This is a genomic window from Nocardia gamkensis NBRC 108242 (genome assembly GCF_001612985.1).
Lineage (GTDB): Bacteria > Actinomycetota > Actinomycetes > Mycobacteriales > Mycobacteriaceae > Nocardia > Nocardia gamkensis.
Genome location: NZ_BDBM01000005.1, coordinates 173,015 through 228,117, shown reverse-complemented (window position 1 = coordinate 228,117; position 55,103 = coordinate 173,015). Strand labels below are relative to the sequence as shown.

Annotated in this window: 59 protein-coding genes and 1 tRNA gene (1 of these 60 cut by a window edge); 41 read left to right on the top strand and 19 right to left on the bottom strand. The window is 68.2% G+C overall.

All coding sequences use genetic code 11. From position 1 onward, the window contains the following. Positions 1–138 precede the first annotated feature (138 nt). From NG1_RS05830 to NG1_RS05820, 3 genes are read left to right on the top strand one after another with little or no spacing between them, the layout of a single operon-like run. A complete protein-coding gene (locus NG1_RS05830) occupies positions 139–357 on the top strand; it encodes a hypothetical protein (RefSeq protein WP_245659798.1) in 219 nt (72 codons plus the stop codon). After that, positions 335–853 carry a DUF6879 family protein gene (locus NG1_RS05825; RefSeq protein WP_062968708.1) on the top strand — a complete coding sequence of 173 codons (519 nt, stop codon included), beginning with the start codon at positions 335–337 and terminating at the stop codon, positions 851–853. The genes NG1_RS05830 and NG1_RS05825 overlap by 23 nt, the downstream gene beginning before the upstream one ends. Further along, positions 850–1,692 (top strand): helix-turn-helix domain-containing protein, encoded by an 843-nt coding sequence (locus NG1_RS05820; protein ID WP_062968706.1) that lies wholly within the window; start codon positions 850–852, stop codon positions 1,690–1,692. The genes NG1_RS05825 and NG1_RS05820 overlap by 4 nt, the downstream gene beginning before the upstream one ends. 9 nt (positions 1,693–1,701) lie before the next feature. On the opposite strand, the gene NG1_RS05815 is transcribed toward NG1_RS05820, so the two are convergent. Next, the gene (locus tag NG1_RS05815; RefSeq protein ID WP_062968704.1) at positions 1,702–2,700 is read right to left on the bottom strand and encodes a sigma-70 family RNA polymerase sigma factor; all 999 of its coding nucleotides are present in this window, start codon (positions 2,698–2,700) and stop codon (positions 1,702–1,704) included. 183 nt (positions 2,701–2,883) lie between these two features. Here NG1_RS05815 and NG1_RS05810 point away from each other — a divergent pair, with 183 nt between their 5' ends. Further along, the gene (locus NG1_RS05810; RefSeq protein WP_062968702.1) at positions 2,884–3,303 is read left to right on the top strand and encodes a VOC family protein; all 420 of its coding nucleotides are present in this window, start codon (positions 2,884–2,886) and stop codon (positions 3,301–3,303) included. 64 nt (positions 3,304–3,367) lie between these two features. Here NG1_RS05810 and NG1_RS05805 read toward each other — a convergent pair whose 3' ends face one another. Beyond that, the gene (locus tag NG1_RS05805; protein ID WP_062968700.1) at positions 3,368–4,150 is read right to left on the bottom strand and encodes a crotonase/enoyl-CoA hydratase family protein; all 783 of its coding nucleotides are present in this window, start codon (positions 4,148–4,150) and stop codon (positions 3,368–3,370) included. Positions 4,151–4,210: 60 nt separating this feature from the next. On the opposite strand from NG1_RS05805, the gene NG1_RS05800 reads away from it, so the two are divergent. Further along, a complete protein-coding gene (locus NG1_RS05800; protein ID WP_062968698.1) occupies positions 4,211–5,860 on the top strand; it encodes an acyl-CoA synthetase in 1,650 nt (549 codons plus the stop codon). A gap of 200 nt (positions 5,861–6,060) precedes the next feature. Here NG1_RS05800 and NG1_RS05795 read toward each other — a convergent pair whose 3' ends face one another. After that, on the bottom strand, positions 6,061–7,248 hold the full coding sequence (locus tag NG1_RS05795) for an FAD-dependent monooxygenase (RefSeq protein ID WP_062968696.1): 1,188 nt from the start codon (positions 7,246–7,248) through the stop codon (positions 6,061–6,063). A 101-nt stretch (positions 7,249–7,349) separates the two neighbouring features. On the opposite strand from NG1_RS05795, the gene NG1_RS05790 reads away from it, so the two are divergent. Genes NG1_RS05790 through NG1_RS05780 form a run of 3 tightly spaced genes read left to right on the top strand, consistent with a single transcriptional unit; the run spans position 7,350 to position 8,546 of the window. Further along, the gene (locus NG1_RS05790) at positions 7,350–7,937 is read left to right on the top strand and encodes a TetR/AcrR family transcriptional regulator (RefSeq protein ID WP_062968695.1); all 588 of its coding nucleotides are present in this window, start codon (positions 7,350–7,352) and stop codon (positions 7,935–7,937) included. A gap of 43 nt (positions 7,938–7,980) precedes the next feature. After that, on the top strand, positions 7,981–8,178 hold the full coding sequence (locus NG1_RS05785; RefSeq protein WP_062968693.1) for a hypothetical protein: 198 nt from the start codon (positions 7,981–7,983) through the stop codon (positions 8,176–8,178). After that, entirely contained in the window at positions 8,178–8,546 is a 369-nt protein-coding gene (locus NG1_RS05780) for a type II toxin-antitoxin system death-on-curing family toxin (RefSeq protein ID WP_062968691.1), read from the top strand. The genes NG1_RS05785 and NG1_RS05780 overlap by 1 nt, the downstream gene beginning before the upstream one ends. Before the next feature lie 17 nt (positions 8,547–8,563). Here NG1_RS05780 and NG1_RS36405 read toward each other — a convergent pair whose 3' ends face one another. The 3 genes from NG1_RS36405 to NG1_RS05770 form a co-directional block, all read right to left on the bottom strand. Then, on the bottom strand, positions 8,564–8,725 hold the full coding sequence (locus NG1_RS36405; protein WP_157113874.1) for a hypothetical protein: 162 nt from the start codon (positions 8,723–8,725) through the stop codon (positions 8,564–8,566). A gap of 189 nt (positions 8,726–8,914) precedes the next feature. Beyond that, entirely contained in the window at positions 8,915–10,009 is a 1,095-nt protein-coding gene (locus NG1_RS05775; protein ID WP_062968689.1) for an acyl-CoA dehydrogenase family protein, read from the bottom strand. A gap of 19 nt (positions 10,010–10,028) precedes the next feature. Next, positions 10,029–11,222 (bottom strand): acyl-CoA dehydrogenase family protein, encoded by a 1,194-nt coding sequence (locus NG1_RS05770; RefSeq protein ID WP_062968687.1) that lies wholly within the window; start codon positions 11,220–11,222, stop codon positions 10,029–10,031. Positions 11,223–11,428: 206 nt separating this feature from the next. On the opposite strand from NG1_RS05770, the gene NG1_RS05765 reads away from it, so the two are divergent. The 12 genes from NG1_RS05765 to NG1_RS05710 all read left to right on the top strand — a co-directional run bounded on the left by NG1_RS05765 (position 11,429) and on the right by NG1_RS05710 (position 23,142). After that, positions 11,429–11,617: a ferredoxin gene (locus NG1_RS05765; RefSeq protein ID WP_040864641.1), complete on the top strand. Its 189-nt coding sequence runs from the start codon at positions 11,429–11,431 to the stop codon at positions 11,615–11,617. 43 nt (positions 11,618–11,660) lie between these two features. Then, on the top strand, positions 11,661–12,563 hold the full coding sequence (locus NG1_RS05760; RefSeq protein ID WP_062968685.1) for a 3-oxoacyl-ACP reductase: 903 nt from the start codon (positions 11,661–11,663) through the stop codon (positions 12,561–12,563). A 292-nt stretch (positions 12,564–12,855) separates the two neighbouring features. Next, the gene (locus NG1_RS05755) at positions 12,856–13,620 is read left to right on the top strand and encodes an MlaE family ABC transporter permease (protein ID WP_040864643.1); all 765 of its coding nucleotides are present in this window, start codon (positions 12,856–12,858) and stop codon (positions 13,618–13,620) included. Positions 13,621–13,624: 4 nt separating this feature from the next. Continuing rightward, positions 13,625–14,476 (top strand): MlaE family ABC transporter permease, encoded by an 852-nt coding sequence (locus tag NG1_RS05750; RefSeq protein WP_062968683.1) that lies wholly within the window; start codon positions 13,625–13,627, stop codon positions 14,474–14,476. Positions 14,477–14,480: 4 nt separating this feature from the next. Beyond that, positions 14,481–15,695: an MCE family protein gene (locus NG1_RS05745; RefSeq protein ID WP_084498719.1), complete on the top strand. Its 1,215-nt coding sequence runs from the start codon at positions 14,481–14,483 to the stop codon at positions 15,693–15,695. Then, positions 15,692–16,720: an MCE family protein gene (locus NG1_RS05740; protein ID WP_084498718.1), complete on the top strand. Its 1,029-nt coding sequence runs from the start codon at positions 15,692–15,694 to the stop codon at positions 16,718–16,720. Before NG1_RS05745 ends, NG1_RS05740 begins: the two co-directional genes overlap by 4 nt. Further along, positions 16,717–17,778, top strand: a complete 1,062-nt coding sequence (locus NG1_RS05735; protein WP_062968681.1) for an MCE family protein — start codon at positions 16,717–16,719, stop codon at positions 17,776–17,778. Before NG1_RS05740 ends, NG1_RS05735 begins: the two co-directional genes overlap by 4 nt. Before the next feature lie 85 nt (positions 17,779–17,863). Then, entirely contained in the window at positions 17,864–19,129 is a 1,266-nt protein-coding gene (locus tag NG1_RS05730) for an MCE family protein (RefSeq protein ID WP_062968679.1), read from the top strand. Beyond that, the gene (locus tag NG1_RS05725) at positions 19,126–20,379 is read left to right on the top strand and encodes an MCE family protein (RefSeq protein WP_062968677.1); all 1,254 of its coding nucleotides are present in this window, start codon (positions 19,126–19,128) and stop codon (positions 20,377–20,379) included. The genes NG1_RS05730 and NG1_RS05725 overlap by 4 nt, the downstream gene beginning before the upstream one ends. Further along, positions 20,376–21,800 carry an MCE family protein gene (locus NG1_RS05720; RefSeq protein ID WP_062968674.1) on the top strand — a complete coding sequence of 475 codons (1,425 nt, stop codon included), beginning with the start codon at positions 20,376–20,378 and terminating at the stop codon, positions 21,798–21,800. The genes NG1_RS05725 and NG1_RS05720 overlap by 4 nt, the downstream gene beginning before the upstream one ends. Further along, the gene (locus NG1_RS35215) at positions 21,797–22,639 is read left to right on the top strand and encodes an Rv1363c family protein (RefSeq protein WP_062968672.1); all 843 of its coding nucleotides are present in this window, start codon (positions 21,797–21,799) and stop codon (positions 22,637–22,639) included. Before NG1_RS05720 ends, NG1_RS35215 begins: the two co-directional genes overlap by 4 nt. Beyond that, complete coding sequence (locus NG1_RS05710; RefSeq protein WP_245659797.1) at positions 22,636–23,142, top strand: h domain protein; 507 nt, start codon at positions 22,636–22,638, stop codon at positions 23,140–23,142. Before NG1_RS35215 ends, NG1_RS05710 begins: the two co-directional genes overlap by 4 nt. Positions 23,143–23,162: 20 nt before the next feature. Here the strand turns inward: NG1_RS05710 and NG1_RS05705 are convergent, their stop codons facing one another. From NG1_RS05705 to NG1_RS37350, 4 genes are all read right to left on the bottom strand, one after another. Further along, positions 23,163–24,620, bottom strand: coding sequence for a sensor histidine kinase (locus NG1_RS05705; RefSeq protein ID WP_084498717.1), 1,458 nt, complete (start codon positions 24,618–24,620; stop codon positions 23,163–23,165). Beyond that, entirely contained in the window at positions 24,617–25,348 is a 732-nt protein-coding gene (locus tag NG1_RS05700) for a response regulator transcription factor (RefSeq protein ID WP_062968668.1), read from the bottom strand. The genes NG1_RS05705 and NG1_RS05700 overlap by 4 nt, the downstream gene beginning before the upstream one ends. A gap of 67 nt (positions 25,349–25,415) precedes the next feature. Continuing rightward, positions 25,416–26,966, bottom strand: coding sequence for an alpha,alpha-trehalose-phosphate synthase (UDP-forming) (locus NG1_RS05695; RefSeq protein WP_062968907.1), 1,551 nt, complete (start codon positions 26,964–26,966; stop codon positions 25,416–25,418). A gap of 84 nt (positions 26,967–27,050) precedes the next feature. Further along, positions 27,051–27,221: a hypothetical protein gene (locus tag NG1_RS37350; protein ID WP_168434172.1), complete on the bottom strand. Its 171-nt coding sequence runs from the start codon at positions 27,219–27,221 to the stop codon at positions 27,051–27,053. A 189-nt stretch (positions 27,222–27,410) separates the two neighbouring features. Between NG1_RS37350 and NG1_RS05690 the strand changes: the two genes are divergently transcribed. From NG1_RS05690 to NG1_RS05680, 3 genes are all read left to right on the top strand, one after another. Continuing rightward, positions 27,411–28,229: an alpha/beta fold hydrolase gene (locus tag NG1_RS05690; RefSeq protein WP_062968666.1), complete on the top strand. Its 819-nt coding sequence runs from the start codon at positions 27,411–27,413 to the stop codon at positions 28,227–28,229. 169 nt (positions 28,230–28,398) lie between these two features. Further along, positions 28,399–28,641 carry an MbtH family protein gene (locus tag NG1_RS05685; protein ID WP_011207082.1) on the top strand — a complete coding sequence of 81 codons (243 nt, stop codon included), beginning with the start codon at positions 28,399–28,401 and terminating at the stop codon, positions 28,639–28,641. Between the two features lie 215 nt (positions 28,642–28,856). Further along, positions 28,857–28,931, top strand: a tRNA-Thr gene (locus NG1_RS05680). 213 nt (positions 28,932–29,144) lie between these two features. Here the strand turns inward: NG1_RS05680 and NG1_RS36400 are convergent. Together NG1_RS36400 and NG1_RS36395 are read right to left on the bottom strand one after the other, a co-directional pair. Beyond that, positions 29,145–29,312, bottom strand: coding sequence for a hypothetical protein (locus tag NG1_RS36400; protein ID WP_157113873.1), 168 nt, complete (start codon positions 29,310–29,312; stop codon positions 29,145–29,147). Beyond that, positions 29,309–29,473 (bottom strand): hypothetical protein, encoded by a 165-nt coding sequence (locus NG1_RS36395; protein ID WP_157106552.1) that lies wholly within the window; start codon positions 29,471–29,473, stop codon positions 29,309–29,311. Before NG1_RS36395 ends, NG1_RS36400 begins: the two co-directional genes overlap by 4 nt. Positions 29,474–29,660: 187 nt before the next feature. Here NG1_RS36395 and NG1_RS05675 point away from each other — a divergent pair, with 187 nt between their 5' ends. From NG1_RS05675 to NG1_RS35210, 3 genes are all read left to right on the top strand, one after another. Then, positions 29,661–30,407, top strand: a complete 747-nt coding sequence (locus tag NG1_RS05675) for a helix-turn-helix transcriptional regulator (protein ID WP_062968664.1) — start codon at positions 29,661–29,663, stop codon at positions 30,405–30,407. Between the two features lie 148 nt (positions 30,408–30,555). Then, positions 30,556–31,743 carry a helix-turn-helix domain-containing protein gene (locus NG1_RS05670; protein ID WP_062968662.1) on the top strand — a complete coding sequence of 396 codons (1,188 nt, stop codon included), beginning with the start codon at positions 30,556–30,558 and terminating at the stop codon, positions 31,741–31,743. Positions 31,744–32,252: 509 nt separating this feature from the next. Next, positions 32,253–33,962, top strand: a complete 1,710-nt coding sequence (locus NG1_RS35210) for a glycoside hydrolase domain-containing protein (protein WP_084498716.1) — start codon at positions 32,253–32,255, stop codon at positions 33,960–33,962. A gap of 53 nt (positions 33,963–34,015) precedes the next feature. Here the strand turns inward: NG1_RS35210 and NG1_RS05660 are convergent, their stop codons facing one another. Further along, on the bottom strand, positions 34,016–34,441 hold the full coding sequence (locus tag NG1_RS05660) for an HIT family protein (protein WP_062968660.1): 426 nt from the start codon (positions 34,439–34,441) through the stop codon (positions 34,016–34,018). A 50-nt stretch (positions 34,442–34,491) separates the two neighbouring features. Further along, a complete protein-coding gene (locus tag NG1_RS05655; protein ID WP_040864711.1) occupies positions 34,492–34,869 on the bottom strand; it encodes a PH domain-containing protein in 378 nt (125 codons plus the stop codon). 131 nt (positions 34,870–35,000) lie between these two features. Here NG1_RS05655 and purD point away from each other — a divergent pair, with 131 nt between their 5' ends. After that, entirely contained in the window at positions 35,001–36,272 is a 1,272-nt protein-coding gene (gene purD, locus NG1_RS05650; RefSeq protein WP_062968658.1) for a phosphoribosylamine--glycine ligase, read from the top strand. A gap of 196 nt (positions 36,273–36,468) precedes the next feature. On the opposite strand, the gene NG1_RS05645 is transcribed toward purD, so the two are convergent. Beyond that, entirely contained in the window at positions 36,469–37,455 is a 987-nt protein-coding gene (locus tag NG1_RS05645) for a M23 family metallopeptidase (RefSeq protein ID WP_062968656.1), read from the bottom strand. Positions 37,456–37,509: 54 nt separating this feature from the next. Between NG1_RS05645 and NG1_RS05640 the strand changes: the two genes are divergently transcribed. The 4 genes from NG1_RS05640 (at position 37,510) to NG1_RS05625 (ending at position 41,561) form a co-directional block, all read left to right on the top strand. Then, a complete protein-coding gene (locus NG1_RS05640; RefSeq protein WP_157113872.1) occupies positions 37,510–38,679 on the top strand; it encodes a pyridoxal phosphate-dependent aminotransferase in 1,170 nt (389 codons plus the stop codon). A gap of 127 nt (positions 38,680–38,806) precedes the next feature. Next, complete coding sequence (locus NG1_RS05635) at positions 38,807–39,505, top strand: TetR/AcrR family transcriptional regulator (RefSeq protein ID WP_245548814.1); 699 nt, start codon at positions 38,807–38,809, stop codon at positions 39,503–39,505. 6 nt (positions 39,506–39,511) lie between these two features. Continuing rightward, positions 39,512–40,933: an adenylosuccinate lyase gene (gene purB / locus NG1_RS05630; RefSeq protein ID WP_062968652.1), complete on the top strand. Its 1,422-nt coding sequence runs from the start codon at positions 39,512–39,514 to the stop codon at positions 40,931–40,933. Between the two features lie 205 nt (positions 40,934–41,138). Further along, complete coding sequence (locus NG1_RS05625) at positions 41,139–41,561, top strand: HIT family protein (protein WP_062968650.1); 423 nt, start codon at positions 41,139–41,141, stop codon at positions 41,559–41,561. Positions 41,562–41,587: 26 nt separating this feature from the next. Here NG1_RS05625 and NG1_RS05620 read toward each other — a convergent pair whose 3' ends face one another. Continuing rightward, the gene (locus tag NG1_RS05620; RefSeq protein ID WP_062968648.1) at positions 41,588–42,676 is read right to left on the bottom strand and encodes an alkene reductase; all 1,089 of its coding nucleotides are present in this window, start codon (positions 42,674–42,676) and stop codon (positions 41,588–41,590) included. 46 nt (positions 42,677–42,722) lie between these two features. On the opposite strand from NG1_RS05620, the gene NG1_RS05615 reads away from it, so the two are divergent. From NG1_RS05615 to NG1_RS05605, 3 genes are all read left to right on the top strand, one after another. Further along, positions 42,723–43,094, top strand: coding sequence for a MerR family transcriptional regulator (locus tag NG1_RS05615; RefSeq protein WP_062968646.1), 372 nt, complete (start codon positions 42,723–42,725; stop codon positions 43,092–43,094). A gap of 10 nt (positions 43,095–43,104) precedes the next feature. Beyond that, the gene (locus NG1_RS05610; protein WP_062968903.1) at positions 43,105–45,276 is read left to right on the top strand and encodes a S9 family peptidase; all 2,172 of its coding nucleotides are present in this window, start codon (positions 43,105–43,107) and stop codon (positions 45,274–45,276) included. A 142-nt stretch (positions 45,277–45,418) separates the two neighbouring features. Further along, positions 45,419–46,120 carry a DUF2334 domain-containing protein gene (locus NG1_RS05605; RefSeq protein WP_062968901.1) on the top strand — a complete coding sequence of 234 codons (702 nt, stop codon included), beginning with the start codon at positions 45,419–45,421 and terminating at the stop codon, positions 46,118–46,120. Positions 46,121–46,240: 120 nt separating this feature from the next. On the opposite strand, the gene gad is transcribed toward NG1_RS05605, so the two are convergent. Further along, complete coding sequence (gene gad, locus NG1_RS05600) at positions 46,241–47,632, bottom strand: glutamate decarboxylase (RefSeq protein WP_062968644.1); 1,392 nt, start codon at positions 47,630–47,632, stop codon at positions 46,241–46,243. Positions 47,633–47,836: 204 nt separating this feature from the next. Between gad and NG1_RS05595 the strand changes: the two genes are divergently transcribed. Continuing rightward, complete coding sequence (locus NG1_RS05595) at positions 47,837–49,192, top strand: dipeptidase (protein WP_062968642.1); 1,356 nt, start codon at positions 47,837–47,839, stop codon at positions 49,190–49,192. Between the two features lie 2 nt (positions 49,193–49,194). Here NG1_RS05595 and NG1_RS05590 read toward each other — a convergent pair whose 3' ends face one another. After that, entirely contained in the window at positions 49,195–49,839 is a 645-nt protein-coding gene (locus NG1_RS05590; protein ID WP_062968640.1) for an MBL fold metallo-hydrolase, read from the bottom strand. Between the two features lie 131 nt (positions 49,840–49,970). Between NG1_RS05590 and purS the strand changes: the two genes are divergently transcribed. From purS to NG1_RS05570, 5 genes are all read left to right on the top strand, one after another. Further along, positions 49,971–50,207 carry a phosphoribosylformylglycinamidine synthase subunit PurS gene (gene purS, locus NG1_RS05585; RefSeq protein ID WP_062968638.1) on the top strand — a complete coding sequence of 79 codons (237 nt, stop codon included), beginning with the start codon at positions 49,971–49,973 and terminating at the stop codon, positions 50,205–50,207. Continuing rightward, complete coding sequence (purQ, locus tag NG1_RS05580) at positions 50,204–50,881, top strand: phosphoribosylformylglycinamidine synthase subunit PurQ (RefSeq protein ID WP_040864722.1); 678 nt, start codon at positions 50,204–50,206, stop codon at positions 50,879–50,881. Before purS ends, purQ begins: the two co-directional genes overlap by 4 nt. A gap of 190 nt (positions 50,882–51,071) precedes the next feature. After that, a complete protein-coding gene (locus NG1_RS36390; protein ID WP_157113871.1) occupies positions 51,072–51,347 on the top strand; it encodes a hypothetical protein in 276 nt (91 codons plus the stop codon). 283 nt (positions 51,348–51,630) lie between these two features. Beyond that, complete coding sequence (locus NG1_RS05575) at positions 51,631–52,062, top strand: MarR family winged helix-turn-helix transcriptional regulator (RefSeq protein ID WP_062968636.1); 432 nt, start codon at positions 51,631–51,633, stop codon at positions 52,060–52,062. Positions 52,063–52,299: 237 nt separating this feature from the next. Continuing rightward, complete coding sequence (locus NG1_RS05570; protein ID WP_062968634.1) at positions 52,300–53,598, top strand: M18 family aminopeptidase; 1,299 nt, start codon at positions 52,300–52,302, stop codon at positions 53,596–53,598. On the opposite strand, the gene NG1_RS05565 is transcribed toward NG1_RS05570, so the two are convergent. Beyond that, entirely contained in the window at positions 53,547–54,860 is a 1,314-nt protein-coding gene (locus NG1_RS05565; RefSeq protein ID WP_084498715.1) for a glycosyltransferase 87 family protein, read from the bottom strand. The genes NG1_RS05570 and NG1_RS05565 overlap by 52 nt on opposite strands. 128 nt (positions 54,861–54,988) lie before the next feature. Here NG1_RS05565 and purL point away from each other — a divergent pair, with 128 nt between their 5' ends. Beyond that, on the top strand, positions 54,989–55,103 hold the beginning of the coding sequence (gene purL, locus NG1_RS05560) for a phosphoribosylformylglycinamidine synthase subunit PurL (RefSeq protein ID WP_062968632.1). The gene runs 2,180 nt beyond the window's last position; 115 of the gene's 2,295 nt are visible here — the first part of the coding sequence; it begins with the start codon at positions 54,989–54,991; its stop codon lies beyond the right edge, outside the window.

Below are 55,103 nucleotides of genomic sequence, written 5' to 3'. Positions count from 1 at the left end.
CGCTAGACAGGAGTTAGAGCGATGAACCTAAGGTTCCTCGGTAAAGGCGGATCGGACTCTGGAGGTTGCCCAAGCCTGTATGCCACCGACCAGGGCAGTTACATAGTCCAAGGGTGGGAAACAACCCAACTGGGGACGGTGGAGATTCCGCACCTTCTGACCGGGTTCGCTGAGCCGGATACGTTCATCGGCTCGACTATGACCGACACCGGCCGGGGTACCTTCACCGTATCGGGTCGGCCGATCACCGAGCCGGATGTGTTGGGCGTGTTGACCTTGGCAGAGGACGAAACTGCTATCGAGGTCCCGAAGCTAGGAAGGACGTTCTACGGCAATGCTGCTGCGGCCCATCGATGAACCGCACCTGTGGCCGAATCTGTTCCGTGAGCTGAAACGGGATGCGTTCCATCTCGAAGTGCGGGACGAGTACCACGTAGCCGACGAGGACACCCGGCTACGTGCATTCCTCGCTGGCGAACCAGCCCCGTACACCCGGACGCCGTGGCAAGACCTCATGCTGGAAACCACTAGCCGGGGCGTATCGGTGACCCGTGTTCGGGTGGTCACCGAACCACTGTCGGACTATCAGCGATGGTTGTTGTCGGTCACCGGGTACAACGTGGAAGCTGGGGACGACATCCGTTATGTGCCGAGAAATATCGCGGGAACGGTGCCACCAGACGACTGGTGGTTGATGGATGGCGAGAGAGTTGTCTACAACCTCACCGATTCGGCTGGGGCGCCGACCGGCCTGGCAGTGACCACAGACCCCGGAATCGTGGCGTACTGCCAAGAGGTACGGGGGCGGCTCTGGAAGCTGGCTATCCCTTATGCGGAGTATGTCAAGCGGTGACCAACTCCGTTCATGAAGCGCGACAAGCCCTCGGGGCAACTCTCCGGGGGCTTCGTCGTGATGCCGGGCTGTCCGGCCGTCAGCTTGCCTCTCTCGCGGGTTGGCATGAGTCGGTGGTGTCGAAGATCGAAACTGGGGACCGCAGCCCCACGGAGGCGCATCTAAGGGCTTACTGTCGTCATACCGGCAATGACGATCAGTTACCCGACCTGATCGCTACTCTGCGGAACGTGCAAGCTGCCTACCTGGAGTGGCGGAAAGTGCTCGGCACCGGCACGAAGCGGCGACAGAACCAGGTGGTGAAGCTTTCCGAAGAATCCGAACTCATGCGGATTTTTCAGCCGAACATCATCCCTGGAATCCTCCAAACTGCCGAGTACGCCGCCGCTGTTCTGCGCCGGTACATCGACTTCTACCGTGTGCCAGATGATCTAGACGAAGGCGTAGCAAAACGGCTCGAACGGCAACAACTTCTGTACAAGGGCGATCACCGGTTTCACATCCTGGTAGCGGAGCAAGCTCTACACACCACGGTTGGCACAGATGCTGTGATGATCGGTCAGCTTGACCGACTGCTAGCCGTGATCGGCTTACCTAGGGTCTTACTAGGCATCGTCCCGGCTGAGGCCGAGTTGCCCATGCAGATAACCAACTTCGTGATGTTCGATGAGCGGCTAGTGCTTGTGGAAGCGGTGGCAGCAGAGCTGACCGTGACCCAACCCCGCGAGATTGCTTTGTACGGTAGGTTGTTCGCTGAGCTTGCCGGTCAGTCCGTGACCGGCGACGCTGCACGGGAGCTGATCCGCAAGGCGCTGGACGCCCGTACGCCCCGACCGTGACCGTTCGAATCAGATGCTTTCCCGCAGTTCGGGCGCGAGGCAGAAGAGCGGGAACAGCTTCTCGGTGTCGAGGAAGAAGTTCAACCCGGCGATGGTGTCGCCGTCGAGTTCCAGCACGGTGATCGACCACGGCACCCACACGCCCGGCTCGTCGCCCGGCTTGTAGTGGCCGAAGGCGGGCAATCCGTTGGCGCCCTCCAGGCGGACCAGTCGCGAATCGCGGCAAGCGCTTCCGTGGCCGAGCATGAACGCGGCGACGTTCTCCGGGCCCGAGATCCACAGCTCGATCGGCGGCATGGACAGCGCCACATCCGCTTTCAACAGGGTGGTGAGGGTGTCCATGTCGTAGGACTCGAACGCCTTGACGAAGTTGTCCACCAGTCTGCGCTGATCTTCGTCGGACTCGTCGAAGGTGTCGGTGGCCGCGGGCTGGACCTTGGACATGGTCGCGCGCGCCCGTTGCAGCGCGCTGTTGACCGACGCGGGCGACATGGTGAGCGCCTCGGCGGTCTCGTTGGCGGAGAAACGCAACACCTCGCGCATGATCAGGATCGCGCGCTGGGTGGCGGGCAGATGCTGGCAAGCCGCGACGAAGGCCAGGCGCAGGGTGTCTTTCGCGCTGGCGTGATCGGCCGGATCGGCGCCGAAGGCAAGCGCGTTCGGGATGGGCTCGATCCACACGTAGTCCGGCTGCGGTGCGGGCAGCGGCGAATCCGGCCGCGACGGACCGGACAGGTCCATCGGCCTGGCCCGGCGCTGCGGCCCGTCGAGCATGTCCAGGCAGACGTTCGTGGTGATCTTGTACAGCCAGGAGCGGAGGCTGGCGCGGCCCTCGAACGAGTCGTAGGACTTCCAGGCCCTGGTCAGCGTCTCCTGCACCGCGTCCTCCGCTTCGAAGGAGGAACCGAGCATGCGGTAGGCGTACGCGCACAGCTCTCTGCGATGGGTCTCGAACGCGGCGAGCACCTCGGGAGCGAGGCCGGCGGAAGAGCCGGGCGAGTCGTTCATGGGTGTCACCATGCCACAGGCCACCGACACAGAACAGGACCGCGAACTCTAGGGCGATGCTGATCAAGATCGTTAAACCCGCGCGGCGTGTGGGATGCGACACCGACGCTTCCGCGATGAGTTCGCCGTCCGGGGCACGTCCTATCCAGTGACACGAACGGACTTGCTCGAGAGGAAGAGGCCATGAGCAGCAAGATGATCTTCATCAATCTCCCGGTCGCGGATCTACACCGGTCGATGGCGTTCTACGAGGCGCTGGGGTGGAAGGTCAACCAGGAGTTCACCGACGACAACGCCGCCTGCATCGTGGTGGACGACAACATCTGCCTGATGCTGCTCATCAAGGATTTCTTCACCACCTTCAGCAAGCGGCCGGTGGCCGATACCAAGACGGCGATCAACGCCGCGTACGCGCTCGCGCTCGGTAGCGCCGAAGAGGTCGACAGCCTGACCGAAGCCGCTGTCGCGGCGGGCGCGACCGAAGAGGTGAACGAGGACAAGCGGGCGCAGGAGGCGCAGGTCGGCATGCACGGCCGCACCTTCATCGACCCGGACGGCCACCAGTGGGAGCCGTTCTGGATGGACTACCCGGGCGCCGGCTGAGCCCGGCGAGGGGTCGCCCCCGGATGCGGGAGCGCATCGGGGGCGTCGGGCTGCGCCGGGATTCTCAGTTTCCGGTGAAAGAGGGCTTGCGCTTCTCCGCGAACGCCCGCGGCCCTTCTTTGGCGTCCGCCGAGCGGAACACCGACATGCCGAGCTCGGCGTCGATCTCGAAGGCGTCCTCCTCCGGCATGGCCTCCGTCTCCCGGATGGTGCGCAGGATGGCCTGCACGGCGAGGGGTCCGTTGGCGGCGATCTGCCCCGCGATCTCCAGCGCCTTGTCCAGTGCGGTGCCGTCCGGGACGACGTGTCCGATCAGGCCGATCTCCTTGGCCTCGGCGGCGGTGAGGTGCCGGCCGGTGAGCAGGATCTCCGCGGCCACGGTGTAGGGGATCTGACGGACCAGCCGCACCGCCGAGCCGCCCAGCGGGAACAGGCCCCACCGTGCCTCGGACACACCGAATTTCGCGCTCTCCCCGGCCACCCGGATGTCGGTGCCCTGCAAAATCTCGGTACCGCCCGCGATGGCCGGGCCCTCGACCGCCGCGATCAGCGGCTTGGTCAGCCTGCGGCCCTTGAGCAGCGCTTCCAGCTTGGCCGGATTCCAGCCGCCGCCCTCGATGGTGTCGCCGGGGTGCTCGGAGGTCATGCCCTTGAGATCGGCGCCCGCGCAGAACGCCCCGCCCGCGCCGGTCAGGATCGCGACCCGGATCTCCGGATCCTCGTCCACCTGATTCCAGGCGTCTTTCATGATCGCCATCATCTCCCCCGACAGCGCGTTGCGCGCCTCGGGCCGGTTCATGGTGACGATGAGGACATGGTCGCGCTTCTCGACGAGACAGTGCGGCATCGCTGATTCTCCTGACTTCGAGCCTTGTCAGAAACAGTAACACGTTCTATTTTTAAGCCTGTGAGCTACAACATAGCGGACCTTGTCGAACATGCCGTCGACCTGATGCCCGACCGCGTCGCGCTGGCCGACGACGGCCGCGAGGTCACCTACGCCCAGTTGGAGGAGCGGGCCAATAAACTCGCTCACTACCTGCAAGAACAGGGAGTCCGGCCGGGCGACAAGGTGGGTATCTACTCACGCAACACGATCGAGGCCGTCGAGGCCATGGTCGCGATCTTCAAGGCGCGGGCCGTGATGATCAACGTGAACTTCCGATATGTCGAGAACGAGTTGCAGTACATCTTCGACAACTCGGACATGGTCGCGCTGATCCATGAGCGGCGCTACAGCGACAGGGTCGCCGCGGTCCGGCCGAAGACCCCGCAACTGCGCACGGTCGTCGTCGTGGACGACGATACGACCGGCACGATCGCCACCGCAGCCGATTCGGTGGATTACGAGACGGTGCTCGCGCAGTCCTCGGGCGAGCGCGACTTCGGCGAGCGTTCCCCGGACGACCTGTACATGGTCTACACCGGCGGAACCACCGGCATGCCCAAAGGCGTGATGTGGCGTCAGGAGGACGTCTGGCGCGTGCTCGGCGCGGGCATCAACTTCATCACCGGCGAATACGTCCAGGACGAGTGGGAGTTGGCGAAGGTCGGCGCGGGCAGCCCGCCGATGGTGCGGTTCCCGATCCCGCCGATGATCCACGGCGGCGCGCAGTGGGCCACGTTCCACAGCCTGTTCGGCGGCGGTAAAGCCGTGATGATCCCGGAGTTCTCCGGGCACGGTGTGTGGCGGGCGATCGACAAGCACAAGATCAACCTGATCTTCATCACCGGTGACGCGATGGCGCGCCCGATGCTCGACGCGCTCATCGAAGGCAACCCGGAGACCGGTCAGCCCTACGACCTTTCCAGCCTGTACGTGATGGCCAGCAGCGCGGCGCTGTTCTCGCCCTCGCTCAAGGACCAGTTCCTCGAGCTGCTGCCCAACCGGATGATCTCCGATTCGATCGGCTCCTCGGAGACCGGTTTCGGCGGTATCGCGATCGTGGCCAAGGGCGCGACGCACACCGGGGGGCCGCGGGTGAAGATCGACGCTTCCACCGATGTGCTCGACGAGAACGGCAATCCGGTGCAGCCCGGCTCCGGTGAGGTCGGCATTCTCGCCCGCCGCGGCCACATTCCGCTCGGCTACTACAAGGACGAGGCGAAGACCGCCGCGACCTTCAAGGAGTTCAACGGGATCCGCTACGCCATCCCCGGCGACTACGCGCGCGTCGAGGAGGACGGCACGGTCACCATGCTCGGCCGCGGTTCGGTCAGCATCAACAGCGGCGGCGAGAAGATCTACCCCGAGGAGGTCGAGGGCGCGCTCAAGACGCATCCCGAGATCTTCGACGCGCTGGTGGTGGGCATCGAGGACGAGCGCTGGGGGCAGCGGGTGGTCGCGGTCGTGCAATGCCGCGGCGCGTCCCGCCCCACCCTGGAGGAGCTGCGCCCCATGCTCACCCAGGAGATCGCGCCCTACAAACTGCCCCGCAGCCTGTGGTTCGTCGACGAGATCAAGCGCTCCCCGGCGGGCAAGCCCGACTACCGCTGGGCCAAGGAGCAAACCCAGTCCCGCCCCGCCGACAACCACGCGGAGGCGAGCGCGAAGTAAGAACCCCGGCCTCGTGGTCGGCCAACCTTCCTCGGACGGTGGCCGACCATGAAGGCATCCGCCCGGATATCAGCGCCGCCGATCGGTCTGCCGGGGATGCCGGTACCGGCGCCAGTTGTCCCGGAGCCGATGGCAAATACGAATTCCTGTGCCACCTGTCGGAACGCTGTCCGATTCGGCTCGCTGGGGCTCGCGGAACCTCAACGGTTGGCGAGTTCGGCCAGCTGGTAGGCGAGGCGGTGGCGGAAGGCGGGGATGCGGGACACGGTGGTGAGGATCAGGTTGCGCGCGGTGCGGGCGGGGCGGCGGCGCAGAGTCGCCATCTTGGTCATGCGGTCGGTGAACGAGACGACGCCGAGGGCCACGGGGCGGCGGGTGGTCTCGTACTCGTCCAGCAGGGTGTCGGGCTCGCCCGTGAGGACTCGCGCCAGCAACGGGCCGAGGGTGGCGGCGTCCTGGATGCCGGTGTTCATGCCCTGCCCGCCTGCCGGGCTGTGCACGTGCGCGGCGTCGCCCGCGAGCAGGATGCGGCCGTTGCGGTAGTGGTCGGCGACCCGGTGGTGTACGCGGAAGCGTGAGCTCCACAGCACCTCGCGAACCCGCACCGCGCCGCCGGGTCCGCGGGCGTCCAGGAGGGCCTGGATCTGTTCCGCGGTCGAGTGCTCGGGCGCGGTTTCCAGAGTGGCGACCACGCGGTAGCGGTTCGGCTCGGCCTCGTCGGGCAGCGGCGCGACCACGGTGACACCCTCCGGTGAAAGGTGCAGGGCCACCTCGTCGCGCGCGATCGGCCAGTCCATCCGCACATCGGCGAGGACGAAGGACTCCGGGTACGACGCGCCGGTGAATTCGATGCCCGCTTGCTCACGGACGACGCTGTGCATGCCGTCGGTGCCGACGACGTAGTCGGCGCGGATGCTGCCGGCGGCGCCCGTGGCGTCGGTGTATTCGACCGTGACGCCGTCGCCATCCTGGGCGACCCGGCTGACCTGGTATGGCCGCCGCACGTCACCGCCCGCCTTCCGCAGCCGCTTCAGCAGCACCGCCTCGGTGGTGTCCTGCGGCGTCATCAGGGTGTACGGGTAGCGCGTCGGGAGACCGTCGAAGTCGATGGTGGCCAAGGTCTTGCCGCCGTCGTGGACGGTGAAGCGCGCGACGATGTCGCCCGTCGCGACCAACTCGTCGGCGATGCCGAGTTCCTCGAGTACCTCGAGCGTCCTGGCGTGCACGACCGCCGCGCGGGAGGTGTTCGCGCCTTCGCTCTGCCGGTCGAGCAGGACGAAATCCACACCCGCGTCGGCCAGCGTGATCGCGGCGGTCAGCCCGGCGGGTCCTGCGCCGACGATCACGACGGAAGCGGTGGCGGGCAGCGGGTTCGGTGTGGCGTTCATCGGAACTCCTCATGTCAACGTTTGTAGGCCAACGTTTGTTGGCACAACCGTAGCCTCACTCGGGCTAGGAAGTCAACAGTTGTTGGCCTACACTTGTTGGCATGACCGTAGAGCCTGACCAAGCCCCCACTCGCCGCTCGGACGCGACGCGTGCGGCGATCCTGGACGCGGCCCGCGCACGGTTCGCCGCCGAAGGATTCCGCAAGGCGACCATTCGCGCCATCGCCGCCGACGCGGATATCGACCCATCGATGGTCATGCGGTACTTCGGCAGCAAAGACGGCCTCTTCGCGGCCGCGGTCGACGTCCGGCTCGACTTGCCCGACCTCGCCTCCTCAGACCCCGATCACCTCGGTGAACTGCTGGTGCGCCGCTTCTTCGAGATCTGGGAGGAGCAGCCGAACAGGGAAGTACTGCTGACGCTGCTGCGCTCATCGATCACCGACGAAGCGGTCGCCGAACGCGTCCGCGCCATCTTCGCCCAGCAGATCCTCCCCGCCGTCCTGCGCTTCGGCGATCCCGCGGACGCCCCACGCAGGGGAGGCCTGATCGTCACCCAGATGCTGGGCCTCGCCCTGTGCCGCTACGTCCTGTGCCTACCCCCGGTCGTCGCCCTGACCCGCGCCCAGATCATCGCGGAGGTGGCACCGACCCTCCAGCGCTACCTGACGTCCACTCCGGTGGACTGAGAATACGGCGGTATCAAGTGGTACCACGCGGTACTATTGTTCTATGGCTGGCTTGAACGTTCGATTTACCGACGAGGAACTCGGCGCCTTGCGCGAACGCGCTGAGGCGGAGGGCCGCAGTATGCAGCAATTCGTCCACGATGCAGTGATCCAGGCGATCAACGAGCATTCCAGACTGTTCAACGAGGCCGCCGATCACGTTTTGCGTGTCAGTGAGGAGCTGAATCGGAGGCTGGCCTGATGGAGTACCTGACGCTCCCGGCGCTGCTGCGTCTCGCGGAACGCTTGGGCACTCCAGCGGTGCGTGACTACGGGTTGCTCGATTCTGCTCTGGCCCGACCGCAGTCCAGTGTGTTCGGACAGGATGCGTACCCCGATGTGTGGCAGAAGGCCGCCGCATTGATGGAGTCGATTGCCCGCAACCACGGTTTGGTCGATGGCAACAAGCGATTGGCCTGGTATGCGAGCTGGGTCTTCCTCTACATCAACGGTCATCGCTTGGATCCGCACTTCGACGTCGATGAAGCTGAGCGGTTCGTATTGGACGTATGCCAGGGTGCACTCGATCTGCCGGAGATTGCCAAGCATCTTGCGAGATTCGAGGGCTGACGAACCTGAGCCTCGGGCTACTCGCCGCGCAGCAAGTCCATGATCTGGTCAGTGCTCATGCCTGCGACATCCCCGCTGCCAGCGGTGCCGTGCAGGCGCTGGACGAGGCGTTGGCCTCGAATCGAAGCGTCGTCGGCGGACAGGACTCGTGATGTCCCGTCGACTTCTATGCTCTCCATGCGGTCGTCCTCGCGAACCCATGTTGTGCGCGGCGAGTGGGAGTTGGCTTCTGTCGCTTGTTGTTCGGTGCCATCTCAAAATCCTCCTGGACGTGTTCGTAATCGTATTACCGACACGCAGCCGGTAATACGTCGAACGCGCGGAGGCGTCGGCCCGCGCGGGGCAGCGGGCCGACTCGAGCTCCCCGCTCAGTCGGCCAGCAGCGTGCCGAGGGCGCGCAGGTGGTCGGTGCTCGCGCCGAGGGCGAATTCGTTGTGTTTGGCGGCGGTGAAGTAGTTGTGCGCGATGTGGTCGCGGTCGATGCCGACGCCGCCGTGCACGTGGACCACGGTGTGGGCGACGCGGTGGCCCGCGTCGGCGGCCCAGAACTTGGCGGTGTGCACCGCCTCGGCGGCGGGCAGGTCCTCCGACAGCAACCACGCCGCCTGGGTGACCGCCAGGCGCAGGCCCTGCACGTCGATGTAGGCGTCGGCGAGCCGCTGGGCGACGGCCTGGAAGCTGCCGACCGCCTTGCCGAACTGCTCCCGCTCCCTGGCGTACTCGGCGACCAGCTCGAGCGCCCGTTCCAGGGTGCCGAGCTGTAGGGCGCTCAGGCCGAGCCAGGCACGGGTGAGGATCCAGTCCAGGATCTCCGCCCCGTCGGCCACGGCGCCGATCAGTTCGGCGGGCGCGTCGGTGAGCTCGACCGCGAACTCCGGGCTGCGGTCGACCACCTGTTGCGCGGTCACCGTCGCCGCCGCGGGATCGACCAGGAACACCGCGGTGGTTCCGGAGACCGTGGCGGGCACCAGGATCCGCTCGGCCCGGTTCGCGAAGGGCACGGTGGTCTTGGCGCCGGTCAGCCGCCAGCCGTCGCCGGTCTCGACCGCGCTCGTGGTCGGCGCGGCGGGTTCCCAGTTCCGCTCTTCGGCGAGCGCCACCGTAAGGATGACGCTGCCCGCGCCCGCCCGCGTGGCCAGGTCCTGTTGCGCCGCATCGCCGAACCGTGCCAGCGCACCCGCGCCGAGCGCGATCGACCACAGGTACGGCACGGCCGCGAGGTGCTTGCCCAGCTCGCGCAGGACGGCGGTCTGCTCGAGCGAGCCGAGGTCGCTGCCGCCGACCGATTCGGGCAGCGCCGCCGCGAGCACGCCGGTCTCGGCCAGCGAACTCCACAGCGGCCGGTCGAATCGCTCTTCGGCGGTATCGAGTTCGCGCAACCGGTCCGCGGTGACCAATTTCCCGCACACCTCGCCGGTCAGCCGGCCGAGATCGAGTTGGGCTTCGGTGGGGGTGAAATCCATGGTGGTCTCTCAGCTTTCGTCAGCGCGCGGCGGCAGGCTGCTTCAGGGCGGTCATGGCGATGATGTCGCGCTGCACCTCGTTGGTGCCGCCGCCGAAGGTGAGGATGAGCGCGGCGCGGTGCATCCGCTCCAGGCGGCCGCGCAATTGCGCGCCGGGGGAGTCCTGGCGCAGGTAGGCCTGCGGGCCGAGCACCTCCATGAGCGACCGGTAGGCCTCGGTGGCCAGCTCGGTGCCGTACACCTTGCAGGCGGAGGCGTCCCACGGGCGCGGAGCCGCGTCGCCGCCCGCGTCGGCCCGGCTGGCGATCTCCCAGTTCAGCAGCTTGAGGTATTCCACCTTGGCGTGCACCTTGGCCAGGATGAGCTGCACCCATTCGCGGTCGATCACGCGGGAGCCGTCGCTCGCCTTGGTCTCGCGCGCCCATTCGACGGTCTGGCGTAGCGCCAGCGCCAGCGGCGCGGCCGAGGTGAGCGCGACGCGCTCGTGGTTGAGCTGGTTGGTGATCAGCGCCCAGCCGCCGTTCTCCTGGCCCACCAGCGCGCTCGCGGGCACGCGAACGTCCTGGTAGTAGGTGGCGCTGGTGTCCGGCCCCGCCATGGTGTGCACCGGCGTCCAGGAGAAGCCCTCGGCGGTGGTCGGCACGATGAGCATGCTGATGCCCTTGTGCTTCTTGGCGGTCGGATCGGTGCGCACGGCCAGCCAGACGTAGTCGGCGTAGGCGATCAGGCTGGTCCACATCTTCTGGCCGTTGATCACGTAGTCGTCGCCGTCGCGCACCGCGGTGGTGCGCAGGCCGGCCAGGTCGGTGCCCGCGCCCGGTTCGGAGTAGCCGATGGAGAAGTGCAGTTCACCGGCCGCGATCTTGGGCAGGAAGAACTTCTTCTGTTCCGCACTGCCGTAGTGCATGATCGTGGGCGCGACGGAGTTGATGGTCAGGAACGGCACCGGCGCGCCCGCGATCGCCGCCTCGTCGGTGAAGATCAGCTGGTCCATGGTGGGGCGGTCTTGGCCGCCGTATTCCTCGGGCCAGCCCAGCGCCAGCCAGCCGTCGTGGCCCATCTGCTGCACCACCTCGCGGTACACATTGCCCTGCCCGTACTCGCCGGTCTGCGCGCTCAGGGCCTCCCTGCGCTCAGGGGTGATGAGTCGCGCGAAGTAGTCGCGCAACTCCGCGCGCAGCTGCTCCTGTTGCGGCGTGTACGCAATGCGCATGGCAAAACCTCTTGGGGGATGGTCGGCCGACGGAGCTAACGGAGTCGGCGGGTGGGTAGGACGAGTCTTCGTCGGATCGGGTTTCCCCGATCATTGCATATGGACTGAAACATGTTCCAGTATTGATACCGAATCCCCCCGATGACGCCCCGGTGGAGCCGATCGGCTTGTTAGGCTTCGGCCAGAGTGGCGGTAAAGGAGTTGTCATGAAGATCAGTGTCGATCCAGACCAGTGCGAAGCGAATGGAATCTGTGTCGGAATCGCCCCCGACGTGTTCGAACTCGATGACGAGGACGTCCTGCACATCGCGAACGCGGACGTGCCCCCCGATCGGCTCGCCGATGTCGAGGACGCCGTCGCGCAATGTCCGAAGGCGGCGTTGCGGTTGCAGTGAGCGATGCTTGCCGTAAGTTGGAACACGTTCTAGAGTCGGCCGCGTGAGCAATGATCTGAGCCTTGCGGGCCGTGTAGCGATCGTGACCGGCGGCGGCGCCGGACTTGGGCGGGCCGAAGCGCTCGCGCTTGCCGGAGCCGGTGCGTCGGTGGTGGTCAACGACCTCGCGGAGTCGGAGGCGGTGGCGAGCACGCTTGGTGAGATCCGGGCGCTGGGCGCCAAGGCGGAGTTCGTCGCGGGCAGCATCGCCGAGCGCGCGACCGCCGACGCGCTGATCCGCACCGCCGAGGAGTCGTTCGGGTCGGTCGACATCGTGGTCAACAACGCGGGCATCACCCGCGACCGGATGCTGTTCAACATGTCCGACGAGGACTTCGACGCGGTGCTCGCGGTGCATCTGCGCGGCCATTTCCTGCTCTCGCGCAACGCCGCCGCCTATTGGCGCGGCAAGTCGAAGCAGGCGGGCGCGCCGGTCTACGGCAGGCTGATCAACACCTCCTCGGAGGCCGGATTGCTCGGCCCGGAGGGGCAGGCCAACTACGGAGCCGCGAAGGCGGGCATCACCGCGCTGACCCTCTCGGCCGCGCGGGCCCTGTCTCGCTTCGGCGTGCGCGCCAACGCGATCGCGCCGCGGGCGCGCACCGCGATGACCGAGGCGGTGTTCAGCCCCGCCCCGGAGGGTGAGGCCGACCCGTTGTCGCCCGATCACGTGGCCCGGCTCGTCGCCTACCTGGCCTCGCCTGCGGCCGAGGCGGTCAACGGACAGCTGTTCGTCGTCTACGGGGGAATGGTGGCGCTCATGGCGGCGCCGGTTGTCGAACGCCGGTTCGACGCGGCCGCTGGGGAGTGGTCGGCCCAGGATCTGGCCGACACGCTGGGCGGCTACTTCGCCGATCGCCCGGATGGGCGCACCTTCTCGGCGTCTTCGCTGGCAGAGCTGGGGTGAGCCGCGGCGGCTCGCCGCGCACCCGCTACTGATCAGTTGTCCAACTGTTGATCATGGGATCGGCGCTTGGTAGACATAGGGACGGGTTATGTCCTACCTCACAAAGGTGGGATCATCACCCGATGACACCGGTTCCAAATTTATATGCCGACTTTTCGGGAAATTGCACTTCAAAAGTGTGAAAAGTGCTACCGGCAACACGGTGAACGTGTTCTAATCGTTCCGGCGGTGCGGCCACGGTGGAGATTCGCGCCGTGAGCTGTGTACGCCGGTTGAGCAAGGAGGATCGTGGATGAACGAGGTCCTTGCCGTGCCGTTGCGGGCCGTCGGTGGATTCTTCGAACTCACCGCCGATGTCGCACGCGCCAGCGTGCGCAGGCCCTTTCAATGGCGGGAGTTCATCGACCAGTCCTGGTTCATCGCGCGAGTATCGATCGTGCCGACATTGCTGGTGGCCATTCCGTTCACCGTTCTGGTCAGCTTCACGTTGAACATTCTGTTGCGGGAGATCGGCGCGGCCGACCTCAGCGGGGCGGGCGCGGCATTCGGCGCGGTCACCCAGGTGGGGCCGATCGTCACCGTGCTCATCGTCGCGGGGGCGGGCGCCACCGCGATCTGCGCCGATCTGGGCGCGCGCACCATTCGCGAGGAAATCGACGCCATGCGGGTGCTGGGCATCAATCCGGTACAGCGCTTGGTGGTGCCCCGGGTGCTCGCGTCGATGTTCGTCGCGCTGATGCTCAACAGCCTGGTGTGCACCATCGGCATCGTCGGCGGATTTCTGTTCTCGGTGTATCTGCAAGATGTGAACCCCGGCGCGTTCGTCAATGGCATCACGCTGCTCACCCATCTGCCCGAGCTGATCATTTCGGAGGTGAAAGCCGGATTGTTCGGGCTGATCGCCGGCCTGGTCGCCTGCTATCTGGGCTTGAATGTCAAAGGCGGACCCAAGAGTGTCGGTGATGCGGTGAATCAGACCGTAGTCTTCGCTTTTATGGCCCTGTTCGTGGTGAACGTGGTGGTCACCGCCGTCGGCATCAAGTTCACGGCGCGGTGACGCGATGGCCTTCGTAATCCAATCCCGCTTTCCCCGTACGGTCCGGCGAATGCGCAGGGTGTCGGACTCGCTCGATTCGGTCGGCAAGCACGCGGTGTTCTATGCCCAGGCGCTCGGGTCCCTGCCGCGCGCGCTGGTGCACTATCGCACCGAGACCATCCGGCTGATCGCCGAGATCAGCATGGGTACCGGCGCGCTGGCGGTGATCGGCGGCACGGTGGTGATCGTCGGGTTCCTCACCCTGTTCGCGGGCGGCACCATCGCCGTGCAGGGCTACAGCTCACTGGGCAATATCGGCGTCGAGGCGCTGACCGGATTCTTCGCGGCGTTCATCAACGTCCGCATCGCGGCGCCGGTGATCTCCGGCATCGGCCTGGCGGCCACCATCGGGGCGGGCTCGACCGCGCAATTGGGCGCGATGCGGGTCGCCGAGGAGATCGACGCGCTGGAGTCGATGGCGATCCGGCCGGTGCCCTACCTGGTCGGCACCCGCGTGCTGGCCGGGATGATCGCGATCGTCCCGCTCTACGCCCTCGCGGTGATCGCGTCGTTCCTGGCCAGCCGGTTCGCCACCGTCGTCATCTACGGCCAGTCGGCGGGCGTCTACGACCACTACTTCTCCACGTTCCTCATCCCGACCGACATCCTGTGGTCGTTCGCCCAGGCGATTCTCATGTCCTTGGCGATCATGATGATCCACACCTACTACGGCTACAACGCCGCGGGCGGCCCGGTCGGCGTGGGTGTCGCGGTGGGCAACGCGGTGCGGACCTCACTGGTCGCGGTCGTCACGGTGACCCTGCTGGTCTCGCTGGCCATCTACGGCACCTCCGGCAACTTCCACCTCTCCGGATAGCGACATGGCGGAATCGAAGCAAACGGAAAGCCGCCTGGGGCGGGCGCTGCGCGGCGGGCTCGGCCTGAAACTGGCCGGTATCACGATGGTGCTCGCGCTGGTCGCGATCGTCGCGGTCGCGATGATCATGTTCGTCGGCGGGTTCACGTCCACGGCCACCGTGACGGTGGACGCGCCGCGCAGCGGCCTGGTCCTGGACCCGGACGCCAAGGTGAAGGTGCGCGGGGTGGAGATCGGCCGCGTCGCGTCCGTCGACCACACCACCGAGGGCGCGAGGCTGAAACTGGCCCTCGACCCGGACCTGTTGAAACTGGTCCCCTCCAACGCGGACGTCGACATCCGGTCGACCACGGTGTTCGGCGCGAAATACATCAACTTCATCGTTCCGCAGCAGCCGTCGTCCACCCCGCTGCGGCCGGGCGCGACCGTGACCGCGCAGCGGGTGACCGTCGAGTTCAACACCCTGTTCCAGCACCTGTCGGACGTGCTGGCCAAGATCGAGCCGGAGAAGCTGAACGCGACGCTGTCCGCGCTCGGCACGGCGCTGCAGGGCCGGGGGCAGAAACTCGGTGACCTGCTCACGCAGAGCGACGCCTACCTGCGCGACATCAACCCGTATCTGCCGACGCTGCAACAGGATCTGGCGAAGACCGGCGAGGTCACCGACCTCTACGCGGACACGGTGAACGACCTGCTGCGCACGGTGGACAACTTCACCGTCACCAGCAAGACCCTGGCCCAGGAGCAGGACAGCTTGGACAACGTTCTGGTGAACCTCACCGGCTTGGCCGACACCACCGGGTCGGTGCTGCGCGAGAACGAGAATCAACTCGGTACCGCGCTGGATCTGCTGCGCCCGACCACCGGGCTGCTCGAGGACTACGCGCCCGCGCTGTACTGCCTGATCGGCGGCCTCGGCAAGGCGCTGCCCCTGGGTGAGGCGGTCTTCGGCGGCTTGCAGGAAGGTGTCGCGCTGAACACCGGCTTCATGTACGGCGCGAAGCCGTACACCTACCCGGAGGATCTGCCCAAGGTCAACGCGACCGGCGGCCCGCAATGCGGGGGCATCCTGGACCGGGTACCGGGCAGCCACTCGGACTATGTCGTCACCGATACCTCGGAAGGCCACGTGTACACACCGTCGACGACGCTGAGTGTGAACCCGCCGAAGATCTTCCAGCTCCTGTTCGCCGGACTACCGGGGGTGCCGCGCCCGTGAGGAATACCGCGACCACCGTCAAACTGGCGATCTTCACGCTGGTGATGGCGCTGATCTTCGCCGGTCTGGCGGTTGTGTTCAGCCAGATGCGGTTCGCCAGGGAGAACGGCTACCACGCCGTGTTCACCAGTTCCTCGGGCGTGCTGCCCGGGGCGAAGGTGCGCATCGCGGGCGTGCCGGTCGGCTCGGTCACCTCGGTGAAGGTGGGCAAGGACTACCTGGCGCACGTCGAGTTCGACGTCGACCGCAAGTACCGGCTGCTCACCAGCACCCGGGCGGCGATCAAGTACGAGAACCTGGTGGGCGACCGCTATCTCGAGCTGACCGAGGGGCCCGGCTCGAACCGCGTCCTGCAGCCCGGCGGCACCATCGTCAAGGAACAGACCGCGCCCGCACTCGATCTGGACATGCTGCTCGGCGGTTTCCGGCCGCTGCTGCGCGGCCTCGACCCCGGCCAGGTGAACGATCTGACCAACGCGCTGCTGCAAATCTTCCAGGGCCAGGGCGGCACACTGGTGTCGCTGCTCAACAGCGGCGGTTCGTTCGCCAAGACGCTCGCCGACCGGGACGCGCTGATCGGCAGCGTGATCAACAACCTGAACGCGGTGCTGCAAACCATCGATCAGCGCGGCGACCAGTTCGCCACCACGATCGCCGAACTACAGCGCCTGATCAGCGGACTCGCGGCCGACAAGGACCAGATCGGTGACGCGATCCCGCGAATCGCCGGGGCCACCGGCGACCTGACCGACCTGCTCGCCCAGGCCCGCCCCGATCTGCGGGGCACCATCGAGCAGACCGGACGGCTGGCCACGAACCTCGACGCCGGCTCGGACACGGTGCAGTGGGTCCTGGAACGGCTGCCGTCGACCTATCGCCAGCTGATCCGCATCGGCTCCTACGGCTCCTTCCTCCAGCTCTACGTCTGCTCGACGAACTTCCTGGTGGACGGCCCGAACGGACAGACGATGAAGATCAACATGCCCGGGGCGCAGACGACCGGAAGGTGTGCGGACAACCGATGAAAGAGCAGCGATCATCCGCCATCACCATCGGCATCGTCGGCCTCGTGGTCGCGGTGGCGGTAGCGCTGTCGGCACTGCAATTCGACCGCCTGCCGTTCATTCGTTCCGGCGCGACGTTCACCGCCTACTTCGCCGACGCGGGCGGCCTGCTCCCCGGTGACGCGGTGCAGGTCGCGGGCGTGCGGTCCGGACGGGTGGAGGAGGTCGGCCTGGACGGCGCGAAAGTGCTCGTCCGGTTCACCCTCTCCGAGTCGATCGTGCTGGGTGAGAAGACCTCGGCGGCGATCAAGACCAACACGGTGCTCGGACGCAAATCGCTGGAGGTGACGCCGTCCGGGCCCGGCGCGCTGCGCACCGACGACACCATCCCGCTGGAGCGCACCACATCGCCGTACTCGCTCAACGAGGCGCTGAGCGACCTGGCGGGAACGGTGCACGATCTCGACCTCGACCGGGTCGACCAGACCCTCGACGCGCTCTCGGCGACCTTCGCCGACACCCCCGCGCCGTTGCGCTCGGCGCTCGACGGCGTCACCGCGCTCTCCCGCAGCATCAACGCGCGCGACCAGGCGTTGACCGATCTGCTGAAGCGGGCGCAGAACGTCACGAAGATCCTCGCCGACCGCGGCAACCAGATCAACGCGCTGATCCTGGACGGCAACGAGCTGCTCGGCGAGCTGGATCGGCGGCGCACCGCGCTCGGGCAGCTGATCGTCTACGTCAACGGACTCGCCAAGCAGCTGTCCGGCCTGGTCGCCGACAACGAGGCACAGCTCAAACCCGCCCTCGACAAACTCAATTCGGTACTGGCGCTGTTGCAGCGCAACAAACAGAACCTCGCCGACGCGCTGGACGGTCTCGGCCCGTTCGCCGCCGCACTCGGTGAGCAGGTCGGCAGCGGCCCCTACTTCCAGGCGTATGTGATCAACGCCGCGAGCAAGACGCTGCAACCGCTGGTGGACGCGCTGGTGTGGCCGCAGCACCTGCCGAACGATCTGCAGAGCTACCTCACGCCGTTCCCATCGATCGAACCCGCGATTCAGGAGCCGCCGCGATGAGTGGGCATCACCCGTCCATCCTGTACCCGTCTCGAGCCGTCGATGGCTCGGCACCGGCGGGGGAGTCACGTCTGGGGGGACGCGCATGCTGAACGTCGTACGGAAACTGCCCCGCTGGGCGCTGGTGCTGGCCGGAGTGGTCGTCGCGGCGCTCGTGGTCGCGGTCGCGTGGAATGGCATAACCAGGATCGGAACCACCAAGGTCACCGCGTATTTCCCGTCCACATCGGGCCTGTACGCGGGTGACGACGTGCGCGTGCTCGGCGTCAAGGTCGGCCGGATCGACTCGATCGAGCCCGGCGCCGACCGGGTGAAGGTGACCATGACCCTCGATCGCGGAATCGACGTCCCCGCCGACCCGAAGGCGGTGATCATCTCGCCGTCGCTGGTCTCGGCGCGTTTCATCCAGATCGCGCCCGCCTACACCGGAGGCCCGAAGCTGACCGACGGCAGTGTGATCCCGATCGAGCACACCGCGGTGCCGGTCGAGTGGGACGACATCAAGGCCGAGCTGTCCAAGCTGGCCACCGCCCTCGGTCCGGTCGGCGACGACAAGCAGGGGTCCTTCGGCCGCTTCGTCGACACCGCCGCCGACAACCTCGACGGCAACGGGCAGCGGTTCCGCGACACCCTGCGGGAACTGTCGGCCACCTTGAGCACGCTCTCCGACGGACGCACCGACCTGTTCGGCACGGTGCGCAACCTGCAGAAGTTCGTCGACGTGCTGTCGGCGAGCAACGAGCAGATCGTGCAGTTCGGCGGACGGCTGGCGTCGGTGTCCTCGGTGCTGGCCGGGGTCTCGGCCGATCTCGGCGCGGGGCTGGACAATCTGGACGCCGCGATCGTCGACGTGCGCCGGTTCATCGACGGCAGCGGCGCCGAACTCACCGAAGGCGTGCAGCGGCTGGCCGACGCCACCCAGGTGCTGGTCGACAAACGGCCCGAACTGGAACGCGTACTGCACTCCGGGCCGACCGCGCTGGTGAACTTCTACCAGATCTACAAGCCGGCCCAAGGCACCCTGACCGGCGCGATCGCGCTGAACAACCCGGCCGACCCGCTCGGGTTCCTGTGCGGCTCGGTCCGCGCGCTGGAGACCAACGACGCCGATCGCAGCGCCGACCTCTGCGCGCAGTACCTCGCGCCGGTGATCAACAGCCTGAGCATGAACTACGTGCCGATCATGACGAACCCGGCCAGCGGCGTGACCGCGTTCCCCGACCAGCTGGTCTACACCGATCCCAGCCTGGCCGATCGGGTGCAGAGCCAGACTCCCGCGCGGCCGCAGCCCGCTCCGGTGAGCGTGCCCAGCGGTCTCGCCGGACTGGCCATTCCGGGAGGAGTGCGATGACGCCGACGCGGCGATTGCACCGCACCGCCACGGTCGCGGTGGGGCTGGCGGTGGCGCTCGGCGTCTCCGGCTGTGAGTGGGACGGACTGAATTCGCTGCCGATGCCCGGCACCGAGGGCACCGCGCCGGGATCCTACGAAGTGCGTGTCCAGATGCCGAACGTGACCACGCTGACCCGGAATTCCCCCGTCCGGGTGCACGACGTGGCGGTCGGCACGGTGTCGAAGATCGAGGTGGAGGACTGGCACGCGCTGGTCACCGTCAAGCTGAACCCGGACGTGCAGCTGCCCGCGAACGCCGTCGCCAAGATCGGGCAGACCAGTTTGCTCGGATCCAACCATCTCGAGCTCGCCGAGCCGGCGGATCAGGCTCCCGAAGGCCGGTTGCGGGCGGGCGATGTCATCCCGCTGGCGCGGGCCGGGACCTATCCGACCACCGAGCAGGTGCTGTCCTCGCTGTCGGTGGTGCTCAACGGTGGCGGCGTCGCGCAGCTGGAAACCATCACCCACGAACTCAATTCGGCGCTCACCGGGCGCGAGGAGGCCATCCGCGACCTGCTGCCGCAGCTGAACGAGCTCACCACGAACCTGGACCGCCAGACCGGTGACATCATCGCGGCGATGAGCGGGCTGGACCGGCTCGGCGGTCAGCTCGCCGAGCAGCGTGACGTGGTGGCGGCGGCCATCGAGCAGATCCATCCGGCGTTGACCGTGCTCGCCGACCGCCGCGCGAACATCACCAGGGCGCTCACCGCGCTCGGCGAGCTGAGCGACGTCGTCCGGCGCATCGTCGACGCCAGCGGCGAGGACCTGAAGGCCAACCTGCGCAGCCTCGTGCCCGCGCTGAAATCGCTGTCGGACACCGGTGGCGACCTGACCGAGGCGCTGAAGATCCTGGCCACCTTCCCGTTCCCGATGAAGAACCTGGACCACGCGATCAAGGGCGACTACCTGAACCTGTTCATGACCGTGGACATCACCGGCAAGCGGCTGGATTCGAACTTCCTCACCGGCACGCCGCTGGGCGGACGCTTCGGCGGCGTGGAAGGCGCTCTCGGCAGCTTCGCGCCGGGCACGGCCGCGCAGAACGGCGACCCGGCCACGGGGCCGTTGCAGCCGCCGCCGCCCGCGGCGAGCCAGCCCGCCCCGACCATCCCGGGACTGCCGCCGATTCCCGGCCTGCCCGCCATTCCCGGATTGACCGTGCCCATGCCGGGCAACTCCGCGCCGCAAGGGGGTCCGGGCCAGTGACGCTCACCCGGTTCGTCCGTACCCAGCTGATCATCTTCTCCGTGCTGACGGTGATCGGCCTGGTGGTCATGGGCGGCACATATGTGAAGGTGCCCGCGATGTTCGGCATCGGGCGCTACGAGGTCACGGTGAAACTGGCCGCGACCGGCGGCCTCTACCCGACGGCCAATGTCGCCTATCGCGGCACGAACGTCGGCGTGGTGAAGGAGGTGCGGCTCACGCCGGTCGGGGTGGACGCGAAACTGTCCATCGCCAGCGACTACAAGATTCCCTCCGACGTCGACGCGTGGATCCGCAGTGTCTCCGCGGTGGGCGAGCAGTACGTGGACCTGGTCCCCGCCGAGCACCGCACCGGCGGGAACCTGCGCGACGGCAGCGTGATCCCGGTGGAGCGCACCAAGCTGCCGCAAGACGTCGGCGCGCTGCTGGACCAGGCCGACCGGTTGCTGTCGAGCGTGGCGGACACCCGGCTGCGGCAGGTCATCGACGAGGCGTTCCTCGCGTTCAACGGCGCTGGACCGGACCTGCAACGATTCATCGACTCCGCGTCGCTGCTGGTGCAGGAGGCGCAGGCGAACGCCGAACCGACGAAGCAGTTGCTCGACCAGATCGGGCCGCTGCTGGATACCCAGACCCGTTCGGACGCGGCGATCCGTTCCTGGACCGCCGATCTGGCGACCGTCACCGACCAGCTGCGCGGTCACGACCCCGCGCTGCGCGGTGTGTTGCGGGAGGGCCCGTCCGCGATGCAACGGGTGACCAATTTGTTCGAGGATCTGCGTCCGACGCTGCCGCTGCTGCTGTCGAACCTGGTCAGCGTCGGTCAAGTCGCGGTCACCTACCACGCGGGACTCGAGCAGATCCTGGTGGTCTATCCGCCGCTGGTCGCCGCGCTGCTCACCGCTATACGCGGCCCGCTCGAATACGGAGCCCTGGTCGACTTCATGGCGTTGGTCAACGACCCGCCCGCCTGCACGACCGGCTTCCTCCCGCCCGACCAGCGCCGCTCGCCGAGCGAACTCGACACCCCGCCCACGCCTTCCGGTCTGTACTGCAAGGTGCCGCAGGACGCTCCCGAAGCGGTGCGCGGGATCCGGAACACGCCGTGCGTCGAAGTGCCCGGTGTGCGCGCTCCGACGCCGGAGATGTGCCGGACCGGGTACGTTCCGTTGGGTGACAACCCATCGTTCGGGCCGCCGCGGCCGGTCGCGCCCGCGGCAGCGCCCGCCGATGAGCCGCCCGTCGTGGCGCCGGCGAGTTACGGCGTCGGCACACCGGCCGCCGCCCGAGCGTACGACCCGGACAGCGGCATCTACATCGGCCCCGACGGGCGGACATACCGACAGGGCGATATCGGACCGAGCGGCTCGGGCACGGTACCGTCGAGCTGGCAGGCGATGCTCGAGGAGCAGCAACGATGAGTGAGAGCAACGGAGAAGGTCACCGCACGCGGCGTCGTGCGGTGCGCTCGGCCGGGCCACCGGTCGAGGAGAACGCGAGCGAAGCCGCGGCCGATGCGAAGACGGCCGTCACTACGGGTGCGAAGACCACGGCCGCAGACGATGCGAAGCCCGCGCCCACCGAGGTCTCTGCTGACCCCTCGGCCGAAACCGCCGCCCCGGACAAGGAGCCGAGTACCGTCGGCGCCGAGTCGAGCGCACCGGTACCGGCCACCGACGACTCGACCGCCGACGCGGACAAGGCGACGGTCACCATGACGAAAGCCGCCGTCGAGTCGCCGTCCACCGAGCAACATCCCACCCAGGGCAGTAACCGCGGCCTCCCGCGCATTCTCGCGATGGCCGCCGCCGCGCTGCTGGTCGTCGCGCTCGTCTGCGGCGCGACCCTCTCGGTGCTCGCGATGCGCTCGGCGCACGAACGCGACGAGCGCCGCGCCGAATACGTGGAAACCGCCCGGCAGGCGATCGTCAATCTGACCACCATCCGCGCCGATTCCGCCAAGCAGGACATCGACCGGATCCTGTCGCTGGCCTCGGGTGAGTTCAAGACCGAGTTCGACGGACGGGTCGACCCGTTCACCAGCATCGTGCAGCAGGCCAAGGTGGTCTCCAGCGGCGAGATCGTGGAGGCCGCGCTGGAGAGCGACGACGATCGCTCCGGGCGGGTGCTGGTCGCCGCCAAGCAGACGCTCACCAACGCGGGCCAGGCCGAGCCGCAGACCAGGTATTACCGGTTCCGGGTCACCGTGTCGCGCGGCGATTCCGGGCTGACCGTGTCCAATGTGGAGTTCGTGGCATGACCGGTGGACGCAGCATGAACGGAATTCGGGCCAAGATCCTGCTCGCGGTACTCGGTGTCGTGGTCGCCGCGGCCGCGGTGATCGGCGGCGTCAACGGTTACCGCTACTGGGACGACCGGCAGGCCGAGCAGTCGCGCGAGGACGCGGTCGCGACGGCGGGACGCACCCTCGAGGCCATGTTCACCTACAACCCGCAGACCGTGGACACCGAACTGCGCAAGTCCGCCGACAACCTGACCGGTGATTTCCGCGACGACTATCTGACGCTGATCGACAAGCAGATCGCGCCGGGAGCCAAGGAGAAGCAGCTCACCGTCACCGCGACCACCCAGGCGGGCGGCGTCATCTCCGCGGACCGTTCGCACGCGCAGGTGCTGTTGTTCCTCAACCAGGTGATGACGAGCAAGGACACCCCGCAGGGCACCACCACCGGCAGTCGCGTGCGCGTCACTCTGACGAAGGCGGACTCGCACTGGTTGGTCTCGGCGGTCACCCCGGTCTGAGTCCGGCGAATTCGCCGGGGTCACTCCGGCAGCCCGCGTGGCAGCCGCACCGTGAACGTCGTGCCCGCCTCGGGCGAACTGCGCACGCCGACCTCGCCGCCGTGCGCGGTCACCAGCGCCTGCACGATGGACAAGCCGAGCCCTGTGCCGCCGCTGGTTCGCGCGCGGGAGGTGTCGGTGCGGTAGAAGCGCTCGAAGACGCGTTCGGCCTCCTCCTGGGGCAGGCCGGGCCCCGTATCGGCCACCTCCAGCCGCACGTCGTCGGCGCCGGGAGCCAGCCGCACGATCACCTTCGCGTCGGGCGCGGTGTGCGTGACGGCGTTGTTCAGCAGGTTGCCCAAGACCTGGCGCAGCCGCGCCTCGTCGCCGATCACCTCGAGCGTTCCCTCGCCCGGTTCGATCTTCAGTTCGATGGTGCGGACGGGACCGTCGGCATGCCCGGCGGCGACCACGGCGCGTGCGTTGTGCACGGCGTCGCTGGCGACAGCGAGCAGGTCGACCGGGCCGAGTTCCAGCGGGCGCTGGGCATCCAGCCGCGCGAGCATCAGCAGGTCTTCCACCAGCACGCCCATCCGCTGGGATTCGCGCTCGATGCGGTCCATGAACGCGGCGGGATCGTCGGTGGCGCCCTGGCGATACAGTTCGGCGAACCCGCGGATCGTCGTCAACGGCGTGCGCAGCTCGTGGCTGGCGTCGGCGATGAAACGGCGCATGCGCTCCTCGGACTTGCGTGCCGCTTCCTCGGACGCGGCGGTCGCGGTGAACGCGCGCTGGATCTGCGCCAGCATGCCGTTCAGCGACCTGGACAGCCGGTCGACCTCGGTGTTGGTATCGCGCACCGGCACGCGGCGATGCAGGTCACCGCGGGCGATGGCCGCGGCGGTGCTCTCCACCCGGCGCAGCGGACGCAGACTGCGCCGCACCAGGAAATACGCGAGCACCGCCAGCACGGCCAGGACTATCGCCCCGACGATCAGCTCGAGCATCACGAGCCGGTGCACGGTGTCGGTGTTCTGGGTGAGCGGCAGCGCGACCGTCGTCGTGCCCTCCGGCGTGCGCAGCGTCAGCACACGCCACCGGATCGGCCCTCCGTTCACGGAGCCGACGGTGTACGGGCCGGACGGTGGGTTCGCGGGCAGGTCGGGTTCGGAGTCGACGGCGAACGCCGGGACAAGGAACAGGCGCCCGTCGGTGCGCATCGAGCGCACGTAGAACTGGCTCGGGGCGTGGCGCGGCTCGGGCGGCAGCACCGGTGGCGGAGGCGGGCGCCTGGACCATTCCATCGCGCCCTCGCGTAACTGCTGGTCGGTTCGGTTGGTCAACTGGCCTTCCAAGGCCGAGGTGACCACCATGCCGGAGACGAGCAGGCCGAGCCCGGCGGTGAGCACCAGCAGGATCGTCAAGGTCCCCCGCAACGGAATCGCGGATAAGAAGCCGGAGACCTTCGCACGCACCACGACGATCCGGCTCGGGCTCATGAACCGCTCTTGCGATGGGGCGCGCGCATCACGTAACCGACGCCGCGCAAGGTGTGGATCAGCCGCGTGTTGCCGGTGTCGACCTTTTTGCGCAGGTAGGAGACGTAGGTCTCCACCACGCCGACCTCGCCGCCGAAGTCGTAGCGCCAGACGTGGTCGAGGATGCGCGGCTTGCTCAGCACCGTGCCCGCGTTGACCATGAAGTAGCGCAGCAGCGTGAACTCGGTGGGCGACAGCGCGACCGGTTCACCCGCCTTCCACACCTCGTGGGTGTCGTCGTCGAGCTCGATGTCCTCGAAGCGCAGACGCGAGCTCTCCCGCTGCGGGGCCGCGTGACCCGCGCGGCGCAGGATGACGCGCAGCCGGGCCACCACTTCTTCCAGGCTGAACGGCTTGGTGACGTAGTCGTCGGCGCCCAGGGTGAGGCCGGTGATCTTGTCCTGCACGTCGTCGCGCGCGGTCAGGAACAGCACGGGCGCGTCGACCCCGTCGGCGCGCAGCCTGCGCAGCAGACCGAAGCCGTCCATGCCGGGCATCATCACGTCCACGATGAGCGCCTGGGGGCGGAAGGAGCGCGCCTTGTCCAGCGCTTGGGCGCCGTCGGCGGCGGTGTCCACGTCGAAGCCCTGGTAGCGCAGGCTCACCGCGAGCAGTTCGACGATCATCGGCTCGTCGTCGACCACCAGGACCCTGGCCTCGGGTGTCTGCTGCGCGGGGGCACCACTCATGGCTAAATGGTCCGGTATCCGGCTGCGAAGTTCCTGGACCGAAGCTGGGTGATTCCTGTGAACGGCCTCAGCGCGGGTCGCGGTCCTCGGGGTAGACGTCGTCGTCGGTCAGCAGCGCGCTGCCCGCGACCTGGTCCTGGGCCAAGGCGTCGAGGAAGGCGCGCGCCCAGCGATCCACGTCGTGGGCGAGTACCTGCCTGCGCATCGAACGCATCCGCCTGCGTTTGACGTCGCGCTCGTCCTCGACGGCCGCGACGATGGCGTCCTTCACGTCGTCCAGGTCGTGCGGGTTGCACAGGTACGCCTGCCGCAGCTCGGCCGCCGCGCCGGTGAACTCGCTCAGCACCAGGGCGCCGTTGAGGCCGCTGTGGCACGCGACGTACTCCTTGGCGACGAGGTTCATGCCGTCGCGCAGCGGCGTCACCAGCATCACGTCGGCGGCCACGAAGAACGCGACCAGCTCGTCGCGCGGGATCGGACGGTGCAGATAGTGCACCACCGGGTAGCCGACCCGGGCGAACTCGCCGTTGATCCGGCCGACCTGTCGTTCGATGTCGCCGCGCATCTGGATGTAGCTCTCGACCCGCTCGCGGCTGGGTGTGGCCAGCTGGATCATGACCGTGTCGGCGGGATCGATCCGGCCCTCGATGAGCAGCTCCTCGAGCGCGTTGAGGCGGATGTCGATGCCCTTGGTGTAGTCCAGCCGGTCCACGCCGAGCAGGATGGTCTTCGGGTTGCCCAGCTCGGCCCGGATCTTGGCGGCGCGTTCGCGCACCGACCTGCGCCTGGAATGCTCGTCCAGTTCGGCGGAGGCGATCGAGATGGGGAACGCGCCCACCCGCACCGTGCGGAACCCCACCTGGACGACGCCGAGCTTGGAGCGCACGCCGATCGAGCCACGCGAGGTCGGCTGTCCGGCCAGCCTGCGGGCCAGATAGAGGAAGTTCTGCGCGCCGCCGGGCAGGTGGAAGCCGATGAGGTCGGCGCCGAGCAGGCCCTCCACGATCTCCGTGCGCCACGGCATCTGCATGAACAGCTCGACCGGCGGGAACGGGATGTGCAGGAAGAATCCGATGGTCAGGTCCGGGCGCAGCATGCGCAGCATCTTGGGCACCAGCTGGAGCTGGTAGTCCTGCACCCACACGGTCGCGCCCTCGGCGGCGACCTTGGCGGTGGCCTCGGCGAAGCGCCGGTTCACGGTGACGTAGGCGCTCCACCATTTGCGGTCGTAGACCGGCCGCACGATCACGTCGTGGTAGAGCGGCCACAGCGTGCCGTTGGAGAAGCCCTCGTAGTAGTCGGCCACCTCGTCCGCCGACAGCGGGACCGGGTGCAGTTCCAGGCCGTCCTCGATGATCGGGTCCACGTCGACGTTGGGGACCCCCGCCCAGCCGACCCACGCCCCCTTGTTGTTGCGCAGGACCGATTCCAGCGCGGTCACCAGACCGCCCGGGCTGCGCTTCCATCGGGTGCTGCCGTCGGGCAGTCGTTCGAGGTCGACGGGGAGCCTGTTGGCGACGACGACGAAACCGGAGCCCGCCCCGGAGCCGGTGTTCTCCGCCGCGGCGTCAGCAGTCGAGGTGTCTCTGGCTCGCTCGGAGTCGTCGGACGGATTCATCTGGTCCACTCACGCATCCTTTGCGCGTTGCTTCATCCCGCTGGAGTTGTGTAGTCGACGTCGCCGTTGGCGTCGAGAACGAGACTATTCGCCTCGCGCGTTCGGTCCAATACCCAGCATGGACAACAACATCCGGCACTCATCGGCGTCCTCGGCGTATGCCGCGACCACCCGCTGCGCCTGACGCGCGGTTTCGTCGGCGAGCGGTTCCAGATCGTCGTCCGCAATGTCGTTCGCGCTGCCCTTCACGGCCATCGTCAAGTCCTCCCGGCTCAGTGCGCTCTTACCCTGCGAAAAGCCAATGGTATGCGACGCTGGAGGGTGCGTCCGCCGGGGCGCTGGCCGAAAGGCGGCACGCGCCGCCGGGGCACCCCGGTCGATGCGTCCGCCCCGCCGGTCCCTATACCGTGGGAACCAGCACCAACTCTCCACGAAAGGGTCGACATGCCGCTGGCCACGGTGAACGGGATTTCCCTCAACTATCAGGTGAAGGGTGACCGCGCCAAGGGCTCCGCGCCGCTCGTGGTCATGATCATGGGCACCGGCAGTCCCGGCCGAGTGTGGGAGCTGCACCAGGTTCCCGCCCTGGTCGCGGCCGGTTACCGGGTGTGCACGTTCGACAATCGCGGGATCGCGCCGTCGTTCGAGGCGGCCTCGGGCATGACGATCGACGAGCTGGTCGCCGACACCGCGGCCCTGATCGAATTCCTGGACGAGGGTCCGGCGCTGGTGGTGGGCACCTCGATGGGCGCGCGCGTGGCGCAGGAGCTGGCGCTGGCCCGCCCCGACCTGGTGCGCAAGGCGGTGTTCATGGCCGGGCACGGGCGGCTGGACCAGTTCCAGAAGACGCTTTCGCTCGGCGAACACGAACTCGACGCCGCCGGGGTGAAACTGCCGCCGAAATATGAGGCGGCGATCACCGCGGTCATGAATCTCTCGCCCGCGACCATGGCCGACACGAACGCCGCGCGCGACTGGCTCGACCTGTTCGAGTTCACCGGAGGGCCGGTCACGCCCGGCATTCGCGCCCAGCGCAGGATGGACCACGATTTCGACCGGGTGCAGGCCTACCGGGCGATCCGCGTGCCTTGTCTTTCGGTCGGATTCGCCGACGACCGGATGATTCCGCCGTATCTGTCCAGGGAGATCGCCGCCGTGATTCCGGGTGCGCGGTACCAGGAGGTACCGGACGCGGGGCATTTCGGGTATTTGGAGCGGCCCGAGGCGGTCAACAAGATTCTCTTGGACTTCTTCGCGGGCTGAATGTGAGTCGGCCGGGGTGGCGGCCTAGGTAACCGCCCAGGCGTAACGTCTTGCTTGCTAGTGTCGAAACAACGCTCGGGGTCTCTCGGTGTCAAAGGTTCACAGCAGCCCGGCACCGAGTGAACCAGGAGCGATCCCGTACATAGCGCCAGTATCCAGTGAGGTGAAATTGAGCACCAACCCCTTCGATGATGAAGACGGCCGCTTCTTCGTCCTGGTCAACGACGAGGAACAGCATTCCCTGTGGCCGGCCTTCGCAGAGGTTCCAGCCGGATGGCGAGTCGTGTTCGGCGAGGACAGCCGCGCCGCTTGCGTCGAGTACGTGGAAAAGAACTGGACCGACATGCGTCCGAAGAGCCTGCGCGACGCCATGGCCGCCGACGACGCGGCTCGTCAGGGCGCCCAGTCCTGATCGGTCCTCCGAGTGCCGCGCTCCCGGCGCGGCAGGTTCGTGGTCCCGTCATGTCTCGCGTCCGAGCGACCGCCGCCGACTTCGTCGTGGGCGGGCCGGTCGCTCGGGCCTGAGTTCGAAAGCGGTTGTCCGGTCGTAAGGGTCGCGTTCGGCGCCGAACGCGGTTCCGCTGTCCCCTGGACAGCGCCCCCGGTTATGATGACAACCGCTTTCCCGCCTCCTTAGCTCAGTGGTAGAGCACTCGCCTTGTAAGCGAGCGGTCGTCAGTTCAATCCTGACAGGGGGCTCCATGTCGCAGCCGCTGCGCGTCTGAGCTCAGTGGTAGAGGCCGTGCCCGGTGTTGTAAGCGAGCGGTCGTCAGTTCAATCCTGACAGGGGGCTCCATGTTGCAGCCGCTGCGCGTCTGAGCTCAGTGGTAGAGGCCGTGCTCGGTGTTGTAAGCGAGCGGTCGTCAGTTCAATCCTGACAGGGGGCTCCATGTCGCAGCCGCTGCGCGTCTGAGCTCAGTGGTAGAGGCCGTGCTCGCGGAGATAGCGCTCGGCGCTGAGCTTTCGCGGACACGGCGGTGTGCAGCTCGCGTGCAGTTTCATCAGCCCTCGCGCGTGCTCGCTGTCGGCAGGCATATTGCCGTCTTCGCAGTAGTCCTCCACCCAGGAACGCCGCGCCGTCATCGCTGCTCGTCCTCCAGCCGCGCGAAGATCTCACGCGCCGAGACCGACTCGTCCGGCTCGCCGCCGAGGTCGAGTAGCCAGGGCAACACCCAGAAGACGAGTATCAGCAGTCCGCCGACGGCGGCCATGACGATCAGGGTGACTGCGAGTTCTGCGGGCATTCTGGTTACCCCTTCATGCGTTGTGGTGTGGTTGGTTGCGCCCGGCGCCGAGGAGGTCGGGTCTCGACCCGACGCCGGGGCTACATCCAGAGTCGGCTGACGGGGTGTGTCCGCGCGATGACGTAACCGGCGTCAATGCACCTCTATTCAGGGCGACATTAAGGCGTCAAAGCGTTACCGTGGCGACATGGCTTCCGCACCGAACACGGCACTGCGCGCGGCCCGGAACGCGCGCCTGATGAGCCAGGACGACCTGGCGCGGGCACTCCGGGAAGCCGGGTGCGCCAGCGCAACCAAACGCCTTGTGCAGCGCTGGGAATCCGGCCTCACCGCCAACCCGCGGCCGTCGCACGCGCGGGCTCTGGAGAAAGTGATGCGGCTACCGATCGAGTCGTTGGGTTTCGGTGCCGTGATGGCCGGCCGAAGTCTCACCGGCGGTGAGGACGGAACGGAGGTCGACTCCGCTATCGGTGAAGTCGCGCCCGAACAGTTCGCCGCCGCTCGGCGACCGAGGACGCCAGGCAACTACTCGGGGATTTGGTTATCCCGCTACGAGTACTACTCGTCCGGGCGAGATGCGACGTTCACGGCTGTGCACCATGTCGTGGTGTTGCAGCACGACAGCCGCCTGACCGTGCGCTCCCTGCCGAACTCCGCGCAGTCCTCCATGGAAATGGACCTGACCGTTGACGGGCACGTCGCTACGGGCACATGGCGCGAGCACACTGCCCAGGACGGCTACTACCGCGGCGCCTACTACCACGGCGCCATCCAACTGCTGATCGAGCTGACCGGCGCCCGGATGGCGGGCAAGTGGGTCGGGTTCGGCAAGAGTTTCGAAATCAACTCCGGGCCGTGGGAGTTGGTGTTGCAGGACTCCTCGACATCCAAGGCCGCGATCGACGCCTACGACCGCCCGCCGGACGTGGCTTGACGGACTTCGCGTTGCCTCGGCATCGTCACACCTCGGTTTGACTCTGTCGGACGGTGCCGGACCTGCATGGACCCGACGCCGGGGCCCGCGGATACCTTGTCCTCGGTGGGACCCCGCGAAGCGGCACATCGTGTGTCACCGTGGAGGCATGGACGATGCCGGGGTCGGGGAACGGACCGCCAGGGCGCGCAAGCTGGTTCGGCTCACACAGTTACAGCTTGCGCAGAAGGCGAACCTCTCGGTGTCGCTGCTGCGCAAGGTGGAACGAGGCGCCCGGCCTGCCTCGCCCGCGTTCATCGCAGCCGTGGCAGCCGCTCTGGGGGTGAACATCGAGGACCTGACCGGGCAGCCCTACACCCCGGCGGGCGACGATGCCGGAGCACACGCCACCATTCGCGAGTTGCGCCGGAAGATCCTGGCATTCGATGACGAACCTCTGAGCGCGCCGAGCACGCTGGAAGAGTTGACGGCCGCGCTGCGCCGGGTTCAGGAGAGCAGGGGGCGCGGTCGGTACGGGGAGCACACTGCCGAACTGCCGGACGTGATCCACGGTTTGCATGTGCTCGCGAGCGACGAGCCTTCCGGGCGTCGTCTGGAGTCGATCTATTCGACGCTCGCCTACGCCTACAACAGTGCGTCGTCGGTCGCCTACCGGTACGGCTACCTCGACCTCGCCGGGCTGGCCGCCGAGCGCTGCGTGTGGGCCGCTGAGCGCAGTGGTGACCCGGTGTGGCCGATCGCGGCGGAATACCATCGCGCGTTGATCCTGCTGTACTCCGGCTCGTACGCCGGTGGCCTGCGGGTCGTCGAGCGCGCGCATGCGGCCAGCGAGCACCTGCTCACGACACCGGAAGTTTTGGCGGTGCGGGGCGCATTGCACCTGCGCGGGTCGATCCTGTCGGCTCGTGCGCTGGACGCCGACACCGCCGACATGCATCTTCGGGAAGCGCGCAGGATCGGCGAGGCGATCGACTCCGACCGGTATCAGGAGTACGGCACGGGGTTCCAGTTGCCGAACGTCGAGATCCACTCCGTCGCTGTGCCCGTCGAGTTGTCCGATGGCACGACCGCGGTGAGCCGCGCCGAGCGGATTCGGCTATCGGCATCGGTCACACCGTCCCGTGCTGGGCATCACTGGATCGACGTGTCGCGCGCGTGGTTGCTCCACGGGGACAAGCAGCGGGCCCTCACCAGCCTCGACCAAGCGCGCCGGATCGCACCGGGGCTGACGCGCAACCATCCCCAAGTCCACGAGACCGTGCGCGTGCTCGCTCGAGCCCGCCGCGGCACCGATTCCCTGGCTCGGTTCGCGAAGTGGGCCAACGTCAAGATCTGAGCTGGAAGACCGGGTTCCCCGGCTGCCCCGGGGAGACGCGGTCTCGTGCGGCCGGCGAGACCACGTCGACCGAGTTCGGTCGGGGCTTCCTCATGGTGAAGGTCGGTAGTGGGTGGTTCCGGGTGTCGCCGAACGTGTCCGGCCCGAATTCGGCCGAAAGCGTCGGGCGATTCGTCGTCGGATCCGGCCGAAATGGCCGAGCGAAGCGGGCGACCAGTATGACGGCCGGTAGCGAACAGTCAGCAGATCTGATTACCGACTGACGAGCATGTTTTCCGCTACGAGTCTGTTTGTAGTCTGGTGTGCGCAAACATCTCTCACAATGAGCATGTTCAGGTCACGGGCAAACACCAGATGAGCTACAAACGGGAGATGTCGGCATACTTCGCGCATATTGGGGTGAACCTAGCTGTATCGGGTTCTTCATCTGCCGAAAGTTGCTGAGATGTACGAATACAACGCGTTGCTGCCGACCGATACGCGGGCTCGTACGAGCACGGGGGTGCGCGATGACTGAGCTGATCGACTTCTCCGCCGCACTCATCGATCCGCAAGCGATCAAGGACGCCGGATACGCGGGCGTCATCGGTTACTTCAGCGATTCCCGTCCTGGCACGAATTTCGGGGCGAAGCCGCTGCGGCGGGAATACTGCGACCGATTGCGCGCCATGGGGCTCGAGATAGTGAGCAATTACCAGTACGGCAAGGGTGAGACGTCGGATTGGAAAGGCGGTTACGACGCTGGCGTGCGTCATGCGCGGATCGCGCTGGATTATCACCTCGCGGCCGGCGGGCCCCGTTTCCGTCCGCTGTATGCCCCGGTCGACGCGAATCCGTCTTTGGCGGAGTGGAATTCGCTGATCGCTCCGTTTCTCCGGGGCTGGGCATCGGTGGTCGGATGGGAATGGACCGGTATGTACGGCAATGCCCGGTGCATCGACTGGGCACTCGAGGACGGTGTCGCCTGTTGGTTCTGGCAACACAACTGGTCCGGCGATTCCTCGATCAACGGCGACCATCCCGCCGCGCACCTCCATCAGATTCGCATCGACCGCGACCGGGTCGCAGGCGTCGTAGTGGATGTGAACAAAGTCCTCGCCGACGACTACGGCCAGTGGTCGAAGGCCATCTCGAATCCAGGGGGAGTCATGCAGAAGCCGGATTACGTCGAATTGGACCGAATGGGCGACTCCGCCTCCAGCAGGCACGGGGCACGCGTCGAGAACTTCCTGCTGCACACTCAGGAAGGCAACGGAACGGCCGAGAGCCTGGCCAACTACCTGAACAATCCGGCGAATGGGGTGAGCTACCACTACACCGTGCGCGATCGAGTGGTGGTAGACGTGGTCGACACCGATCTGGCCAGTTGGTCCGTGCTGGACGCGAACTCGTTCACGATCAACCTCTGCTTCGCGGGCAGCCGCGTCGCGTGGAGCCGCAACGACTGGCTGAGCATCCGCGACGACATCCGGATCGCGGCCTGGCTCGCGGTGCAGGACGCGCGCAAATACGGGTTCGACACGTATGTCATCGCGCCGCCTTATCAGCGGCGCCAGGGCATCTCCGACCATAAGTACGTCACCGAGTGTCTCGGCATCGGCACGCACACCGACGTGGGACCGAATTTCCCCTGGGACGTCTTCGCCGACGACGTGCGCGGTTTCGCCACCGGCGAGCCGACCGGGTCGGAACCGAACGCGATCAACGATTGCGCGGCCGCGAATCCCTGGCTGGGCGCCCGGATCACGCAGGGTGAGAACGCGACGCCCGACGGCGCGGGCCGCTTCGCCCAGTTCGAGCACGGGTACATCTATTGGCATCCGGATACCGGTGCGCACGCCATCCCGGAGACGCTGTGGGGAAAGTTCGAGCAGTTGGGCTGGGAGGCGGGTCCGCTCGGCTACCCGATCACCGACCGTGCCGTGCTGTCCGGGCCGGACGGCCAGACGGCGGGTGAGGTGCAAGGCTTCCAGGGCGGGGCGCTCTACCGACGGCAATCCAGCGGCAGCGTCTACTGGGTGCACGGCGCGATCCGCGACCGCTGGAACCGCGCGGGTTACGAGAACGGGCCGCTGGGCTGGCCGGCGAGCGACGAGATCTCCTGGGACACCGGCACCTATCAGGATTTCGAGCACGGCCGGATCTATTGGACACCGGCCCAGACGCTCGCGACGGTGGCGGTCGGAGGGGTGGATACTCCGCTGCACGACGTGGGTTGACGGAAAGCGGAAGGTCCGACCGCGAGCCGCGGCCGGACCTCTCCGAACGCGATTCAGTCGGGGACGTTGGCGCCGTGGCCGAGGTCGCGCAGCGCCTGCTTGATCTTGGCCTGGGCCTCGTCCAGGGACTCGGGGCTCGGATTCGGGTCGGCGCCGGAGATGTCGAAGTTGCCCATCGAGAAGGCGGGGAACACATGGACGTGCAGGTGCGGCACCTCCAAGCCCGCGATCAGCAGACCGGCGCGCGGGGCCTCCCAGGCCGCACGCACGGCCTGGCCGATCTTCTGGGCGACGGCGGTGAGCCGGGCGAAGGTGTCGGCCTCGACGTCCTGCCACTGGTCGATCTCTTTGCGAGGCACCACGAGGGTGTGACCAGGCGTGACCGGGGCGATGGTGAGGAAGCCGACGAACTCGTCGTCCTCCCAGACGAAACGGCCCGGGAGCTGACCGGCGATGATCGCGCTGAAGACAGAAGCCATGTCCCGCAGCGTAGACCGGGCGGTGCGCCGGGGCGCCGGACCGGCCCGCGCTACACCGCGACGAAGTGCGACAGGATGCCCTGCACCTCGTAGATGTCCACCTGCCGGTTGAACCGCTTCAGCAGCGGTTCGGCGGTGCCCGCGATCCAGATGGCCAGCTCGGCGTCCAGATCGAAGGTGCCGGCGGTCTCCACCGAGAAATGGGTGATCGCGCGATACGGCACGCTGTGGTAGCTCACCTTGCGGCCGGTGACGCCCTGCTTGTCGATGAGGATCAGGCGGCGGTTCGTGAACAGCATCGCGTCCCGAACCAGCAGGTAGGCGGCATAGACCTGTTCACCGCTGCCGAGGAGCTTGCCGTACTCCTGTTGCGCCTGCGCCGGATCGATCCGGCCGGCGTTGCCCATCAGTCCGTCGATCAGACCCATTCTCAGCACTTCCTTCGGGTGCTCCGGTGGCAGGAGCGGTCAGGCCCCACATCCGTTGTCCCTATTCATCATCCCCTTCGCGCGCACCGGCAGCGGCGAAGACGGCGAACGGCTCGTTTAGGCTGTCTGCCGTGCGTGTACTCGTCATCGGTTCCGGAGCCCGTGAACATGCCCTCGTCCTGGCCCTGCGCCGGGACCCCGCGGTGACCGCGCTCTTCGCCGCCCCCGGCAACGCGGGCATCGCCCAGCACGCGCAGGTCCGCCCGGTCGACCCCTGCGCCGCCGAGGACGTCGTCGCGCTGGCCACCGAGGTGGACGCCGACCTGGTGGTGATCGGTCCCGAGGTCCCGCTGGTGCTCGGCGTCGCCGACGCGCTGCGAGTCGCCGGTATCCCGTGCTTCGGCCCGTCGGCCGCGGCCGCCCGGATCGAGGGTTCCAAGGCATTCGCCAAGGATGTGATGTCCGCGGCGGGCGTGCGCACCGCGCACAGCGAGGTGGTGGACAACCCGGCCGAGCTGGACGACGCGCTCGACCGCTTCGGTCCCACCTGGGTGGTGAAGGACGACGGACTCGCCGCGGGCAAGGGCGTGGTGGTGACCGCCGACCGCTCCGCCGCGCGCGAGCACGGGGCCGAACTGCTCGAGCAGGGCCACCCGGTGCTGCTGGAATCGTTCCTGGACGGACCGGAAGTCTCGCTGTTCTGCCTGGTCGACGGCGAGACGGTGGTCCCGCTGCTGCCCGCGCAGGACCACAAGCGCGTCGGTGACGGTGACACCGGGCCCAACACCGGCGGCATGGGCGCTTACACGCCGCTGCCCTGGCTGCCCGAATCGGCCGTCACCGCCATCGTCGAGGACGTGGTGAAACCCGTTGCGGCCGAGTTGGTGCGGCGTGGCAGCGGGTTCTCCGGCCTGCTCTATGCCGGGCTGGCGATCGGCGCGGCCGGTCCCGCCGTGGTCGAATTCAACTGCCGCTTCGGCGATCCCGAGACGCAGGCGGTGCTCGCGCTGCTGGACAGCCCACTCGGTGAACTGCTGTACGCCACCGCCACGGGCACGCTGGCGCAGGTCGCCCCGCCGCGCTGGCGCGACGGCTCGGCGATCACCGTGGTGCTCGCCGCGGAGAACTACCCGGGCCACCCGCGCCTCGGCGACGCGATCTCGGGGGCGGGCGAGGGCGCGCTCGACGAGAACGCGACGGTGCTGCACGCGGGCACTACGCAGCGCGAGGACGGCGCTCTGATCTCCGCGGGCGGACGGGTGCTGAACGTGGTCGGCGTCGGCGCCGACCTCGCGGAGGCCCGCACCCGCGCCTACGACCGGATCGCCGCCATCAAGCTGCCGGGCAGCCACTACCGCACGGACATCGGTTTGGCCGCCGTCGAAGGTCGCATCGAGGTCTGAGCCTGCGGCTCGGCGGACTACGCACCGACGGTCGGTGATCCTGCGCTCGGTCGGCAGCCGGTTCGACCGCGCGGGCGCGAACCGCTGCGGCCAGGTGACCGAACCCGTGGTCGACGGTCTTCGGCCACCACTCGCCGCGGGCCGATCCTCGCGTGCGCGGAGTCGTTCCGATGCCGCTGAGCGAGGCGTGCGTTCCTCAGCCGAACGTGAGCCCGCGCACCGCCAGCCACTGCTGCGGGTCCACGTGCTGCCCGCCGACGATCACCTCGAAGTGCAGGTGCGGGCCGGTGGAGTCGCCGCGGTTGCCCATGCGGGCGATCTGCATTCCCGCGGGCACCCGCTCGCCGACCGAGACGAAGAAGTCGTACATGTGCCCGTAGACGGTGATGCTGCCGTCGTCGTGGCGGATGCGCACCCACAGCCCGAAGCCCTGCGCCGGTCCCGCGTCGATGACCGTGCCGTCGGCGACCGCGTAGATCGGGGTGCCGATCGGGCCCGCGATGTCGATGCCGGCGTGGAAGGTGCCCCAGCGCGACCCGAAGCCCGAGGTGAAGACGCCGTGCGCGGGCAGCGCGAAGCCCCGGCCGCTCGGTGGCATCGCCCCTGGCTGCACCGGTGCGGTCGCGGTCATCCACGGCTGACGCTCACCGGCGACGGCGGCGGCCGCCTCGGCCTTCGCGCGTTCCAGCGTCGCGCGCGCGGCGGCAGCGACCACAGCCTGCTCGCGCAGTCGCTCACCATTGGCGATCGCGTTCAGCAGCCGAGTCACCGACGGTGGGGTGCTCTGCATCTGCGGTGGATACGCCACGGCCACGCGCTGGCCGCGATCCGGCGCGGGAGTGCGACCGGTGACCGTCCCGGCGAACGACGTGTCGCCCGCGGCGAAAACCGCGGTCGCGACGAGCCCGGCCAGCAGCACCTGGTGCTTGCGCGCCAGTGCGAGCAACTCCTCGCCGCTGGGTTTGCGCCGCCACAGGTCGCGCGGGTCCGGTTTGCGCTCCCACCAGGCTCGCAGGTGGCGGCGGCGCGCCCACAGGGCGCGGGGATCGAGCTTGCCGCCACCCCCGATGAGCCGCCTGCCGGATCGTCGCGGCGAGCGCGCGCGCCAGTCGCGCGGAATGACGCCGACACCGGCCACTCCGCGCACTCGGTCGAGCCCGCCTCGTCGAGACTTATCGAGCATCAGGGGAGACCATAACCGCGGCCGCGCGGTAATAGGTGCTCTACCGTCTGTCGAGTGTCCAGAGAATCTCGCCGGTCGACCATTCCACCTTTCTACGTGATGGATGTCTGGAAAGCCGCCGCGGAACGCGCACGGACGCACGGTGATGTGCTCGTGCTCGCCGCCGGGCAGCCGTCGACGCCCGCGCCCGCGCCGGTCCTGCGCGCGACCGAACTGGCCATTCGGTCCGAATTGCTCGGTTACACCGAGACTTTCGGCATCCTGGCGATCCGGGAGGCGATCGCCGAACACCATCGAGACACCTATGGTTACCGGGTCGATCCGGACGACGTGGTGGTGACGACCGGCTCGTCCGGCGCGTTCTCGCTGATCTTCCTGGCCGCGTTCGACCCGGGCGACACCATCGTGGTCGCGCGTCCCGGTTATCCGGCCTATCGCAACACCCTCGCCGCGCTCGGCTGCCGGGTGCTCGAACTCGACTGCGGCGCGCAGACCAGATTCCAGCCCACCGTCGCCATGCTCGAGGCGCTCCCGGAGCCGCCCGCCGGGCTCGTGGTGGCCAGCCCCGCCAACCCCACCGGCACCGTGATCGCCCCCGCCGAACTCGCCGCGCTGGCCCGCTGGTGCGAGGAGCACGGCACCCTGCTGATCTCGGACGAGATCTACCACGGCATCACCTACGACAGCGTGGGCGCCGACAACGCGACCTCGTCGGCCTGGGAGACCTCGCGGGAAGCGGTGGTGATCGGCTCGGTGTCCAAATACTTCTCCATGACCGGCTGGCGGCTGGGCTGGATGCTGGCCCCGAGCGGGCTGCGCCCCGCGTTGCAGCGGCTGGCCTCGAACCTGACCGTGTGCCCGCCCGCCATCTCCCAGTACGCGGCGCTGCACGCCTTCGGCGCCGAGGCCAAGGAGGAACTCGACGGGCACGTCCGGCGGTACGCGGTGAACCGGCGGTTGCTGCTGGACGGGCTGCCGAAACTGGGCATCGCCGACCTCGCCCCCGCCGACGGCGCCTTCTACGCCTACGCCGACATCGGGCACCTTACCGACGACTCCCGCGCCTGGTGCGCCGACGTGCTGAACCACACGGGCGTCGCGCTCGCGCCGGGGGTGGATTTCGACACTGTCAACGGACACCGCACGGTACGTTTCTCGTTCGCCGGAGCCACCGCCGACATCGAGGCGGCGCTGCTGCGTCTAGGGCACTATCTAGGTGGGTGATGCCCTGCCCGGCAAGAACTTTCCGCAGTTCGGCACCCTGGCCGCGCGGATGCGGTAAAACAACCTTGGTTGCTTTTCCTCGCTGATTTCCCCTGGAAGAACTGATGACGACTGGCACGATGGCACGGTGATCACCGCGACGACCCCGAAAGGCGAACGGCGTCGCCAGGCTTTGATAGCCGCCGCCGCCGAACTCCTGCTCGAAGGCGGGTTCGAGGCGGTGCGGCACCGTTCGGTTGCCACGCGCGCTGATCTGCCCCTGGCGTCGACCACCTACTACTTCGAATCCCTGGACGACCTCATCGCCCGGGCGGTCGAGTTCAGCGGCAATGCCGAGCTGGACGCGATGCGCAGGCGGGTCGGCGAGGTCAGCCACCGCCGCCGCGGCGCCGAGGCCACCGTCGACCTGGTGCTCGACCTGCTGGTGGGCAGCGACGGCCCCGACGAGGGCGCGCGCGGGCAGCTGATCGCCCGCTACGAGCGTTCGGTCGCCTCGGCGCGGCACCCGGAGCTGCGCGAAGTCCAGCTCCGGTTGCGCGCTCAGCTGGACGAGCTGCTGGCCGACGTGCTGCGCCGCTCCGACCGGATGGTGCGGCCGGAACAACTGCGCAGGCTGGTCGCGGTGGTGGACGGCGCGGTCGTCGCCGCGCTCACCGAGATCGACCCCGAACCGCGGCGGATGGCTCGCGGCGCGCTGCTGGAAGTCATCGACATCGTCGCGCCTCCGGCGCGGGCGGCCACCCCCGAGCCGGCGGCCTACGCGAGCGCGGACGGCCCCGTGCGCGCCACGCCCCAGCAAGTGGATCGTTACCGCGCACTAGACTGACCGGACGTGAGCATCGTCCCCAATGTCCTCGCCACCCGTTACGCCAGCCCAGAGCTGGTGCACCTGTGGTCGCCGGAGCACAAGATCGTCCTCGAGCGGCGGCTGTGGCTGGAGGTGCTGCGGGCACAGGCGGAGCTGGGCGTCGACGTGCCCGACGGGGTCATCGCGGACTACGAGCGGGTGCTCGACGAGGTCGACCTCGCCTCCATCGCCGAACGTGAGCGGGTCACCCGGCACGACGTGAAGGCGCGCATCGAGGAATTCAACGCGCTGGCCGGGCACGAGCACGTGCACAAGGGCATGACCAGCCGCGACCTCACCGAGAACGTGGAGCAGTTGCAGATCCGCCTCTCGCTCGAGCACGTGCACGCCCACGGCGTCGCGATCGCCGCGCGACTGGCCGAGCGCGCCGCCGAATACCAGGCGCTGGTGATGGCGGGCCGTTCGCACAACGTCGCCGCGCAGGCCACCACGCTGGGCAAGCGGTTCGCCTCCGCCGCCGACGAATCGCTGATCGCGCTGACCAGGCTGCGCGAGCTGATCGACCGTTACCCGCTGCGCGGGATCAAGGGCCCGATGGGCACCGCGCAGGACATGCTCGACCTGCTCGGCGGCGACCCTGCCAAGCTCGCCCGGCTGGAGCAGCAGGTGGCCCGGCACCTGGGTTTCGCGACCGTGTTCACCAGCGTCGGCCAGGTCTACCCGCGCTCGCTGGATCACGACGTGCTCTCCGCGCTGGTGCAGGTAGGCGCGGGCCCGTCCTCGTTCGCGCACACCATCCGGCTGATGGCCGGGCACGAGCTGGTCACCGAAGGTTTCCAGCCCGGGCAGGTGGGCAGCTCGGCGATGCCGCACAAGATGAACACCCGCTCCTGCGAACGCGTCAACGGCTTGCAGGTGGTGCTGCGCGGTTACGCCTCGATGGCGGCCGAGCTGGCGGGCGCGCAGTGGAACGAGGGCGACGTGTTCTGCTCGGTGGTCCGCCGCGTCGCACTGCCGGACGCGTTCTTCGCCATCGACGGCATGATGGAAACCTTCCTCACCGTGCTGGCCGAGTTCGGCGCCTACCCCGCGGTGGTCGCCCGCGAACTGGACCGTTACCTCCCCTTCCTGGCCACCACCCGCATGCTCATGGCCGCCGTCCGCGCGGGTGTCGGTCGCGAAACCGCGCACGAGGTCATCAAGGAGCATGCCGTAGCGGTCGCCCTGGCCATGCGCGAGCAGGGCCGCGAACCCGACCTGCTGGACCGCCTCGCCGCCGACCCGCGCTTCCCCCTCGATCGCCCCGCCCTCGACGCGGCGCTGTCCGACAAGTCCGCCTTCGTCGGCGCGGCCGAAGCGCAGGTCGCCGACGTTGTCGGGCAGGTACAGAAACTGGTCGACCGCTACCCGGACGCGGCGCGGTATTCGCCGTCGCCGATCCTCTAGCGGGACTACGCCTTTCGCGACGAATCGTCGAGGTCGACAACTACTCCGGATAGCGCGAAACCCGACTGCTCACCGTCCGGAGAGGAGCCGGGTCCACTTCTCCCAGCTACTGCCAGGAGCTGATTCGATGGTGCCGCACCTGTTGTGTTCGAGCTATGCGATTGCGTAGCGCGAACACCACAGATGACCGCATAGGCTGCGGGTCGTGAATCCCTACACGATTTTCGCCGATATCGTTGCCGGGCGGGCGCCGTCGAGCAAGGTCTACGAGGACGATGATGTGGTGGCGTTCATGGACATTCGGCCGATGACGCCCGGGCATCTGCTGGTGGTGCCGAAGGTGGCGGCGCGCAGTCTGGCGGAGCTCGATCCGGTGGTCGGGGGTAAGTTGTTCCAGGTGGGGCAGCGGCTCGCGGCGGCGATGCGGGCAAGTGAGGTGGGGTGCGACGGGGTCAATTTCTTTCTGGCGGACGGGGTGACCGCCGGGCAAGAGGTGTTCCACGTCCACCTGCACGTGATCCCGCGTACTCCGGGCGACGGCTTCGGCTTGCGTGGTCGCCCGGCCAGTCCGCGGCGGGAGGATCTGGATTATCTCGCCGCCTCGATCCGGGGTGCGCTGGGGAACTGAGTCCGCCGACCTTCCGGAGGGGCGGGTCAGTCGCGCACCAATTCGGCTGCCGTCCAGTTCGGATAGTCGCTGTAGCCCTCGGCGGTGCGGCCGTAGAGGAATTCCTCGCGAACGGGAGCCAGGGGCAGGTCGTAGCGGATGCGGTGCACGAGATCGGGATTGGAGATGAACGATCTGCCGAACGAGACCAAGTCGGCGAGGCCGGCGCGCAGCACCTGTTCGGCGCCGGCCGCCGTGGTCGGTTCGCGGTTCTCGCCGATGTTCGCGATGAGCGTGCCGTGCCAGCGCGGCCGCAGGTCACGCAGCGCGGGGTAGCGGTCGTCGTCGGTGAGGTGCAGGTACGCCAGGCCGCGCCGGTCGAGTTCGGCGACGAGCGCGCGGTAGAGCGGGCCCGGGTCGGCCTCGGACATGTTGAACTGCGGATTGCCCGGCGAGAGCCGGATGGCGGTGCGTTCAGCGCCGATCGCCCCGGTCACCGCGTCCACCACCGCGAGGGGCAGCCGCATGCGGTTGACGATGGAACCGCCGTATTCGTCGTCGCGCAGGTTGGTGTTGTCGGCCAGGAACTGGTGCAACAAATAGCTGTTCGCGCCGTGGATCTCGACGCCGTCGAAGCCCGCGTCCATCGCGTTGCGCGCGGCGGCGGCGTAGTGCTCCACGGCTGCCGCGATACCGGCGCGATCGAGGGCGGCCGGCGTGATCGGATCGGCCTTGCCTCCGTCGATCAGGTGCACCCGGTCGTCGTCCAGCACCGCCGACGGTCCGGCGGGCCAGGACCCATCGATCCGGGCGAGCGGGTGGCCCTTGCGTCCCCCGTGCATCAGTTGCGCGAAGATCCGGCCGCCGCGCGTGTGTACCGCCTCGGTGACCCGGCGCCACGCCGTGACGTGCGCGGTGGTCTGCAAGCCGGGCACCCAGGCTTCGCTCTGGCCGGTCGAATGCGGCCAGATGCCCTCGGTGACGATGAGCCCGGCCGTCGCGCGCTGGGCGTAGTAGTCGGCTACGTCGCCGGTCGGCGAGCCGTCGGGCAGCGAGCGCAGCCGGGTCATCGGCGACATGACGATCCGGTTGGGCAGGTCGAGCGGATGGTTGCGGTATTCGGTCAACAGCAGCATGGCTGTACCGTAAAACCTGACATTGATGTTAGGTCAAGGAGCGGAAGTGCGGATCGGTGAACTGGCCGAGCGGACCGGCGTGAGCGTCCGGTCGCTGCGGTACTACGAGACCAGAGGTCTGCTGGCCTCGCACAGGACCTCCGGTGGGCAGCGGGAGTATCCGGAGGCGGCGGTCGACCGGGTGCGGCGCATCCAGGAGATGTTCGCCGCGGGCCTGCACAGCGACACCATCGGCGAACTGCTGCCGTGTATCCACGACGTCGACGGCACACCCAATGCCACGGCGACGCCGTTCCTGGTGGAGAAGCTCACCGAGGAACGCGCCAGAATCGACCAGGCGATGCGCGATCTGCGCCGGACGAGCGACGTGCTCGACGGCATCATCCGTGCGGCGGGTGGCGAGGCATCCGGACAGTAGGGTGGACGCCATGGCTCTCGACAGCGGAACGATCTCCGAACCCGGTAGCGGCGCGGTGGCGCCGCCGGTCGCCGAGACGGTGCCCACCCGGCGGGTGCACCACGGCGACGTGTTCGTCGACGAGTACGAATGGCTGCGGGACAAGGAGAATCCCGACGTCATCGCCTATCTGGAGGCGGAGAACGCCTACACCGAGGCGCAGACCGAGCACCTGAGCACGTTGCGCGAGACGATCTTCGACGAGATCAAGGCGCGCACCCAGGAGACCGACCTCTCCGTGCCGACCCGGCTGGGCGACTACTGGTACTACTCGCGCAGCTTCGAGGGCAAGCAGTACGGCGTGCACTGCCGGTGCCCGATCGCCGCGGGCGCTCGAGGCATCGACGAGTGGACCCCGCCCCAGCTGAGCGCGGAGACCGAGGTCCCGGGCGAAGAGGTGCTGCTCGACAGCAACGAGCTGGCCGAAGGGTACGACTTCTTCGCCCTCGGCGCGTTCTCGATCAGCCATGACGGCACGCTGCTCGCCTACTCGGTGGACAACGTCGGTGACGAGCGGTACGTGCTGCGCTTCAAGGATCTGCGCACCGGCGAGCTGCTCGGCGACGAGATCGCGGGCACCGCACCGGGCGCGACCTGGTCGCTGGACGGCAGCCACGTCTTCTATCAGACCGTCGACGAGTCCTGGCGGCCCGACACGGTGTGGCGGCACCGGCTCGGCAGCACCGATCCGGACGTCAAGGTGTTCCACGAGCCCGACGAGCGCTACTGGGTAAGCATCGGCGCCAGCCGCTCGGAGAAGTACCTGATGATCTGGGTCGGTTCCAAGATCACCAGCGAGGGCTGGGTGCTGGAGTCCGACGATCCCGAGGGCGAGTTCCGCGTGCTGCTGCCGCGCCGCGAGGGTGTGGAGTACTCCGCCGAGCACGCGGTGATCGGCGGCGAAGACCGCTTCCTGATCCTGCACAACGACGTGTTGGACGGCGTCAAAGCGGAGAACTTCGTGCTGGCCGAGGCGCCGGTCGACGACCCGTCGAACCTGACGCCACTGATCGGGCATCGCGAGGACGTGCGGCTCGAGGACATCGACGCGTTCCGCGACCACCTGGTGCTCAGCTACCGGCGCGAGGCACTCACCCGGATCGCGGTGTGGCCGCTGACCGCCGAGGGCTACGGCGAGCGGCGCGAACTCGACTTCGATCTGGAACTCTTCGCGGTCGGCGTGGGCGCCAACCCGGAGTGGGCCCAGCCGACCCTGCGCATCGGACTGACCTCGTTCATCACGCCGATGCAGGTGTTCGACTACGTCCCGGCCACCGGCGAGCTGCTGTTGCGCAAGGAACAGCCCGTGCTCGGCGGCTACGACGCGAACGACTACGAACAGCACCGGCAGTGGGCGGTCGCCGAGGACGGCACCCGGATTCCGATCTCGCTGGTGCGGAAGAAGACCACCGCGGCCGACGAGCCCAAACCGTTGCTGCTCTACGGCTACGGCTCCTACGAGGCGAGCATCGACCCGTCGTTCTCGGTCGCCCGCCTGTCGCTGCTGGATCGCGGCATGGTCTTCGCGGTCGCGCACGTGCGCGGCGGCGGCGAGATGGGCAGGCTCTGGTACGAGCACGGCAAGACGCTCACCAAGAAGAACACCTTCACCGACTTCGTGGCCTGCGCCCGGCATCTCGTCGCCGCGGGAGTCACCGCCCCGGACCGGATGGTCGCCGACGGCGGCAGCGCGGGCGGCCTGCTGGTCGGCGCGGTGGCGAACCTGGCCCCGGAGCTGTTCGCGGGCATCCTGGCGAACGTGCCGTTCGTCGATCCGCTCACCTCCATCCTCGATCCGTCGCTGCCGCTCACCGTGATCGAGTGGGACGAGTGGGGCAACCCACTGGCCGACAAGGACGTCTACGAGTACATGAAGTCCTACTCGCCGTATGAGAACGTCGAGGCCAAGGACTATCCGGCGATCCTGGCGATCACCAGCCTGAACGACACCCGCGTGCTCTACGTGGAGCCCGCGAAGTGGATCGCGAAGCTGCGCGCCACCGCCACCGGCGACGCGCCGCTCCTGCTGAAGACGGAGATGAGCGCTGGCCACGGCGGCGTCAGCGGGCGCTACGAGAAGTGGCGGGAAGTGGCCTTCGAACACGCCTGGCTGCTCGACACGGTCGGTCTCGCCGACGCGTAGCGCGCAGCCCGATCGCCGGGCGCACCGGTGAAAGCGGCGCGCCGACCGCGGGGCGAGCGGCCGACGCAGGCGTGACGGAGTGTTCGTCACCTGGTCATATAGCCTGCACGTCGTGGACACGTGCGGCTGGCACCGTGGGTTCATGAACGCTGAGCTGGTCGTATCGGTTTCCGGGATCAGGGACACCACCCGGGACACGGCGATGGGGTTCGCCGAGGAGATGGATCGGCGCGGCGTGCCCCTCTCGCTGCTGGTGGCTCCGCGGCTGAAGGGCAAATACCGGTTGCTCGACGACCCGGCGACGCAAGCCTGGCTGCGCGTCCGCCGGGCCCGCGGCGACGCCATCGTGCTGCACGGCTACGACCAGGCGGCCACCAAGCGGCGGCGTGCCGAGTTCGCCGCGCTGCCCCGGCACGAGGCCCGATTGCGGTTGACCGCCGCGGATCGCGTGCTGGAGCAGGCCGACCTGCGTACCCGGCTGTTCGCGGCCCCGCGCTGGGATGCCTCGACGGGCGCGCTGGACGCGCTGCCCGAGGTCGGTTTCCGGCTGGCGCTCGGATTGACCTCGATCATCGACCTGGAGCGCAATATGGCGCAGAAGTCCAGGGTGTACGGCATCGGCGATGGCTTCCGCGCCGAACCCTGGTGGTGCCGCGCCCTGGTCATGGGCGCCGCGCGCACCGCCCGTCGCGGCGGCGTGCTGCGACTGGCCGTATCCGCCGCGCAGCTGACGCGTTCCGGCCCCCGCCAAGCCGTGCTCGACGCCGTCGACCTGGCGCTGTTCCACGGTGCGGCGGGAACGACCTACCGGTGGGAGCCCTTCCCCGCTGTTCGAGCCGCATGACTGACGCCGCGGGCGGCGGCGGGTCGGCCCCATCGCCCGCGGCCGGTCGGGACCGCTGTCGCGTGACCGATCGGCGCCGCCGCCCGCGAATGGCGTAGCCGGGCGGCGGCGCTGTCACGATCAGGACGGAGCGATCGTCGTCTCCGCGACGGCAGCCGTCGCGTCGTGCGTGAAGCCGCCGGCCTCCTCGCGCGTGAGCGAGGTCGAGAACGGCCGTTGCCGCAGCTGTCGGATGCAGCGCTCGAGATCGGCGATCAGTATGTCGGCCATGTCGACGGTGAAACCGTGGCGCAGCACAGCGCGCATCACCGTCTCGTCGTTCCGGTCCGCGGGTAGCGGATAGGCCGCGATCAGCCAGCCTCTGGAGCGCAGCCGGTCGGACAAGTCGTAGAGGTTGAAGCCGGGATCGCCGGTCAGGCGCCAGCACACCGCGGTGATGCCGCGCTGCGGATCGCCGTCGTGGATCAGCTCGAAGACCCCGAGGCCGCGCACTCCCGAGGCCAAGTGCTGCGCCACCCGGTAGATCGCGGACTGCACCCTGGCGTAGCCGGACCGTCCCAGGCGGATGAACTGGTAGTACTGCGTGATCGCCTGCCCGCCGGGCCGGGAGAAGTTCAGGTTGAAGGTGGCCATGCTGCCGCCGAGGTAGTCGACGTCGAAGATCAACTCCTCCGGCAGGTCACCGGCTTCGCGCCAGATCGCCCAACCCGCGCCGAGCGGGGCCAGCCCGGTCTTGTGGCCGGAGGCGTTGATCGACTTCACCCTGGGCAGCCGGAAATCCCAGACCAGATCCGGTGCGGCGAAGGGGGCGAGGAAACCGCCACTGGCCGCGTCGACGTGGATGGGGATGTCCCAGCCCTTCTCGCGCTCGAGCGCGTCGAGCGCCGCGCTCGTCCCGGCGACGTCTTCGAACAGGCCGGTGTAGGTCTGCCCGAAGGTCGGGACGACCATCATGGTGTTCGCGTCGCAGTACTCGGCGAGGTCGTCGGGGTGCATGGTGAGCCGGTCGCCGCGCAGCGGGATCTGCCGGATCTCGACGTCGAAGTACCGCGCGAACTTCTCCCAGCACACCTGGACGGGGCCACAGACGAAGTTGGGTGTGCCGGTGCCGCCACCCTTGCGCCAGCGGAACTTCGCCGCGAGCCCGCCGAGCATGGCCGCCTCGCTGGAGCCGATGGTCGAGGTACCGTGCGTGCCTGCCGGGTCGGGCGCGTGCCACAGATCGGCGACCATCCGCACAGCCCGGCGCTCCAACTCGGCCGTCTGCGGGTATTCGTCCTTGTCGACGATGTTCTTGTCCAGGCATTCGGACATCAGCCTGCGCGCCTGGTCCTCCACCCAGGTGGTGCAGAACGTGGCCAAGTTCATCCTCGAGACGCCGTCGAGCATCAGTTCGTCGTGCACGATCTCGTACGCGACCTGCGGGAACATCTCGTGCGGGGGAAATCCGGCTCGCGGCGCGGACCGGCTGAGCCCCGGCAGGGCGAACAGATCATCGGCTGCTTCGGACATGCGGGCCTCCCGGTCGACAGGGTGCGGGTGTACCTCATCTCTCGCGGAGGATGCCCTGTGATAGCTGACATCTTCCCTCGCTCACCTTGACACACCGCGGCAGTCCCGCGGAGGTACTTCGCCTTCTCTCCGGAGACATCTCGTGCGCGGACACCCGCCCAGCTGTGCGAACTTCACCCGGAAGGCCGGGGATAGGGTTGGGGGATGACAGACGATGTGCGTGTCGCGGCGCTGCGCAGCGCGGTGGCGGAGTTGATGACACAGGCGAAAACCGATCTGGCTCAGCTCGTTTCGTTCAAGTCGGTAGCCGATCCCCGGCAGTTCCCTCCCGAGGAGTGCGACGCGGCGGCGCAGTGGGTGGCCGACGCGTTCGCCGCGGCGGGGCTCACCACGGTCGGCCTGCACGAAACGCCGGACGGCACCAAGGCGGTGGTCGCCTCTCGGCCCGCTCCGGAGGGTGCGCCGACGGTGTTGCTCTACTGTCACTACGACGTCCAGCCCCCGATGGACGAGGCCGCATGGCGCACCCCGCCGTGGGAGCTGACCGAGCGCGACGGGCGCTGGTACGGGCGCGGCAGCGCCGACTGCAAAGGCAACATCGTCATGCACCTGACGGCTCTGCGCGCGCTCGGGGCGGATCTGCCGGTGGGGGTCATCGTGGTGGCGGAAGGTTCCGAGGAACAGAGCACCGGGGGACTGGAGCGGTTCGTCGAGGCCGAGCCGGAGCTGCTGCGCGCGGACGCGATCGTGGTCGGCGACTGCGGTAACTTCGCCGCCGGTGTGCCGACCCTGACGCAGACGCTGCGCGGCGGAGTGAACGTGGTGGTCACGGTCGAAACCCTCGCCGGCCCCTTGCATTCCGGCATGTTCGGCGGCCCGGCTCCCGACGCGCTCGCCGCGCTGATCCACCTGCTCGCCTCGCTGCGCGACGAGCGGGGCAACACCACCATCGACGGGTTGCCGAACGATCAGGTCTGGCCGGGCGTCCAGTATCCGAGCGAGCAGTTCCACGCCGACGCGCGCGTCCTGCGCGATGTGGAACTCGTCGGCGACGGCACCGTCGCCGACCTGCTCTGGGCGCGGCCGGCGCTGACGGTGCTCGGCATCGACGCGCCTCCGGTGGTCGGCTCCGCCGCCGCCATCCCCGCGATCGCGCGCGCCCGCCTGAACCTGCGCATTCCGCCGGGCACCGACCCGGATCAGGCGCACCGGGCGCTCGTCGCCCACCTCGAGGCGCACACGCCGTGGCGCGCCAGGCTGACCGTCGAGCTGGAAGGCGCCGGAGCGCCGTTCCGGTCCCCGACCGGCGGGCCGGCGCGCGCGGCGATGGAAGCGGCGCTAGCCGCGTCCTACGGTCGTCCGGCGACCACCCAGGGGCAGGGCGGCTCGATCCCGCTGTGCAACGTCTTCGCCACCACCTACCCGGACGCGGAGATCATGCTGCTGGGGGTCGAGGAACCGAAAGCGCTGATCCACGCGCCCAACGAGAGCGTGGATCCGAAGGAGATCGAGCACATGGCCCTGGCCGAGGCGATCTTCCTGGCGACCTACGCCGGATAGCGCTACAGGTCGGTGTCGTTCTCCGGGGCGAGCACCCGGAATTCGGTTCCGGCGGGAGCCATTTCGGACAGTCTGCCGAAGTAGATGCCCTGCGCCTCCTCGCGGATGATGCCGTAGTGGATGGGCAGCGCGACCCGCGGAGCCACTGCGCGCAGGTAGTCGACGGCTTCGCTGACCCGCATCCACGGCGCCGCGGCGGGCGCGGCCAGCACGCCGACCGGGACCGGCGGCACCCACAGCGAGTCGCCGGGGTGCACGAGCTGCGCCGGGTCGTCGGCGGTGCCCAGTTGGAAGACGGTGTTGTCGATCACGGGGATCTCCGGATGGATCACGGCGTGCCTGCCCCCGCCGCCGGTGATCCGGAGATCGCCGAGGGTGAGCACGTTGCCCGCGTGCACCGCCTCCCACCGCTCGCCGCGCTGCTGGGCGGTCTGCGGATCCGACAGCAACCGCGCGCCGGGGTTCGCCTCGACCAGCGCCTCGATCCGGTTCGGGTCGATGTGGTCGGGATGCTGGTGGGTGACCGCGATCGCGTCCAGGCCGGTGAGGCCCTCGAAGCCGTGCGAGAACGTGCCCGGGTCGAACAGGATCTTCTTGCCGTGCAGCTCGACGAGGAGACAGGAGTGACCGAAGTGGGCTATGCGCATGCCGCCATGCTAGCCACGCGGGGTGTGTTCTCCACGACATCGCGGGTGTCTCGGCGCACCCCGCGGATGCCGCGCTCGACCAGCACAACTACGCTGCTGAGGTAACCCCCCAACCACATGAGGAGCAACGCGTGGCACGAGTCGTGGTCGAGGTGATGCCGAAGGCCGAGATCCTGGATCCGCAGGGGCAGGCCATCGTCGGCGCACTCCCGCGCCTGGGATTCGAGGGCATCTCGGACGTGCGCCAGGGCAAGCGATTCGAACTCGACGTCGATGACAACATCGACGACGCGGCGCTCGAGCAGATCGCCGAATCGCTGTTGTGCAACACCGTGATCGAGGAGTGGAAGGTGGTTCGCCTCTCATGAGCGCGCGCATCGGGGTGATCACCTTTCCCGGCACGCTCGACGACGTGGACGCGGCACGGGCGGTGCGCCTGGCCGGCGCCGAGGCGGTCAGCCTGTGGCATGCCGACGCCGACCTCAAGAGCGTCGACGCGGTGATCGTGCCCGGCGGCTTCTCCTACGGCGACTACCTGCGCGCGGGCGCCATCGCCCGTTTCGCGCCCGTCATGGGTGAGGTCGTGCGTGCCGCGGGCGCCGGACTGCCGGTGCTGGGCATCTGCAACGGTTTCCAGGTGCTGTGCGAGGCCGGGTTGCTGCCCGGCGCGCTGACCCGCAACGAAGGGCTGCACTTCATCTGCCGCGACGAGTGGCTGACCGTGGAGTCGGTGTCGACGGCGTGGACCTCCCGCTTCGAGCCGGGCGCTCAGATCCTCGTTCCGCTCAAGTCCGGTGAGGGGCGCTACCAGGCCTCGGAAGCCGTGCTGGACCAGCTCGAGGGCGAGGGCCGCGTGGTCTTCCGCTACGCGAGCGGCAATCCGAACGGCTCACAGCGCGGCATCGCGGGCATCGCCTCGGCGAACGGTCGCGTCGTCGGCTTGATGCCGCACCCCGAACACGCCACCGAGCCGCTGACCGGTCCCAGTGACGACGGTCTCGGCCTGTTCCTCTCGGTACTGGACTCGCTGGTCGGGGTGTAGTTCGGCTGTGTTGGTTTGCCAGCGCCTGCGGCGCTGGGTGTTCGCGGCCCCTTCTCGGCTCGCGTCCGAGCGACCGCCGCTTGCTCCTTCGTCGCGTACGCGACGGCCACTCGGACGCGAGCCGGGCCGCGAACGGGCGGATGCTCTGTCTCGCTTCGCTCGAAACCGGGGGTTGGGGTGCGCTGGGCGCGTGGCAGCTGAACGCCACGAAGAAGCCGTGGTCGGCTTCCGGCCCGCCGCTGGCAGGACATTGCCGTCGGCGGCCCGGCTCACCCGCAGTTGGCTCGCCGCGCGGACGATGGCCGCGTACTGCCGTGGGCACCGTCTGCCCGGCCGGGTGCTCGCCGAACGCGGCACGCTGGGTAACTCGGTCGCTCAGGCCTTCGTGGCTGATGGCGTACAGGTAGGGCACCGGCCCGCGGAGGCCCCCGTCACGGCCCCGCGAACCGCGGAGGTGCCCCGGTGACGGCGTGCATCATGCTGGTGGACGGCAGCGCGGAGACCTCGGCCGACGTCCGCCCTCGTCGATATTCGTAGTACGAATTTCGCGCCCCGGAATTCCCGCACTCCGGTTGATTTCATCGGCCGCGACGGATATCGCCGCGTCGCAGGACTGCGCGTTCATACCGCCCGGTCCCTGTCGCGGAACTATGTCGAGGACCTCGATCGTCCCCGCAGGGCTCTCGAACGACGTCGACATTCGGTACTCTTCTTCTCGTTCGAGCGAAATTCACGGCAGGCGGAAAATAATGACGTCCATTGTGAGCGGAAATTCGACGCTACATGGCGCGCTGCGTGCCGCGGAGCGCGGTTGGGTGCGGCATCTGGACGCGGCGTTGTGCGCCAGGCAGCTCTCGCCGGATCAGTGGTCGATGCTGTCGAATCTGTGCGGCGACGCGGGGATCACCATGACCGAACTGGCGGCCAGATCGCAGCTGGCGCCGTCCTCGGCCACCAGGCACGCCGACTATCTGGCCGAGCGCGGCCTGATCTTCCGGCTCGCCGCGCAGGACGATCGCCGCCGCATCCTCATCGGCCTCAGCAGACTCGGCGCCGACCTGGTCGCCGAGGTGCGCGCGGAGGAGGCGCGTGCCGAACAAGAGTTGCGCGGGCGCATCGGCGCGCGCCGATATACCGAACTCATTCGATTGCTCGACCTGGTTTCCATCGCCTCGGAGTAATACTCGAAAGTACCGACATTCATCCGATGAATGCCGCGAACGCCCGATTCGTGATCGGATGCCGGACCATTCTCGCCCTTATGTTCCGGGGCGAATCGACTCGTGCCGAGTAGTGATTCAGCGGGCCGATTTCTCGCGATTACCGCATCGGCCACGGCGTATTCGACCGGGTATTCGCCACACCCGCCGATCGACCGGGACACACCGGTCACGGCCCGCTTGCCTAGGATCGCAGGCATGCCCGTCTCCACCACCGCAGCCACGGCCGCTGGGCTGTGCGCGTTCATCGATGCGTCTCCGTCGCCGTTCCACGTCTGCCGCACGGTCGCCGCGGAATTGGACGCGCGGGGATTCACCCGGCTCGCCGAGTCGCAGACCTGGCCGTCGGACGGCACGGGCAGGCACTACGTGGTGCGCGGTGGGTCGCTGGTGGCCTGGGCCGCGGGGGACACGGCGGGCGCGACCCCGTTCCGTGTGGTCGGGGCGCACACCGACAGCCCGAACCTGCGCGTCAAGCAGCATCCCGACCTGACCTCGGCGGGCTGGCAGCTCGTGGGGCTGGAACCGTACGGCGGCGCGTGGCTGAACTCGTGGCTGGATCGCGAGCTCGGCGTCTCCGGGCGGTTGAGCGTGCGCGACGGAAACGCCGTGGGCGAGCGCCTGGTTCGCATCGATGAGCCGATCCTGCGGGTGCCGCAGCTGGCCATCCACCTGTCCGAGGACCGCAGGGGCGTCACGCTGGACCCGCAGCGGCACGTCAACGCGGTGTGGGGCGCGGGGTACGAGGCGGCGTCGTTCATCGATTTCGTGGCCGATCGGGTGGAGGTCGATCCCGAGGACGTGCTCGGCTGGGAGCTGATGACCCACGACCTGACACCGAGCAGGCTGATCGGGCGGGATCAGGACTTGGTCAGCGCACCCCGCCTGGACAACCAGGGCACCTGCTTCGCGGGCCTCCAAGCGTTCCTCGCCGCGATCGACACGCCGGGGGCGGCGATCCCGGTGCTGGCCATGTTCGACCACGAGGAGGTCGGCAGCCAGTCCGACCGCGGCGCGCAGTCGGATCTGCTGCCCACGGTGCTGGAACGCATCGTGCTCGCGCGCGGCGGCGGCCGCGCCGATTACCTTGCCGCGCTGGCCGGTTCGGTGTGCGCGTCCGGCGACATGGCGCACGCGACGCACCCGAACTATCCGGAGCGCCACGAGCCCGCGCACCGCATCGAGGTCAACGGCGGGCCGGTGCTGAAGGTCAACCAGAACCTGCGCTATGCCACCGACGCCACCGGCGCGGGAGCGTTCGCGCTGGCGTGCGCGCAGGCCGCGGTCCCGTTGCAGCGCTATGTGCATCGCGCCGACCTGCCCTGCGGCTCCACGATCGGACCGATGACCGCGGCGCGCACCGGCATGCCGACCGTCGACGTGGGCGCGCCGCAGCTGGCGATGCATTCCGCGCGCGAGCTGATGGGCGTGTTCGACGTCCCGGCCTACGCCGCGGCGCTGGCCGCCTTCCTCACGCCGGAGGCCATCGGGCGGTAGGTGAACACCGCGACGAGGAACACCGCGAACGTGGCCAGCACGTAACTGCTTCCGATGATCTGCTGCCACCAGGCCCACTCCAGCTCGCGGTCGCGCGAGTGCGGCAGCAGCCAGTGCGGGCCGATCAGGAACAGCACGGCGCCCGCCGCGACCACGCCGATCACCCGCGGGCTGCGCGTGCCGCGCACCATGAGGTCGGCGGTGAGCACCAGCGCGGGCGCGATCCACACCCAGTGATGCGACCAGGACACCGGCGAGACCAGCAGCACCGCCGCGGCGTTCACCAGCAGCGCCGCCGCGGTCGCGCCCGCTTCGAGCAGCCTGCGCATCCACACCGCGGCCAGCGCCACCGCCAGCACCGACAGCGTGATCCACAGCAGAGTGGCCGCCGTGTCGTCGATGCCCAACCGGAAGGCCATGCCCTTGATGGATTGGTTACCCGCGAAGTAGGGCGGTCCGATCCGGCCGGTGTCGGCGAGGGTGTGGAACCAGTAGTCCACGGAATCGTCGGGGAACAGCAGGAATCCGAGACCGACCGCCGCGATCGCGGACACCACCAGCGTGCCGGCGGCCTTCCAGTCCTTGCGCAGCAAGAAGTACAGCAGGTATCCGGCCGGGATCAGTTTCACCGACACCGCGATGCCGATCAGCATGCCGCGCGGCCAGAAAGGCTTGCGCGCCAGGCAGTCCAGGGTGATCGCGGCCATCAGCACCAGGTTGATCTGGCCGAAGCCGAAGGTCTGGCGGACCGGTTCGAAGAACTGCGCCACCGCGACCGCGCCGACGACCAGGGCGAGCACGGCCGGACGGGACAGGTCGGGACGCAACCGAGCCAGCACCAGCCACAGCGAGATGGCCAGGGCGGCTACGGAGGTGACGACCACCACCACCTCGGCGATCACCAGCGGCAGCAGCGCCAGCGGCGCGAAGAACAACGCGGCCAAGGGCGGATAGGTGAACGGCAGCCCGATCCCCTCGACCGGTGGCATCGGGCCGTACAGATCGCCGCCGTCCAACCAGACCCGGGCGCCGTTGCGATAGACCTGCAGGTCGATGTAACCGTGCCACCAGTGCGCCAGCAGCGAGACGAGCACCGACACCGCGAACAACGCGGCAGCAGCAATCAGCCAGCGCACTTGCGGTGTCCCGGGGTTCGGCGACGCGTCACCGGGCGCGGCTCCCGATTCCCCGCTCCGGGCCGACGCGGCGTCCGAGGCGATCGATCGCTCACCCGGATTCGCGACCCCCGATCCTTCGTTCACCGGCTCAGACTAGCCGGTGCGTATGGCCCGTACCCACTGCCTCTAGACTTACACCCAGGCATCTCGCCGCCCCCCAGTGACAATGCTCGTCGCTTCACAATGCCCGGCCGAAAGGACCCTGGTACTCCGTGACTCCGCAGGTCGACACCGTCAGCGCAGCCGCAGCAAACCCCGACGTGCCGCAACCCTACAAAGAACTCGGGCTCAAAGACGACGAGTACGCCCGGATCAAGGAGATCCTCG

What these genes read in the sequence shown, in the direction of transcription:
- NG1_RS05805 (WP_062968700.1), bottom strand. Translation starts at nt 4,150, where the DNA reads ATGCCGCACTGTCTCGTCGAGAAGCGCGACCATGTCCTCATCGTCACC.
- NG1_RS35210 (WP_084498716.1), top strand. Translation starts at nt 32,253, where the DNA reads ATGACTGAGCTGATCGACTTCTCCGCCGCACTCATCGATCCGCAAGCG.
- NG1_RS36405 (WP_157113874.1), bottom strand. Translation starts at nt 8,725, where the DNA reads ATGGAGAGCATAGAAGTCGACGGGACATCACGAGTCCTGTCCGCCGAC.
- NG1_RS05700 (WP_062968668.1), bottom strand. Translation starts at nt 25,348, where the DNA reads ATGAGTGGTGCCCCCGCGCAGCAGACACCCGAGGCCAGGGTCCTGGTG.
- purQ (WP_040864722.1), top strand. Translation starts at nt 50,204, where the DNA reads ATGAGCGCGCGCATCGGGGTGATCACCTTTCCCGGCACGCTCGACGAC.
- NG1_RS05815 (WP_062968704.1), bottom strand. Translation starts at nt 2,700, where the DNA reads ATGAACGACTCGCCCGGCTCTTCCGCCGGCCTCGCTCCCGAGGTGCTC.
- NG1_RS05780 (WP_062968691.1), top strand. Translation starts at nt 8,178, where the DNA reads ATGGAGTACCTGACGCTCCCGGCGCTGCTGCGTCTCGCGGAACGCTTG.
- NG1_RS05610 (WP_062968903.1), top strand. Translation starts at nt 43,105, where the DNA reads ATGGCTCTCGACAGCGGAACGATCTCCGAACCCGGTAGCGGCGCGGTG.
- NG1_RS05570 (WP_062968634.1), top strand. Translation starts at nt 52,300, where the DNA reads ATGCCCGTCTCCACCACCGCAGCCACGGCCGCTGGGCTGTGCGCGTTC.
- NG1_RS05660 (WP_062968660.1), bottom strand. Translation starts at nt 34,441, where the DNA reads ATGGCTTCTGTCTTCAGCGCGATCATCGCCGGTCAGCTCCCGGGCCGT.
- NG1_RS05750 (WP_062968683.1), top strand. Translation starts at nt 13,625, where the DNA reads ATGGCCTTCGTAATCCAATCCCGCTTTCCCCGTACGGTCCGGCGAATG.
- NG1_RS35215 (WP_062968672.1), top strand. Translation starts at nt 21,797, where the DNA reads ATGAGTGAGAGCAACGGAGAAGGTCACCGCACGCGGCGTCGTGCGGTG.
- NG1_RS05675 (WP_062968664.1), top strand. Translation starts at nt 29,661, where the DNA reads ATGGCTTCCGCACCGAACACGGCACTGCGCGCGGCCCGGAACGCGCGC.
- NG1_RS36400 (WP_157113873.1), bottom strand. Translation starts at nt 29,312, where the DNA reads ATGACGGCGCGGCGTTCCTGGGTGGAGGACTACTGCGAAGACGGCAAT.
- gad (WP_062968644.1), bottom strand. Translation starts at nt 47,632, where the DNA reads ATGTCCGAAGCAGCCGATGATCTGTTCGCCCTGCCGGGGCTCAGCCGG.
- NG1_RS05670 (WP_062968662.1), top strand. Translation starts at nt 30,556, where the DNA reads ATGGACGATGCCGGGGTCGGGGAACGGACCGCCAGGGCGCGCAAGCTG.
- NG1_RS05605 (WP_062968901.1), top strand. Translation starts at nt 45,419, where the DNA reads ATGAACGCTGAGCTGGTCGTATCGGTTTCCGGGATCAGGGACACCACC.
- NG1_RS05775 (WP_062968689.1), bottom strand. Translation starts at nt 10,009, where the DNA reads ATGGATTTCACCCCCACCGAAGCCCAACTCGATCTCGGCCGGCTGACC.
- NG1_RS05745 (WP_084498719.1), top strand. Translation starts at nt 14,481, where the DNA reads ATGGCGGAATCGAAGCAAACGGAAAGCCGCCTGGGGCGGGCGCTGCGC.
- NG1_RS05755 (WP_040864643.1), top strand. Translation starts at nt 12,856, where the DNA reads ATGAACGAGGTCCTTGCCGTGCCGTTGCGGGCCGTCGGTGGATTCTTC.
- NG1_RS05725 (WP_062968677.1), top strand. Translation starts at nt 19,126, where the DNA reads ATGACGCCGACGCGGCGATTGCACCGCACCGCCACGGTCGCGGTGGGG.
- NG1_RS05730 (WP_062968679.1), top strand. Translation starts at nt 17,864, where the DNA reads ATGCTGAACGTCGTACGGAAACTGCCCCGCTGGGCGCTGGTGCTGGCC.
- NG1_RS05655 (WP_040864711.1), bottom strand. Translation starts at nt 34,869, where the DNA reads ATGGGTCTGATCGACGGACTGATGGGCAACGCCGGCCGGATCGATCCG.
- NG1_RS05825 (WP_062968708.1), top strand. Translation starts at nt 335, where the DNA reads ATGCTGCTGCGGCCCATCGATGAACCGCACCTGTGGCCGAATCTGTTC.
- NG1_RS05690 (WP_062968666.1), top strand. Translation starts at nt 27,411, where the DNA reads ATGCCGCTGGCCACGGTGAACGGGATTTCCCTCAACTATCAGGTGAAG.
- NG1_RS05695 (WP_062968907.1), bottom strand. Translation starts at nt 26,966, where the DNA reads ATGAATCCGTCCGACGACTCCGAGCGAGCCAGAGACACCTCGACTGCT.
- NG1_RS05710 (WP_245659797.1), top strand. Translation starts at nt 22,636, where the DNA reads ATGACCGGTGGACGCAGCATGAACGGAATTCGGGCCAAGATCCTGCTC.
- NG1_RS05735 (WP_062968681.1), top strand. Translation starts at nt 16,717, where the DNA reads ATGAAAGAGCAGCGATCATCCGCCATCACCATCGGCATCGTCGGCCTC.
- NG1_RS05810 (WP_062968702.1), top strand. Translation starts at nt 2,884, where the DNA reads ATGAGCAGCAAGATGATCTTCATCAATCTCCCGGTCGCGGATCTACAC.
- NG1_RS36395 (WP_157106552.1), bottom strand. Translation starts at nt 29,473, where the DNA reads ATGCCCGCAGAACTCGCAGTCACCCTGATCGTCATGGCCGCCGTCGGC.
- NG1_RS05795 (WP_062968696.1), bottom strand. Translation starts at nt 7,248, where the DNA reads ATGAACGCCACACCGAACCCGCTGCCCGCCACCGCTTCCGTCGTGATC.
- NG1_RS05705 (WP_084498717.1), bottom strand. Translation starts at nt 24,620, where the DNA reads ATGAGCCCGAGCCGGATCGTCGTGGTGCGTGCGAAGGTCTCCGGCTTC.
- NG1_RS05765 (WP_040864641.1), top strand. Translation starts at nt 11,429, where the DNA reads ATGAAGATCAGTGTCGATCCAGACCAGTGCGAAGCGAATGGAATCTGT.
- NG1_RS05595 (WP_062968642.1), top strand. Translation starts at nt 47,837, where the DNA reads ATGACAGACGATGTGCGTGTCGCGGCGCTGCGCAGCGCGGTGGCGGAG.
- NG1_RS37350 (WP_168434172.1), bottom strand. Translation starts at nt 27,221, where the DNA reads ATGGCCGTGAAGGGCAGCGCGAACGACATTGCGGACGACGATCTGGAA.
- NG1_RS05790 (WP_062968695.1), top strand. Translation starts at nt 7,350, where the DNA reads ATGACCGTAGAGCCTGACCAAGCCCCCACTCGCCGCTCGGACGCGACG.
- NG1_RS05770 (WP_062968687.1), bottom strand. Translation starts at nt 11,222, where the DNA reads ATGCGCATTGCGTACACGCCGCAACAGGAGCAGCTGCGCGCGGAGTTG.
- NG1_RS05575 (WP_062968636.1), top strand. Translation starts at nt 51,631, where the DNA reads ATGACGTCCATTGTGAGCGGAAATTCGACGCTACATGGCGCGCTGCGT.
- NG1_RS05645 (WP_062968656.1), bottom strand. Translation starts at nt 37,455, where the DNA reads ATGCTCGATAAGTCTCGACGAGGCGGGCTCGACCGAGTGCGCGGAGTG.
- NG1_RS05590 (WP_062968640.1), bottom strand. Translation starts at nt 49,839, where the DNA reads ATGCGCATAGCCCACTTCGGTCACTCCTGTCTCCTCGTCGAGCTGCAC.
- NG1_RS05620 (WP_062968648.1), bottom strand. Translation starts at nt 42,676, where the DNA reads ATGCTGCTGTTGACCGAATACCGCAACCATCCGCTCGACCTGCCCAAC.
- NG1_RS05785 (WP_062968693.1), top strand. Translation starts at nt 7,981, where the DNA reads ATGGCTGGCTTGAACGTTCGATTTACCGACGAGGAACTCGGCGCCTTG.